General features: G+C 68.7%; 60 protein-coding genes (1 of these 60 running past the window's edge). 28 read left to right on the top strand and 32 right to left on the bottom strand.

All coding sequences use genetic code 11. From position 1 onward, the window contains the following. Positions 1 to 49 carry the 5' portion of a co-chaperone GroES gene (gene groES, locus EV216_RS11845; RefSeq protein ID WP_132695700.1) on the bottom strand. The gene continues 239 nt to the left of window position 1, outside the view, so the window shows 49 of its 288 coding nt (coding positions 1–49); the start codon lies at positions 47 to 49; its stop codon lies beyond the left edge, outside the window. 247 nt (positions 50 to 296) lie between these two features. Here groES and EV216_RS11840 point away from each other — a divergent pair, with 247 nt between their 5' ends. The 6 genes from EV216_RS11840 to EV216_RS11815 all read left to right on the top strand — a co-directional run bounded on the left by EV216_RS11840 (position 297) and on the right by EV216_RS11815 (position 5,260). Beyond that, positions 297 to 1,217 (top strand): manganese-dependent inorganic pyrophosphatase, encoded by a 921-nt coding sequence (locus EV216_RS11840; RefSeq protein WP_132695698.1) that lies wholly within the window; start codon positions 297 to 299, stop codon positions 1,215 to 1,217. Between the two features lie 45 nt (positions 1,218 to 1,262). Next, the gene (locus EV216_RS11835) at positions 1,263 to 2,132 is read left to right on the top strand and encodes a TIGR01459 family HAD-type hydrolase (RefSeq protein ID WP_132695696.1); all 870 of its coding nucleotides are present in this window, start codon (positions 1,263 to 1,265) and stop codon (positions 2,130 to 2,132) included. A gap of 130 nt (positions 2,133 to 2,262) precedes the next feature. Then, positions 2,263 to 2,706, top strand: a complete 444-nt coding sequence (locus EV216_RS11830) for a MaoC family dehydratase (RefSeq protein ID WP_132695695.1) — start codon at positions 2,263 to 2,265, stop codon at positions 2,704 to 2,706. A 32-nt stretch (positions 2,707 to 2,738) separates the two neighbouring features. After that, the gene (locus EV216_RS11825; protein WP_132695693.1) at positions 2,739 to 3,698 is read left to right on the top strand and encodes a bifunctional riboflavin kinase/FAD synthetase; all 960 of its coding nucleotides are present in this window, start codon (positions 2,739 to 2,741) and stop codon (positions 3,696 to 3,698) included. Positions 3,699 to 3,701: 3 nt separating this feature from the next. Next, entirely contained in the window at positions 3,702 to 4,172 is a 471-nt protein-coding gene (locus EV216_RS11820; RefSeq protein ID WP_132695691.1) for a YcgN family cysteine cluster protein, read from the top strand. 2 nt (positions 4,173 to 4,174) lie between these two features. After that, entirely contained in the window at positions 4,175 to 5,260 is a 1,086-nt protein-coding gene (locus EV216_RS11815; protein ID WP_132695689.1) for a threonine aldolase family protein, read from the top strand. A 216-nt stretch (positions 5,261 to 5,476) separates the two neighbouring features. Here the strand turns inward: EV216_RS11815 and EV216_RS11810 are convergent, their stop codons facing one another. Continuing rightward, positions 5,477 to 6,076: a 2-hydroxychromene-2-carboxylate isomerase gene (locus EV216_RS11810; RefSeq protein ID WP_132695687.1), complete on the bottom strand. Its 600-nt coding sequence runs from the start codon at positions 6,074 to 6,076 to the stop codon at positions 5,477 to 5,479. Positions 6,077 to 6,182: 106 nt separating this feature from the next. Here EV216_RS11810 and EV216_RS11805 point away from each other — a divergent pair, with 106 nt between their 5' ends. After that, positions 6,183 to 7,208, top strand: a complete 1,026-nt coding sequence (locus tag EV216_RS11805) for a ribose-phosphate pyrophosphokinase (RefSeq protein WP_132695685.1) — start codon at positions 6,183 to 6,185, stop codon at positions 7,206 to 7,208. Positions 7,209 to 7,265: 57 nt separating this feature from the next. On the opposite strand, the gene katG is transcribed toward EV216_RS11805, so the two are convergent. Continuing rightward, complete coding sequence (katG, locus tag EV216_RS11800; RefSeq protein WP_132695683.1) at positions 7,266 to 9,437, bottom strand: catalase/peroxidase HPI; 2,172 nt, start codon at positions 9,435 to 9,437, stop codon at positions 7,266 to 7,268. 164 nt (positions 9,438 to 9,601) lie between these two features. On the opposite strand from katG, the gene EV216_RS11795 reads away from it, so the two are divergent. Continuing rightward, positions 9,602 to 10,531 (top strand): hydrogen peroxide-inducible genes activator, encoded by a 930-nt coding sequence (locus EV216_RS11795; RefSeq protein ID WP_132695682.1) that lies wholly within the window; start codon positions 9,602 to 9,604, stop codon positions 10,529 to 10,531. On the opposite strand, the gene EV216_RS11790 is transcribed toward EV216_RS11795, so the two are convergent. The 7 genes from EV216_RS11790 to EV216_RS11760 form a co-directional block, all read right to left on the bottom strand. Continuing rightward, positions 10,483 to 11,742 (bottom strand): MgtC/SapB family protein, encoded by a 1,260-nt coding sequence (locus EV216_RS11790; protein ID WP_132695680.1) that lies wholly within the window; start codon positions 11,740 to 11,742, stop codon positions 10,483 to 10,485. The two genes, EV216_RS11795 and EV216_RS11790, sit on opposite strands and share 49 nt — an antisense overlap. Before the next feature lie 128 nt (positions 11,743 to 11,870). After that, positions 11,871 to 12,350 carry an Hsp20 family protein gene (locus tag EV216_RS11785; protein WP_132695678.1) on the bottom strand — a complete coding sequence of 160 codons (480 nt, stop codon included), beginning with the start codon at positions 12,348 to 12,350 and terminating at the stop codon, positions 11,871 to 11,873. 134 nt (positions 12,351 to 12,484) lie between these two features. Continuing rightward, positions 12,485 to 13,306 carry a trypsin-like serine peptidase gene (locus tag EV216_RS11780; protein WP_132695677.1) on the bottom strand — a complete coding sequence of 274 codons (822 nt, stop codon included), beginning with the start codon at positions 13,304 to 13,306 and terminating at the stop codon, positions 12,485 to 12,487. A gap of 3 nt (positions 13,307 to 13,309) precedes the next feature. Further along, entirely contained in the window at positions 13,310 to 14,137 is an 828-nt protein-coding gene (locus tag EV216_RS11775) for a trypsin-like serine peptidase (RefSeq protein WP_132695675.1), read from the bottom strand. A gap of 31 nt (positions 14,138 to 14,168) precedes the next feature. Beyond that, positions 14,169 to 15,470, bottom strand: a complete 1,302-nt coding sequence (gene glcF / locus EV216_RS11770) for a glycolate oxidase subunit GlcF (protein ID WP_132695673.1) — start codon at positions 15,468 to 15,470, stop codon at positions 14,169 to 14,171. Between the two features lie 4 nt (positions 15,471 to 15,474). Beyond that, positions 15,475 to 16,674, bottom strand: a complete 1,200-nt coding sequence (locus tag EV216_RS11765; protein ID WP_132695671.1) for an FAD-binding protein — start codon at positions 16,672 to 16,674, stop codon at positions 15,475 to 15,477. A 70-nt stretch (positions 16,675 to 16,744) separates the two neighbouring features. Then, a complete protein-coding gene (locus EV216_RS11760) occupies positions 16,745 to 18,178 on the bottom strand; it encodes an FAD-linked oxidase C-terminal domain-containing protein (RefSeq protein WP_132695669.1) in 1,434 nt (477 codons plus the stop codon). 83 nt (positions 18,179 to 18,261) lie between these two features. Here EV216_RS11760 and EV216_RS11755 point away from each other — a divergent pair, with 83 nt between their 5' ends. Then, positions 18,262 to 18,963 (top strand): DUF599 domain-containing protein, encoded by a 702-nt coding sequence (locus EV216_RS11755; RefSeq protein ID WP_132695668.1) that lies wholly within the window; start codon positions 18,262 to 18,264, stop codon positions 18,961 to 18,963. 68 nt (positions 18,964 to 19,031) lie between these two features. After that, positions 19,032 to 19,640 carry a hypothetical protein gene (locus tag EV216_RS11750; protein ID WP_243642062.1) on the top strand — a complete coding sequence of 203 codons (609 nt, stop codon included), beginning with the start codon at positions 19,032 to 19,034 and terminating at the stop codon, positions 19,638 to 19,640. A gap of 93 nt (positions 19,641 to 19,733) precedes the next feature. Here EV216_RS11750 and EV216_RS11745 read toward each other — a convergent pair whose 3' ends face one another. Genes EV216_RS11745 through EV216_RS11730 form a run of 4 tightly spaced genes read right to left on the bottom strand, consistent with a single transcriptional unit; the run spans position 19,734 to position 26,417 of the window. Beyond that, positions 19,734 to 21,785 carry a hypothetical protein gene (locus tag EV216_RS11745; RefSeq protein ID WP_132695666.1) on the bottom strand — a complete coding sequence of 684 codons (2,052 nt, stop codon included), beginning with the start codon at positions 21,783 to 21,785 and terminating at the stop codon, positions 19,734 to 19,736. Then, entirely contained in the window at positions 21,782 to 24,538 is a 2,757-nt protein-coding gene (locus EV216_RS11740; RefSeq protein ID WP_132695664.1) for a DUF4159 domain-containing protein, read from the bottom strand. The genes EV216_RS11745 and EV216_RS11740 overlap by 4 nt, the downstream gene beginning before the upstream one ends. After that, positions 24,538 to 25,413, bottom strand: coding sequence for a DUF58 domain-containing protein (locus tag EV216_RS11735; protein ID WP_132695662.1), 876 nt, complete (start codon positions 25,411 to 25,413; stop codon positions 24,538 to 24,540). The genes EV216_RS11740 and EV216_RS11735 overlap by 1 nt, the downstream gene beginning before the upstream one ends. Beyond that, positions 25,410 to 26,417 carry an AAA family ATPase gene (locus EV216_RS11730; protein ID WP_132695661.1) on the bottom strand — a complete coding sequence of 336 codons (1,008 nt, stop codon included), beginning with the start codon at positions 26,415 to 26,417 and terminating at the stop codon, positions 25,410 to 25,412. Before EV216_RS11730 ends, EV216_RS11735 begins: the two co-directional genes overlap by 4 nt. An 83-nt stretch (positions 26,418 to 26,500) precedes the next feature. Between EV216_RS11730 and EV216_RS11725 the strand changes: the two genes are divergently transcribed. Continuing rightward, positions 26,501 to 27,079 (top strand): DUF1285 domain-containing protein, encoded by a 579-nt coding sequence (locus EV216_RS11725; protein ID WP_243642061.1) that lies wholly within the window; start codon positions 26,501 to 26,503, stop codon positions 27,077 to 27,079. 37 nt (positions 27,080 to 27,116) lie between these two features. Here the strand turns inward: EV216_RS11725 and polA are convergent, their stop codons facing one another. From polA to EV216_RS11710, 3 genes are all read right to left on the bottom strand, one after another. Beyond that, on the bottom strand, positions 27,117 to 29,915 hold the full coding sequence (gene polA, locus EV216_RS11720; protein WP_132695757.1) for a DNA polymerase I: 2,799 nt from the start codon (positions 29,913 to 29,915) through the stop codon (positions 27,117 to 27,119). A 62-nt stretch (positions 29,916 to 29,977) separates the two neighbouring features. Beyond that, positions 29,978 to 30,757 carry a DsbA family protein gene (locus EV216_RS11715; protein ID WP_132695657.1) on the bottom strand — a complete coding sequence of 260 codons (780 nt, stop codon included), beginning with the start codon at positions 30,755 to 30,757 and terminating at the stop codon, positions 29,978 to 29,980. Then, positions 30,754 to 30,963, bottom strand: a complete 210-nt coding sequence (locus EV216_RS11710; RefSeq protein ID WP_132695655.1) for a zinc-finger domain-containing protein — start codon at positions 30,961 to 30,963, stop codon at positions 30,754 to 30,756. The genes EV216_RS11715 and EV216_RS11710 overlap by 4 nt, the downstream gene beginning before the upstream one ends. A gap of 97 nt (positions 30,964 to 31,060) precedes the next feature. On the opposite strand from EV216_RS11710, the gene EV216_RS11705 reads away from it, so the two are divergent. Both EV216_RS11705 and EV216_RS11700 read left to right on the top strand, forming a co-directional pair. Then, the gene (locus EV216_RS11705) at positions 31,061 to 32,005 is read left to right on the top strand and encodes an ABC transporter ATP-binding protein (protein ID WP_132695653.1); all 945 of its coding nucleotides are present in this window, start codon (positions 31,061 to 31,063) and stop codon (positions 32,003 to 32,005) included. Then, positions 32,002 to 32,544 (top strand): pseudouridine synthase, encoded by a 543-nt coding sequence (locus EV216_RS11700; protein ID WP_132695651.1) that lies wholly within the window; start codon positions 32,002 to 32,004, stop codon positions 32,542 to 32,544. Before EV216_RS11705 ends, EV216_RS11700 begins: the two co-directional genes overlap by 4 nt. A gap of 68 nt (positions 32,545 to 32,612) precedes the next feature. On the opposite strand, the gene EV216_RS11695 is transcribed toward EV216_RS11700, so the two are convergent. From EV216_RS11695 to nth, 8 genes are all read right to left on the bottom strand, one after another. Further along, entirely contained in the window at positions 32,613 to 33,722 is a 1,110-nt protein-coding gene (locus tag EV216_RS11695) for an ABC transporter ATP-binding protein (protein WP_243642060.1), read from the bottom strand. Further along, complete coding sequence (locus EV216_RS11690; protein ID WP_132695649.1) at positions 33,719 to 34,522, bottom strand: ABC transporter permease; 804 nt, start codon at positions 34,520 to 34,522, stop codon at positions 33,719 to 33,721. Before EV216_RS11690 ends, EV216_RS11695 begins: the two co-directional genes overlap by 4 nt. Next, the gene (locus tag EV216_RS11685; protein ID WP_132695648.1) at positions 34,519 to 35,406 is read right to left on the bottom strand and encodes an ABC transporter permease; all 888 of its coding nucleotides are present in this window, start codon (positions 35,404 to 35,406) and stop codon (positions 34,519 to 34,521) included. The genes EV216_RS11690 and EV216_RS11685 overlap by 4 nt, the downstream gene beginning before the upstream one ends. Positions 35,407 to 35,533: 127 nt before the next feature. Then, positions 35,534 to 35,914, bottom strand: a complete 381-nt coding sequence (locus EV216_RS11680; protein ID WP_132695646.1) for an HIT domain-containing protein — start codon at positions 35,912 to 35,914, stop codon at positions 35,534 to 35,536. 9 nt (positions 35,915 to 35,923) lie between these two features. Further along, on the bottom strand, positions 35,924 to 36,184 hold the full coding sequence (locus tag EV216_RS18785) for a DUF5928 domain-containing protein (RefSeq protein WP_279388214.1): 261 nt from the start codon (positions 36,182 to 36,184) through the stop codon (positions 35,924 to 35,926). After that, complete coding sequence (locus EV216_RS11675; RefSeq protein WP_132695644.1) at positions 36,138 to 37,394, bottom strand: S8 family peptidase; 1,257 nt, start codon at positions 37,392 to 37,394, stop codon at positions 36,138 to 36,140. Before EV216_RS11675 ends, EV216_RS18785 begins: the two co-directional genes overlap by 47 nt. Before the next feature lie 139 nt (positions 37,395 to 37,533). Next, a complete protein-coding gene (locus EV216_RS11670) occupies positions 37,534 to 38,529 on the bottom strand; it encodes an adenosine kinase (protein WP_132695642.1) in 996 nt (331 codons plus the stop codon). Next, a complete protein-coding gene (gene nth, locus EV216_RS11665) occupies positions 38,526 to 39,170 on the bottom strand; it encodes an endonuclease III (RefSeq protein WP_132695641.1) in 645 nt (214 codons plus the stop codon). Before nth ends, EV216_RS11670 begins: the two co-directional genes overlap by 4 nt. Before the next feature lie 94 nt (positions 39,171 to 39,264). Between nth and EV216_RS11660 the strand changes: the two genes are divergently transcribed. From EV216_RS11660 to EV216_RS11650, 3 genes are all read left to right on the top strand, one after another. After that, complete coding sequence (locus EV216_RS11660) at positions 39,265 to 40,113, top strand: methylated-DNA--[protein]-cysteine S-methyltransferase (protein WP_132695753.1); 849 nt, start codon at positions 39,265 to 39,267, stop codon at positions 40,111 to 40,113. A 109-nt stretch (positions 40,114 to 40,222) separates the two neighbouring features. Beyond that, positions 40,223 to 40,885 carry a YiaD family glycine zipper/OmpA-like lipoprotein gene (locus EV216_RS11655; RefSeq protein WP_132695639.1) on the top strand — a complete coding sequence of 221 codons (663 nt, stop codon included), beginning with the start codon at positions 40,223 to 40,225 and terminating at the stop codon, positions 40,883 to 40,885. A gap of 106 nt (positions 40,886 to 40,991) precedes the next feature. Beyond that, positions 40,992 to 41,762, top strand: a complete 771-nt coding sequence (locus tag EV216_RS11650) for a FadR/GntR family transcriptional regulator (protein ID WP_132695637.1) — start codon at positions 40,992 to 40,994, stop codon at positions 41,760 to 41,762. 72 nt (positions 41,763 to 41,834) lie between these two features. Here the strand turns inward: EV216_RS11650 and EV216_RS11645 are convergent, their stop codons facing one another. The 5 genes from EV216_RS11645 to EV216_RS11625 form a co-directional block, all read right to left on the bottom strand. Next, the gene (locus EV216_RS11645; protein WP_132695635.1) at positions 41,835 to 42,395 is read right to left on the bottom strand and encodes a F0F1 ATP synthase subunit B; all 561 of its coding nucleotides are present in this window, start codon (positions 42,393 to 42,395) and stop codon (positions 41,835 to 41,837) included. Positions 42,396 to 42,400: 5 nt separating this feature from the next. Continuing rightward, entirely contained in the window at positions 42,401 to 42,919 is a 519-nt protein-coding gene (locus EV216_RS11640) for a F0F1 ATP synthase subunit B' (protein WP_132695634.1), read from the bottom strand. An 81-nt stretch (positions 42,920 to 43,000) separates the two neighbouring features. Beyond that, entirely contained in the window at positions 43,001 to 43,237 is a 237-nt protein-coding gene (locus EV216_RS11635; RefSeq protein WP_074220027.1) for a F0F1 ATP synthase subunit C, read from the bottom strand. Between the two features lie 43 nt (positions 43,238 to 43,280). Then, positions 43,281 to 44,033 carry a F0F1 ATP synthase subunit A gene (locus tag EV216_RS11630; RefSeq protein WP_279388213.1) on the bottom strand — a complete coding sequence of 251 codons (753 nt, stop codon included), beginning with the start codon at positions 44,031 to 44,033 and terminating at the stop codon, positions 43,281 to 43,283. Between the two features lie 2 nt (positions 44,034 to 44,035). Then, a complete protein-coding gene (locus EV216_RS11625) occupies positions 44,036 to 44,377 on the bottom strand; it encodes an AtpZ/AtpI family protein (protein ID WP_132695632.1) in 342 nt (113 codons plus the stop codon). Between the two features lie 196 nt (positions 44,378 to 44,573). Here EV216_RS11625 and EV216_RS11620 point away from each other — a divergent pair, with 196 nt between their 5' ends. Further along, entirely contained in the window at positions 44,574 to 44,945 is a 372-nt protein-coding gene (locus EV216_RS11620) for an ArsR/SmtB family transcription factor (protein ID WP_132695630.1), read from the top strand. 9 nt (positions 44,946 to 44,954) lie between these two features. Here EV216_RS11620 and EV216_RS11615 read toward each other — a convergent pair whose 3' ends face one another. Beyond that, positions 44,955 to 45,848 carry a DMT family transporter gene (locus EV216_RS11615; RefSeq protein WP_132695628.1) on the bottom strand — a complete coding sequence of 298 codons (894 nt, stop codon included), beginning with the start codon at positions 45,846 to 45,848 and terminating at the stop codon, positions 44,955 to 44,957. Then, a complete protein-coding gene (locus tag EV216_RS11610; RefSeq protein WP_132695750.1) occupies positions 45,839 to 46,708 on the bottom strand; it encodes a LysR family transcriptional regulator in 870 nt (289 codons plus the stop codon). Before EV216_RS11610 ends, EV216_RS11615 begins: the two co-directional genes overlap by 10 nt. Positions 46,709 to 46,812: 104 nt before the next feature. Between EV216_RS11610 and EV216_RS11605 the strand changes: the two genes are divergently transcribed. From EV216_RS11605 to EV216_RS11555, 11 genes are all read left to right on the top strand, one after another. Further along, complete coding sequence (locus EV216_RS11605; protein ID WP_132695626.1) at positions 46,813 to 47,406, top strand: FMN-dependent NADH-azoreductase; 594 nt, start codon at positions 46,813 to 46,815, stop codon at positions 47,404 to 47,406. 247 nt (positions 47,407 to 47,653) lie between these two features. Continuing rightward, entirely contained in the window at positions 47,654 to 49,156 is a 1,503-nt protein-coding gene (gene ffh, locus EV216_RS11600) for a signal recognition particle protein (RefSeq protein WP_132695625.1), read from the top strand. A 133-nt stretch (positions 49,157 to 49,289) separates the two neighbouring features. Further along, positions 49,290 to 49,595: a chorismate mutase gene (locus tag EV216_RS11595; RefSeq protein WP_243642059.1), complete on the top strand. Its 306-nt coding sequence runs from the start codon at positions 49,290 to 49,292 to the stop codon at positions 49,593 to 49,595. A 37-nt stretch (positions 49,596 to 49,632) separates the two neighbouring features. Continuing rightward, positions 49,633 to 49,986 (top strand): 30S ribosomal protein S16, encoded by a 354-nt coding sequence (gene rpsP, locus EV216_RS11590; protein WP_132695621.1) that lies wholly within the window; start codon positions 49,633 to 49,635, stop codon positions 49,984 to 49,986. 3 nt (positions 49,987 to 49,989) lie between these two features. Next, entirely contained in the window at positions 49,990 to 50,640 is a 651-nt protein-coding gene (gene bluB, locus EV216_RS11585; RefSeq protein WP_132695620.1) for a 5,6-dimethylbenzimidazole synthase, read from the top strand. After that, entirely contained in the window at positions 50,641 to 51,150 is a 510-nt protein-coding gene (gene rimM, locus EV216_RS11580) for a ribosome maturation factor RimM (RefSeq protein ID WP_132695618.1), read from the top strand. Positions 51,151 to 51,179: 29 nt separating this feature from the next. Beyond that, entirely contained in the window at positions 51,180 to 51,527 is a 348-nt protein-coding gene (locus EV216_RS11575) for a hypothetical protein (protein WP_132695616.1), read from the top strand. A gap of 38 nt (positions 51,528 to 51,565) precedes the next feature. After that, positions 51,566 to 52,396 (top strand): tRNA (guanosine(37)-N1)-methyltransferase TrmD, encoded by an 831-nt coding sequence (trmD, locus tag EV216_RS11570; RefSeq protein WP_132695614.1) that lies wholly within the window; start codon positions 51,566 to 51,568, stop codon positions 52,394 to 52,396. Positions 52,397 to 52,448: 52 nt separating this feature from the next. Then, entirely contained in the window at positions 52,449 to 52,826 is a 378-nt protein-coding gene (gene rplS, locus EV216_RS11565) for a 50S ribosomal protein L19 (protein ID WP_132695612.1), read from the top strand. 11 nt (positions 52,827 to 52,837) lie between these two features. After that, on the top strand, positions 52,838 to 53,059 hold the full coding sequence (gene rpmE / locus EV216_RS11560) for a 50S ribosomal protein L31 (RefSeq protein WP_132695610.1): 222 nt from the start codon (positions 52,838 to 52,840) through the stop codon (positions 53,057 to 53,059). Positions 53,060 to 53,254: 195 nt separating this feature from the next. Further along, positions 53,255 to 54,064: a division plane positioning ATPase MipZ gene (locus EV216_RS11555; protein ID WP_132695608.1), complete on the top strand. Its 810-nt coding sequence runs from the start codon at positions 53,255 to 53,257 to the stop codon at positions 54,062 to 54,064. Positions 54,065 to 54,338: the final 274 nt, after the last annotated feature.

Raw genomic sequence — 54,338 nt, 5'->3', positions numbered from 1 at the left:
TTTCGACACGGCGGACCAGAACCCGGTCATGCAGCGGTTTGAATGCCATCTTTGAACGCTCCTTGGTTCAGGGTATGATCTGTTGTCACTCGTACCCATCGAGTGCTAACGCCGCTGAGTTAGGCACAAGCCGAATGCCTGTCAAGAAGCCGCAGGGCGAAAAAATTCTCGCGCCGCCCCCTTTAAAACACGGCGCGCCCACCGTCACGAAAGCTTCGCCCGCCGCCCCCGTGACAAGCCCCGCGCCCCTGCCTATAAGGACGCCCGACCGACATTCCTGACAAGCGGACATCCCCATGACGATCAAGGTCCTTGGCCACAAGTCTCCCGACACCGATTCCACCGGCTCGCCGATCATCTGGGCGTGGTATCTCTCCGAAATCCAGGGCCGCAAGGCCGAGGCGAAGCTGCTGGGCGAGCCCAATACCGAGGCGAAATTCGTGCTCGGCCGCTGGGGTCTCGACCAGCCCGAGATCATCGCCGATGTCGCGGCGGGCGAGGATGTGGTGGTCGTGGACACCAACAACCCCGCGGAACTGCCCGCCTCGATCAACGAGGCGAACGTGATCGCGCTGATCGACCATCACATGCTGGTCGGCGGGCTCAAGACGCGCGCGCCCATCGACATCACCGTGCGCCCCGTCGCCTGCACCGCCACCATCATGCACGACCTGATGGGCGCGGACGCCGCGAAGATGCCCGCGGCGATCAAGGGCACGATGCTGTCCTGCATCCTGTCCGACACGCTGGAATTCCGCTCGCCCACCACGACGCCCGCGGACAAGGCGCTGGCCGAGGCGCTGGCCGCCGATCTGGGCGTCTCGATCCCCGATTACGCCGCCGAGATGTTCGCCGCGAAATCCGACGTCTCGGCCTTCTCGGACGCGGAACTGCTGCGGATGGATTCCAAGGAGTTCGAGATCGCGGGCAAGCAGTTCCGCGTTTCGGTTCTGGAAACCACCTCGCCGAAAACCGTGCTCGACCGCAAGGCCAGCCTGATGGAGTCGATGGTCACCGTGGCGCAGGAAGACGGCGCCGACCAGGTGCTTCTGTTCGTCGTCGACATCCTGCGCGAGGAGGCGACGCTGCTGGTGCCGAACGATCTGGTCAAGACCGTGGCCGAGAAGAGCTTTGGCGCCACGGTCGCGGGCGACACCGTCGTTCTGCCCGGCATCATGAGCCGGAAAAAGCAGATCCTGCCCGCCCTGCAACTCTGACCCCAAGGGGGCGCCCATCGCGGCGCCCCGCTTCAAGGACCGCCCATGACGCAGATCATCGACCGCCTCGACGAGGTCTCCGCCCGCTACCGCGCGCTTTTCGTCGATCTGTGGGGCTGCGTTCACAATGGGCGCGAGCCGTTCCCCGAGGCCGTCGCTGCGTTGCAGCACTACAAGGCAGGCGGCGGCGTGGTGGTGCTGCTGACCAACGCGCCGCGCCATCGCAAGGCGGTCGAGGGCCAGCTTGACCGGATCGGCGTGCCCACCGATTGCTGGGACACCATCGCCACCTCGGGCGATGCCGCCCGCATGGCGATGTTCCGCGGCGCGGTCGGGCAGCGGGTCTTCTTCATGGGCACCGACGAGGACGAGTCCTTCTTCGACCCGATCCGCATCGTCCAGAACCCCGTCGCGATCGAGCGTGTCCCGCTCGATCAGGCCGAGGGCATCGTCTGCACCGGCCCCTTCGACGCCCATGCCGACCCCGCCGACCTGCGCCCGCAGCTGCTTTACGCCAAGAACAAAGGCCTGAAGCTGCTCTGCGCCAATCCCGATATCGTCGTGGACCGGGGCGAGACGCGGGAATGGTGCGGCGGCGCGGTCGCGCAGCTTTATACCGAGATGGGCGGCGAAAGCCTTTACTTCGGCAAGCCGCACCCGCCGATCTACGACCTTGCCCGCCAGCGGCTGGCACAGATCGCCGAGGTGCCCGATTACCAGATCCTCTGCATCGGCGACGGCATCGCGACCGACATTCGCGGCGCGCTGGGCGAGGATCTCGATTCGCTCTTCATCACCGGCGGGCTGGCCGCGCAGGAAACGAACACCGCGCGCGACCCCGACCCCGCCGCGCTGAACGCCTTTCTCTCCCGCGAAATGGCCAGCCCCACCTACGCCATGGGCTTCCTGCGCTAGGCCAGCCCCCGCACGCAACAAAGTTGCGACACTCGCATCTTCCGTAACGGTATATTACCCTTCGTCGTTGCAGCCTCGGATCGGCTTCGCTATGCTGCGCTGCAACATCAGAATCCGGGGAGCCGGGGGAATGCTCGACAACATGCCACGCGGAACCATCTGCATCGAGGATCTCGAGATCGGCATGATCCGCCACCTCCGCAAGGAAGTGACGGACCGCGATATCGAGATGTTTGCCGAGGTCTCGACCGACCGCAACCCGGTGCATCTGGACGACGATTACGCGATGGCGACGATCTTCGAGGGCCGCATCGCGCATGGCATGCTGACCGCGGGGCTTATCTCGGCGGTGATCGGCGAACAGCTTCCGGGCCATGGCACGATCTACCTGGGCCAGACCCTGAAATTCCTCGCCCCCGTGCGCCCCGGCGATGTCGTCCTGGCCGAGGTCGAGGTGATGGCCATCGACTACGGCAAGCGCCGCGTGACGCTGGACACCCGCTGCCTGGTCAATGGCAAGCCGGTGCTCAAGGGCGAGGCGACGGTGCTGGCGCCGACCAAGAAATTCGATTGACGCCGCCCGGCCTTGGGTGCAATCCGGGGCCGATGAAGACCTTCACGACATGGGCAGGCGCCCCCCTGGGCGAGCGCGGCGCAGTGGCCGCCATCGGCAATTTCGATGGCGTGCATCTGGGCCATCGCAGCGTGATCGAGCTTGCCCGGGCCGAGGCCGCCCGGCGCGGCGTGCCGCTGGGCGTCGTCACCTTCGAACCCCATCCGCGCCAGCATTTCGCCCCCGACGCCGCCCCGTTCCGGCTGATGAATGCCGAGGCGCGCTCGAACCGGCTGGCGAAACTCGGCATCGACCACCTGTATGAACTGCCCTTCGACGGCAGGCTGGCCGCCCTGACCCCCGAGGCCTTCGCCCGCGAGGTGCTGCATGAGGGGCTGGGGCTGGCCCATGTCGTCATCGGCCAGGATTTCCGCTTCGGCAAGGGCCGCGCGGGCGATGTCGCCGCGTTGCGCCGGTTCGGCGACGATCTGGGCTTCCGCGTGACCGTCGCCGATCTGCTGGAAAACGCCGCGGGCGAGGTCTCCTCGACCGCGATCCGCGAGGCGCTGACCGATGGCCGCCCGCGCGATGCCGCCGCGATGCTGGGCCATTGGCACCGGATCGAGGGCGAGGTGCTGCACGGCGATTCGCGCGGCCATGCGCTGGGCTATCCCACCGCCAACATGTCGATCCACGGCCTGCACCGCCCCCGCTTCGGCGTCTATGCCGTGCGCGTCGATGTGCTGTCCGGCCCGCATGTCGGCAGCCATGACGGCGTCGCCTCGATCGGGGTGCGCCCGATGTTCGGCGAGAATGTCCCGAACTGCGAAAGCTACCTGTTCGACTTCAAGGGCGATCTCTACGGCACGCATCTGTCGGTCGCGCTGGTCGAGTTCCTGCGCGACGAGGCGAAATATGACAGCCTCAACGCCCTGGTCGCCCAGATCGAGCGGGATTGCACCCGCGCCCGCGAGATCCTCGCCCAGGACCCGCCCCTGCCCTGGCGGCCCTGAGCCATGCCCGACCCCATCGACCGCACCGGCCTGCGCCCCCGCTTCTGGGAAAAGGTGCCGATGAAGAAGCTGACCCCCCGCGAATGGGAGGCGCTCTGCGACGGCTGCGGCAAGTGCTGCCTGAACAAGCTGGAAGATGCCGATACCGGCGAGGTGGTCTTTACCCGCATCGCCTGTCGTCTGCTGGACGATGACACCTGCCGCTGCGGCAATTACGACTGCCGCAAGGCCATCGTGCCCGAATGCGTGGTGCTGACGCCGAAAAACATCGCCGAGATCGCCTATTGGATGCCCGCCTCCTGCGCCTATCGTCGGGTCTGGGAGGGCAAGCCGCTTGCCGACTGGCACCCGCTGGTCTCGGGCGATACAGAAAGCGTTCACCGGGCGGGCGCATCGGTAAGGGGCTGGACACTGCCCGAATTCGATATTCCCCTCGACGAGTGGGAAGACCACATCATCGAAGAGGAGCTTTGATCGTGCATTTCGCCTCGGACAACACCGCGCCCGTCCCGCCCCAGATCCTGGAGGCGATGATCGAGGCCAATCACGGCCACACCATGCCCTATGGCAATGACGTGACCACGACCGACGTGCGCGACGCGATCCGCATCGCCTTCGAGGCGCCCGAGGCCGAGGTCTATCTGGTCGCGACCGGCACCGCGGCGAATGCGCTGGCGCTGGCCTGCCTCTGCCCGCCCTGGGCCACGGTCTATTGCCACCGGAACGCCCATGTCGAAGAGGACGAATGCGGCGCGCCCGAATTCTTCACCGGCGGCGCCAAGCTGACGCTGGTGGGCGGCGACCATGCAAAGGTCGACCCCGACGCGCTGGCCCGCGCCATCGGCTTCACCGCGCGGGCGGGCGTGCACAATGTCCAGCGCGGCGCGGTCACGATCACCAACGCGACCGAGGCGGGCGCGGTCTATTCCCCCGCCGAGGTGGCGGCGATCTGCGCCGTTGCCCGGGCGGCAGACCTGCCGGTGCACATGGACGGCGCACGCTTTGCCAATGCGCTGGTCTCGGCCGGATGCAGCCCGGCCGAGATGACATGGAAGGCGGGCATCGACGTGCTGTCCTTCGGCGGCACCAAGAACGGGCTGATGGGGGTCGAGGCGGTCGTGCTGTTCGACCCCGCCCGCGCCTGGGAATTCGAACTGCGGCGCAAGCGCGGCGGGCATCTGTTTTCCAAGCACCGCTACCTTTCGGCCCAGATGGCGGCCTATCTCAAGGACGATCTGTGGCTGAAACTGGCCGAGCGTGCCAACCATGCCGCGGCACGACTTTCGGCGGGTCTGGCCGCGCTGCCCGGCGCCACGCTGCTGCACCCGACCCAGGCCAACGCGGTGTTCGCCGCCTGGCCGCGCGAAGGCCACCGCCGGGCGCAGAAGGCGGGCGCGCAATATTACCTCTGGCCGATGGACCAGTCGCTTGAGGGCCCCGGCGATCAGCCGCTTTCGGCCCGGCTCGTCTGTTCCTGGTGCACCACCGAAGACGAGATCGACGCCTTCCTCCGGCTGGTCGAGGGCGGCCCCGCGCCCGCGCCGGTTCACGTCCCGGGCTGAGCCCTCCGCCCCGGTCGGCTCCCCGGTCGGCGCCCCCCTCCGACAGGACCACCCGCGCGCCCCGGACCCCGGTCCGGGGCGTTTTCCGTTCCGCGGAACCGCCCCGGATGCGCCACCATCGGCCGGACCGCGTGCATCGACCGGACCGAAAAAGCCCATATGGAATTCATATGGAAATCATATGGAATTCATATCGCGGAATCCGGCCCGGTTCCGCTACAACCTGCCTGCAAGATGCAGGTCCAGATCCTCCAGCCGGTCCTGCCCCCAGAACCGTTCATCCCCATCCGTGATGTAGAAGGGCGCACCGAAAACGCCCCGCGCGGTGGCTTCTTCCAGGTTGGCCGCATAGGTCTCGGCCCCGGCCAGCAACCCCTTGTCCGCCAAGGCGGAATCGAACCCCGCCGCCGACAGGCACTCGCGGATCACCGCATCCTCGGCCACGTCCCGCTCCTCGGCCCAGCAGGCGCGCAGGACCCCATGCACCAGCCCGCCCAGATCCCCGCCCCCCGCCGCCTGCGCCGCGATGATCGCATAGGCGGCAGGCGCCGGATTGGTCGGGAAATGCTTCGGTTTCAACACGACAGGCAAACCCCGCTTCGCCGCCTGCCGCCGGATTTCCTGCAGCCGATAGACTTTCCGGCAGTCCGGCCGATCCGGCAACGCCACGCCCCCCGTCCGCGCGAACAGCGCGATCATGTCCAAGGGCTTGTAGGTGATCGTGGCCCCATGGCGCGCGGCGATCTCCTCCAGCCGCAGGCCCGCAAGATAGCAGAAGGGCGAGACCGCCGTGAAGTAATAGTCGATATGGGCCATCTCGTACCTGTCCCCCTCACTAGGTTTTCAAGACCGTAACCGGGTGATAAGCGCTGTCAACGTCACGCGACAGTCACGAATCCGCCGCCGCCCAAGGATCCTCCAGATGCACAACATCCACGAACCGAAACTGATTTCGGGCAATGCCAACCGTCCGCTCGGCTCCGCCATCGCCCGGCGGATGTCGATGCACCGAGGGGTGAATGTCGGCCTTGTCGATGCCCGGGTCGAACGGTTCAACGACCAGGAAATCTTCGTCGAGGTCTACGAGAATGTCCGCGGCGAGGACATGTTCATCATCCAGCCGACCTCGAACCCGGCGAATGACAACCTGATGGAACTGATGATCATTTCCGATGCGCTGCGCCGCTCGTCGGCCGCCCGGATCACCGCCGTCATCCCCTATTTCGGCTATGCCCGCCAGGACCGCCGCACCAAGGCCCGCACCCCGATCAGCGCCAAGCTGGTCGCCAACCTGCTGACCGAGTCGGGGATCGAGCGGATCCTGACGATGGATCTGCACGCCGCCCAAATCCAGGGCTTCTTCGACATCCCCGTCGACAACCTCTATGCCTCGCCGATCTTCGCGCTGGACATCGCGCATCAGTTCAACGGCATCGGCGACAAGATCACCGTGGTCTCGCCCGATGTCGGCGGCGTGGCGCGCGCCCGCGAACTGGCGCAGCGGATCGGCGCGGGGCTGGCCATCGTCGACAAGCGTCGCTCGCGCCCCGGCGAGGTGGCCGAGATGACCGTGATCGGCGAGGTCGAGGGCCAGATCTGCTTCATCGTCGACGACCTGTGCGACACGGCCGGAACGCTGGTCAAGGCCGCCGACAAGCTGATCGAGGCCGGCGCCGAAGAGGTGCACGCCTATATCAGCCACGGCGTCTTTTCCGGGCCCGCGGTCGAACGCATCACCGGCTCGCGGCTGAAAACGGTGGTGGTGACGGATTCGATCCAGCCGACCGAGCAGGTCCAGGCCGCCCACAACATCCGGATCGTGCCCACCGCGCCGCTGTTTGCCCAGGCGATCATGAATATCTGGCAGGGCACCTCCGTCTCGTCGCTGTTCGAGCACGAGACGCTGGCCCCGATCTACGAAGGGCTCTACGCCCCCGCCTCCCGCTGACGCCCCCCAGAGGGCAAGGGGCCACCCCCGCGCGCAGGCGGGGGTGGCCCTTTTCGTTCACGCCGCCAGGTCGAAGCGGTCGGCGTTCATCACCTTGGTCCAGGCCGCCACGAAGTCCTGAACGAACTTCCCGGCATTGTCGTCCTGGGCATAGATCTCGGCATAGGACCGCAGGATCGAGTTCGAGCCGAACACCAGATCCGTGCGCGTTGCGGTCCACTTCAGCGCGTCCGACTTGCGGTCGCGGATCTCGTAGACGCCATTGCCCGCCGGAACCCATTTATAGGCCATGTCGGTCAGGTTGACGAAGAAGTCGTTCGTCAGCGCGCCTTCGCGGTCGGTGAACACGCCATGCCGGGTGCCGCCATGGTTGGTCCCCAGCACCCGCATCCCGCCGACCAGAACGGTCATCTCGGGCGCGGTCAGGCCCATCAGCTGCGTGCGGTCCAGCAGCAGCTCCTCGGGGCTGACGACGTAATCCTTCTTCATCCAGTTCCGGTAGCCATCGGCCAGCGGTTCCAGCACGTCGAAGGACGCCGCGTCGGTCATCGCCTCGGTCGCGTCCCCCCGGCCCGGCGCAAAGGGCACCTCGATGTCATGGCCCGCGGCCCTGGCGGCCTGTTCGATCCCGACATTGCCGGCCAGCACGATGGTATCGGCCAGCGACGCGCCCGCCTCGGCGGCCAGCGGCTCAAGCACCGCCAGCACCTTTTGCAGCCGCGCGGGCTCGTTGCCCTCCCAGTCCTTCTGGGGCGCCAGACGGATGCGCGCGCCATTGGCACCGCCCCGCATGTCCGACCCGCGGAAGGTCCGCGCGCTGTCCCAGGCGGTGGCGACCATCTCGGCGATCGACAGGCCGGACCCCGCGATCTTCGCCTTCAGCGCCGCCACGTCATAGGAGGTCGCGCCCGCAGGCACCGGATCCTGCCAGATCAGATCCTCGGTCGGCGCCTCGGGGCCGATATAGCGCGCCTTCGGTCCCATGTCGCGATGGGTCAGCTTGAACCAGGCCCGGGCGAAGACCTCGGTGAAATAGTCCGGATCCTTGTAGAACCGCTCGGAGATCTCGCGATAGACCGGGTCCATCTTCATCGCCATGTCGGCATCGGTCATGATCGGGTTGTAGCGGATCGAGGGATCCTCGACATCCACCGGCTTGTCTTCTTCCTTGATGCCGATCGGCTCCCATTGCCAGGCACCGGCGGGGGATTTCTTCAGCTCCCACTCATAGGTGAAGAGCAGGTAGAAATAGCCGTTGTCCCACCTGGTCGGATGGGTCGTCCAGGCGCCCTCGATGCCGCTGGTCACGGTGTAGCGGCCCTTGCCCGACTGGTTCGGGTTCGACCAGCCAAAGCCCTGTTCGCAGACATCCGCGGCCTCGGGATTCGGCCCCAGCAGGCTGGCATCGCCATTGCCGTGGCACTTGCCGACGGTGTGCCCGCCCGCGGTCAGCGCGACGGTCTCCTCGTCGTTCATCGCCATCCGGGCAAAGGTCTCGCGCACCTGAAGCGCGGTCTTCAGCGGGTCGGGCTGGCCGTTCACGCCCTCGGGGTTGACGTAGATCAGCCCCATCTGCACCGCGGCCAGCGGGTTTTCCATGGTCGCGGGATTGTCGAGATCCTCGTAGCGCGAATCCGACGGCGCCAGCCATTCCTTCTCGGCGCCCCAGTAGATGTCCTTTTCGGGATGCCAGATATCCTCGCGGCCGAAGGCGAAACCATAGGTCTTCAGCCCCATGGATTCATAGGCCACGTTGCCCGCCAGGATGATGAGGTCGGCCCAGCTGATCCGGTTGCCGTATTTCTTCTTGACCGGCCACAGCAGCCGCCGCGCCTTGTCCAGGCTCACGTTGTCGGGCCAGGAGTTCAGCGGCGCGAAGCGCTGGTTGCCGGTGCCGCCGCCGCCGCGGCCATCCGCGATCCGGTAGGTGCCCGCCGCGTGCCAGGCCATGCGGATCATCAACCCGCCGTAATGGCCCCAATCGGCCGGCCACCAGTCCTGGCTGTCGGTCATCAGCGCGCGCAGATCGGCCTTGATCGCGTCGAAATCCAGCGTCTTGACCGCCTCGCGGTAGTCGAACCCCTTCAGCGGGTTGGTCTTGGTGTCGTGCTGGTGCAGGATGTCCAGGTTCAGCGCGTTCGGCCACCAATCCATGACACTCGTGTTCATCGCGGTGTTCCCGCCATGCATCACCGGGCATTTGCCGGTCGCCATGTCGTTTCCGTCCATTCGGGCTCTCCTCTGATGCTCATTGGCCGGGGGTCGGGAAGGGGCGGCCAGCCTCCGTGCCGTGCCACTCCCGCGCGAATCCGCCCCCGGATCACAGATTGCTTCTAGCACCTATTATCATTATTGGAATTTTGAAGTTCTAATGACAGTGATAATCCCAGCCTATGATCGGCCTCACCCTCAAGCATCTGCGCTATTTCGAGGCGCTTGCCCGGCACCGCCATTTCGGCCGCGCCGCCGAGGATTGCGGCATCTCGCAACCCGCCCTGTCGGTGCAGATCAAGGAGCTTGAGGCGCTGCTGGGCGCGCCCCTGATCGAACGCGGCACCCGCCAGATCCGCCTGTCCGGGCTGGGCGAGGCGCTGGCCGAACGCGCCCGCGACATCCTGCGCGCGGTCGAGGAACTGGACGATCTTGCCCGCGCCGCGCGTGGCGGCCTGACCGGGCGGCTGCGGATCGGGGTGATCCCCACCATCGCGCCCTATCTCCTGCCCGGCCTCATCAAGGATCTCGCGGCCCGCAATCCCGATCTCGACATCCGCCCGCGCGAAGCCGTCACCCAGGTCCTGATCCGCGATCTGGTCGAGGGGCGGATGGATCTGGCCATCGTCGCGCTGCCCGTCTCGGAACCCGCATTGCACGAGGAACCGCTCTTCGACGAGGATTTCGTCCTTGTCCGCCCGCTTGCCGATGCCCACAGACCGGTGCCCTGCCCCGAAACGCTGCGCGAGATGCGGCTTCTGCTGCTGGAAGAGGGGCATTGCTTCCGCGATCAGGCGCTGTCCTTCTGCGCCCCCACGACCCGCGCGGCGCGCGACATGATGGAGGGCAGTTCGCTTGCGACACTGGTGCAGATGGTCGGCGCGGGCATCGGCGTCACGCTGATCCCCGAAATGGCCATCCCGACCGAAACCCGCTCGGCCGCGGTCTCGGTCGCGCGCCTGCCCGCGCCCTGCCCGAAACGCACCGTCGGCATGGTCTGGCGCCGGACCAGCCCGCTGGCCCCGCAATTCGCCGCCATCGCCGCGATGCTGCGCCCGCCCGCTCAGCCCAGCGCCAGCGCCGCCGCCCCGGTGGCCAGCACGACCGCATAGACCGCCAGCACCCGCAGCCCGAAGCGCCCGCCGCCCAGCACGGCCGCGATACCGCCCTTGACCGCCGTATTGACCGACACGGCCAGCACGATGGCGGCCGCAGCGGTCTCCAGGCCCAGCCCGTCGCGGGTCATCCGCGCGACCGTGATCGTCAGCGCATCCACATCCGTCACCCCCGAGGCCGCCGCCACCGCCAGCACGCCGCCCGCCCCGAACCAGAGCTGCAGGTAATGGGTGGCCAGCACCACCCCCACCAGCACCGCCCCGAAGGACAGCGCCGTGCCCAGCGCCAGCGGGTTCGACAGCCCGTCCAGATCGGTCTCCGACCTCTGCCCCCGCCCCGCCGCCAGCGCCAGAACACCCGCCCCGGCAAAGCCCGCCGCCGCCATCGCCCCCAGCGGCACCAGCAGCGGCGCAAGCAGGTCGCGCGCAAAGATCGTGCCCACCACCAGAACCCGCAGGAAGGTCACCGATCCCGCCAGCACCACGCCGATCGCCATCACCGGCCCCAGCCGCGCATCGCTGCGCACCAGCCGCGACAGCGCCAGCGTGGTCGAGGTCGAGGAGGCCAGCCCCCCGAACAGCCCGGTAATCACCGCACCCAGCCCTGCCCCCGCCACCCGGATCGCCGCATAGCCAAGAAAGGACAGCCCGGCCACGATCACCACCGCCAGCCACAGCTCATGCGGGTTCAGCGCGGCGCCGGGGCCATATCCCCGGTTCGGCAACAGCGGCAGGATCACCACCGAGATGACGGCCAGTTGCACCAGCGCGGCCAGTTCGAACTGCCGGATCCGCGCGACCCAGCCATGCAGCACCCGCTTGAGCGACAACAGCGCCGTCGCCACCACCGCCACGGCCGCCGCCGCCGCCATGTCGCCCAGCAACGCCGCCGCCCCCAGCGCAAAGGTCAGCAACAGCGCGACCTCGGTGGTCAGGCCCTGATCCTCGTTCTCCTCGATCTGCGCCCAGTAGGTCACCGCGACAAGCGCCGCCATGGCCACGAAGGCCAGCCCCGGGAAAACCGGCCCGACCAGCATCCCCAGCCAGCCGCAGACCCCGCCCAGCAGCCCGGTCAACCCGAAGGTGCGCAGCCCGGCCACCCGCTCGCCCTCGGGCTCGTCGCGGGCATGCCAGCCCCGTTCCAGCCCGAACAGAAGCCCGATGGCCAGCGCAAGGCCCAGACGACGGAAAAGCTCGAAATCCTCCATGCCACGATTAAAGCGCGCGCGAACCGGATTCGGCCAGCGTCCTGCGCGCGAACCGCCGCCCCCGAAACGGCAACGGCGCGCGGAAGGCCCCGCGCGCCGGTCTTGTCATCGGTCGGCGATGGCCGGACCTACCCGGCCGTCTGCGCCTCCTCGGCCGACGCCTGCGCCGGGATCGCCCGGGCGCCCGCCGCCGCGATCTCGATGCGGCGGGGCTTCAGCGCCTCGGGCACCTCGCGCACCAGGTCCACATGCAGCATCCCGTCCACATGGCTGGCCCCCGTCACCCGCACATGATCGGCCAGCGCAAAGCGCCGCTCGAAGGCCCGGGTCGCGATGCCGCGATGCAGGAAGCTGCGCCCGTCGGGTTCGGGCGCCTTGCGGCCCGCGATCACCAGCGCGTTTTCCTTGACCTCGACCGACAGATCGTCGGCGCCAAAGCCTGCCACCGCGATCGAGATGCGATAGCCATGCTCGCCGGTCTTCTCGATATTGTAGGGCGGATAGCCCGGCTGGCCCATTTCGCTGGCCAGCAGCCGGTCCATCATGTCGGCCACCCGGTCAAAGCCCACGGTGGCGCGGTAAAGCGGTCCGAAATCATAGTGTCGCATGTCTGTCATCCTCTTCTGAGCGATGCAAGGAATGCCCTCCCCCTCGTCGGGACGGGCCATCACGCGGGCCCTGTCGGCACCCGCAAACCGGGATCTGGGAAGCCCGCCGGGGGCTGTCAAGAACCCGACCCCGCTCAGGGCCGGACGAAGCGCGCCCCGATCTCGCCCCGCGCGCCATCGCTCCCGGCCACGGGCAGGCGGCGGGCATCGACCCCCTCCCGGGGGAAGACGCCGCGACCCGCGCGCAGCGCCGCGGCCAGCGCATCCAGCGCCGCGCCCGCATCGGGACCATAGGCGATGCTGCGCCCATCCTCGCGGAGGCCGCCCGACACGATGGACACGATCCGCGCCCGGCCCGACGAGGTCTCGAAGACCGGCGCCCCGGACGAGCCGAACCACACATCGCAGGAAAACGCATAGACCCCCGCCCCGCGGTCCAGCACGGTGCAGCCCGGCTGCCAGGACAGCGCCTCCTCGCGCCCGCGGGCATAGGAGACCACGCTGACCGCGCCGCCACGCCCCACCGCACGCCCCGCCACGAAGGGCGCGGCCACGCCCGCCGGGATCGGCTCGGCCAGTTGAACCAGCGCCGCATCCGCCCCCAGCCGCGCCAGCGCGTCGCCCTCGCCCGGGCGATAGCCCTCATGGATCACCGCCCGGCGTCCGGCGACCTCGGCGATGGCGGCCCCCTCGCTCAGCCCCGCGCGAAAGGTCAGCCCGCGCGGATCCACCCGCTGGCCCTGGCCGTCGAACAGGCAATGCGCCGCGGTCAGCACCAGATCGGGCGCGACCAGAACCCCGGTGCAGAACGCGCCCGCCGCATGGTCAAGCCGGCCCACCGCCTCCCAGCCCAGCAGTTCGGCGCGCTGGCCCAGCCGCCTGAGCCCGGTATCGCCCAGCGCCGGAAACGCGACCAGCGCCAGCATCAGACCCAGGGAAAGCCGGGGGCGCCGCATCGCTCAGGGCCTTACGAACCGCGCGCCGCCACTCTCGCGCGCGCCGCCCTGCCCGAAGCGCGGCGCCGCCCCGGCCGCGCCGATTACGCCCTCGCCCGCCGCAAGTCGGCCCTGCAACAGCTCCAGCGACGCGCCCAGCGCCGTGCCCAGCGCCACCGGCCGCGTGGCCAGCTCGGCCTTGGCCGACACGACGGACACGATCCGCGCCACGCCATCCTCGATCCGGAAGACCGGCGCGCCCGAGGCCCCGAAATCCACTTCGCAGGACAGCATCAGGACGCCCGGCTGCAAGGCCAGCACATGGCAGACCTCCTGCAGCGAGGGGGCCTCGGACCGGCCCTGGGCATAGGACACCACGCCCACCGCCGCCCCCATGCGCGGCCGATCCCCGGTCTCGAAGGGATGCAGCCCCGGCAGCCGGATCGCCTGATCCAGTTGTAACAGCGCCAGATCATGGGACACGCGCGCGATGTTGTCTGGCGCGTCATAGCGGTAATCGGGATGGACGACGCCGCGGCGCACCTTGCGATAGGCTTCGGCCCGGCCATTGCGCCAGCCCGCCCGGAATTCCAGCCCGGACGGATTCACCGGCAGCCCGCTCGCCCTGTCGAACAGGCAATGCGCCGCGGTCAGCACCAGATCCGGCGCGATCAGCGCCCCGGTGCAGAAGCCGCGCCCGCCGATCTCGATCCGCCCGACCGCGCGCCAGTCCTTCGAGGCGTCGCCGCTTTCCAGCGCGCGCAACGTCCCGTCCTGCGCCGCCGCGATCCCCGCGCCCAGCGCCAGCAAAAGCCCGGCCAGCGCCGCGACATGTCCGAACGGTCCCGCCATGGAACCGCGATAGCACCCGCTCGGGGCAGGATTATGGCCGCGCCCCCTGGTCCGCGCCCAGCGCCCGCGGCCGCGGCCCGCCCGTCGCCCAGTCCAGCAACTCGACCGTATGGACCACCGGAACCCCGGTGCCCGAGCCGATCTGCATCATGCAGCCGATATTGCCCGTGGCGATCACCTGCGGATCCCGCGCCTCCAGCGTCCGGACCTTGCGCGCCTTCAACTCGGCCGAGATCGCGGGCTGCAACAGGTTGTAGGTGCCCGCCGAACCACAGCACAGATGCGAATCCGCAGGCTCCACCACCTCGAACCCCGCGCGCTGCAACAGCGCCTTGGGCGTCGTCCTGATCTGCTGGCCATGCTGCAACGAACAGGCCGCGTGATAGGCCACCCGCAACCCGCCGCGCCCCTCGGGCAGGCCCAGCCGCTCGACCAGTTCGGAAATGTCCAGCGCGCGCGCCGCCACGGCCCGCGCCTCGGCCTCCAGCGGATCGCCCGCGAACATGTGGCCGTAATCCTTGATCGTCGTCCCGCAACCGCTGGTATTGACCACGATCGCATCCAGCCCCTCGCCCGCGATCTCGGCGCTCCAGGCCCGGATCGCGCGCGCCGCCATCGCGTGGCTGTCCCCGACCCGCCCCATGTGATGGGTCAGCGCCCCGCAACAGCCCATGCCGCGCGCGATCACCACCTCGCAGCCCAACCGCCGAAGCAGCCTGATGGTCGCGTCGTTGATATCGGTATCCAGCACCCGCTGCGCGCAGCCCGTCAACAGCGCCACCCGCATCCGCCGCGGACCCTGCGCGGCAAAGACCTGCGGCCGGTCATTCGGGCTGCGCTTCGGCAGGCGCGCGGGCACCATCGCCATCATGGCCTTGATCCGCGCATCGGGCAGCAAGGCCGCCACCGGCCGCCCCAGCTTCGCCAGCCGCATCGCGATCCGGAACCGCGCCGGATAGGGCAGCGTCTTCGCCACCATCCAGCGCAGCGCCCGGTCAGTCAGCGGGCGGCGATAGGTCCGCTCGATATGCGCGCGGGCGTGATCGACCAGATGCATGTAATGCACACCCGAGGGGCAGGTCGTCATGCAGGCCAGGCAGGACAGGCAGCGGTCGATATGCCTGACCGTCTTCTCGTCCGCCGGCCGGTCATTCTCCAGCATGTCCTTGATGAGGTAAATCCGCCCCCGCGGGCTGTCCAATTCGTCGCCCAGAACCTGATAGGTCGGACAGGTCGCGGTGCAGAACCCGCAATGGACACAGGCGCGCAGGATCTCGTTCGCCCGCGCGATGCCGGGATCGCGCAACTGCGCTTCGGTAAAGGTCGTCTGCATCGCGCTATCCCATTAGCCCGGGGTTCAGAATGCCGCGCGGATCGAACTGCGCCCTCAGCCCCCGCGCGAGCGCGGCCAGCGGCGCGGGCTCGGGCTGGAACACCGGCACGGCGGCGCGCAACGCCTCCGGCCCCTTGACCAGCGTCGCATGGCCGCCGCCCAGTTCCGGATCGGCCATTTCCGCCTGCAGGTCGCGATGGAACCGGATCGCCCCCGCAACCGCATCCGCCGCCCCGAAGCGCGGCGCATAATCCGCCGCCTGCGCCTCGGTCATCCCGATCCAGCACAGGCCCCCGGCCCAGTCCACCACCCGGTCGAACCGCGCCGTCCGGTCCAGATCGGCCCGCAGCCCCGCCCGCATCGCGCCGGGCGCCATCGACACCCGCCAGACAAAGGCGTGCCCGGCCAGCGCCTCGACATCCCGGATCGCCCGCCACAGCCGCGCATTCGCCTCGGCCCCGGTCTCGACCGTCACCTCGCCCGGACCGGCCAGCAGCGCCCGCAACCGCCCCGCGCGATAGGCCACCGACCCCGCGAAGCCCTCCAGCCGCAGATGCACCTCACCCTTCCCCGGCAGCCAGGCCGCCCCCGACACCTCGAAAGGGCTCTTCATCGCCCGCGTCATCGCCTCGAAGGCCCGCGCGCCATCCGCCTCGTGCAGCGTGACGGTCGCGACACTCTCGGGCACCGGCAACAGCTTGAAGGCCACCTCGCTCAACACCCCCAGCGTGCCCCGGCTGCCCGCCATCAGCTTGACCAGGTCATAGCCCGTGACATTCTTCATCACGCGCCCCCCGTTGCGGATCACCGCGCCCCGCCCGTCGACGAAGCGCACCCCGATCAGGGCGTCGCGACAGGCCCCCGCCTGCACCCGCCGCGGCCCCGAGACATTGCCCGCCACCACGCCCCCGATGGTCGGCACGCCCGAACCGCCCAGGAGCACCCGGTGATCCATCGGCTCGAAGGCCAGCCGCTGCCCCTCACCGGCCAGCACCCGCTCGACCTCCTCCAGCGGCGTGCCCGCGCGCACCACCAGCGTCAGCGCGCCCGGCTCGTAAAGCACCACCCCCGACAGCCCCGCCACCGACAGCGCCTCGCCCTCGACCGGCCGGCCCACTGGCCGCGTGCCCCCGCCCAGAATGCGCAACGGCCCCGCCGCCGCCGCCACCGCCTCGGCCAGCTCCGCTTCCGTCCCCGGTCTCATCATGCTTCTTCTGGCTCCAAATATCCTCGGGGGTGAATTGCCCGCAGGGCAAGAGGGGGCGGAAAGCCCCCTAACCCGCCCGCCGCCCCGCGCTCGCCTCCAGCGGAAAGACCTTGGCCGGGTTCAGCAGCCAGCCGGGATCGAACACGTCCTTCACCCGCATCTGGGCTTCCAGGTCCACGGGGTCGAACTGCACCCCCATCAGGTCGCGCTTCTCGATGCCCACCCCATGCTCGCCGGTCAGGCAGCCGCCCACCTCGACGCAGAGCTTCAGGATCGCCGCCCCGAACGCCTCGCAGCGTTCCAGATCGCCCGGCGTGTTGGCGTCGAACAGGATCAGCGGGTGCATGTTGCCGTCCCCCGCATGGAACACGTTGGCCACGCCCAGCCCGAACTCGGCCGACATCTCGCCGATCCGGCGCAGCACATGGGGCAGCGCCGAGACCGGGATCGTCCCGTCAAGGCACATGTAATCGCCCAGTTGCCCCATCGCGCCAAAGGCCGATTTCCGCCCCTTCCAGATCGCCGCGCTTTCCGCCTCGGACCCGCTTTCGCGCAGCTCGACCGGATCATGCCTGCGGGCGATCTGCTTGATCAGGCCCAGCTGCTCGTCGATCTCGGCCGGGCTGCCCTCGACCTCGACGATCAGCAGCGCCTCGCAATCGGGATAGCCCGCTCCCGCAAAGGCCTCGGTCGCGCGGATGCAGGGGCGGTCCATGAACTCGATCGCCACGGGCAGCACGCCCGCCTTGATGATATCCGCGACACAGGCCCCCGCCACCTCGGAACTGTCGAACCCCATCAGCACGGGCCGCGCCCCCTCGGGCTTGGGCAGGATGCGCAGCGTCGCCTCGGTCACCACGCCCAGTTGCCCCTCGGATCCGCAGATCACCCCCAGCCAGTCATAGCCGCCCGCATCCATGTAGGCCCCGCCGATCTCGACCACGGTGCCGTCCATCGTCACCAGCGTCACGCCCAGCAGGTTGTTGGTGGTCACCCCGTATTTCAGGCAATGCGCGCCCCCCGAATTCATCGCGATATTGCCCGCGATGGCGCAGGCCAGTTGCGACGAGGGATCGGGCGCGTAGAAGAAGCCATCGGCCTCGACCGCGCCGGTCACGCTCAGATTGGTGCGCCCGGCCTCGACCCGGATGACGCGGTTGTCGTAATCGACCTCCAGCACCCTGTTCAGCCGCGCCACGCCCAGGATCACGGAATCCGCCGTCGGCATCGCGCCGCCCGCCAGAGACGTGCCCGACCCGCGCGGGACCACCGGCACGCCCTCCTCGTGGCAGATGCGCAGCACGGCCGCGACCTCCGCGGTCGAGCCGGGCAGGACCGCCGCCATCGGCGGGCAGCGATAGGCGGCCAGCGCGTCGCATTCATAGGCGCGCGTTTCGGCCGGATCATGGATCACCGCGCCCTCGGGCAGCACCTCGGCCAGACGGGCCACCACATGCTCCTTCTTCGCGATGACCGCGGCATTCGGCACGGGCATGTCCATCGGCGTTCCTCCCTTATTGGTAAGAAATTATAACCAATATTCCGCGCTGACAAGCGCTTTCCCCTGCGTCTAGGCTCGCGCCCATGGAACTGCTCGACCGGATCGCAATGTTCACGGCGCTGGATGCCGCAGCCCTCGGCCTGTGGATCGCGGCCTGGCTCTGGATCGGCTGGCGAATCGAGCATTCCTCGGCGGCCCGCCCCTCGGTCTCGGTGCTGATGTCGGGCTACCGGCGGGAATGGATGCGCCAGCTCGTGACCCGCCAGCCGCGCATCTTCGACGCCACGATCCTGTCCACCCTGCGCCAGGGCACCACCTTCTTCGCCTCGGCCGCGATGATCATCATCGGCGCGGGACTCGCGCTGATCGGCAATACCGAGCGGCTGCTGGGCCTGGCCGAGGATCTGACGCTGGACGCCGCCCCCGCCATCGTGTGGGAGCTGAAGATCCTCGCGATCCTGCTGTTCGTGGCCAATGCCTTCCTCAAATTCGTCTGGTCGCACCGGCTGTTCGGCTATTGCGCGGTCATCATGGCCGCCGTCCCGAACGAGCCGGAGCACCCCGCCGCCCTGCCCCGCGCCGCCCAGGCCGCCGAGATCAACATCACCGCCGCGCGCAGCTTCAACCGGGGCATGCGCTCGCTCTATTTCGCGCTTTGCGGGCTGGCCTGGCTGCTGGGGCCGCTGCCGCTGATCGCTGCGACGGTGCTGACCGGCTGGGTGCTCTGGCGCCGGGAATTCGCCTCGAACTCGCGCCGGGCGCTGCTCGGCGAGGGCGCGCCATGAGGACCGCTCGACAGACGGACAGAGCCGGGCTAGCCAGTGACCAACGCCATCGACCCGACGGAGCGCCCGTGACCAGAACCCGTTCCCCCCTCGCCGCGCCGATGCTGGTGGCCGCCCTCGCGCTGGCCGGCTGCGCCGCCGCTCCCCCGGGACAGGACGGCCTGCCCCCGCCCGACCCCGCCGAGGTCACGGCGCTGGCGCGCACGATCCAGGATCTGGGCCCCGGCATCGACCCCGCCGAGGCCGCCCGCGCCGCCGAGATCGCGCATGCCCATGCCCGCCAGCTGGCGCGCGACTACCGCGTGACCGACCCGCCGCTGGTGCATAACACCAAGGTCAACATGGGCCTGCGCGACCGGGGCCTGTGCTATCACTGGGCCGAGGACATGGAGGCCCGCCTGGCCCAGGAAGGGTTCCGCACGCTGCAACTGCACCGCGCCATCTCGCCCGGCGAGCGGCTGTTCCGGATCGACCATTCCACGGTGATCCTCAGCCGAAAGGGCGATCCTTTGCAGGCGGGCGTGGTGCTCGACCCGTGGCGGACGGGGGGCGACCTGTTCTGGGCGCGCACGGCCGAAGATCCGACCTATCGCTGGCGTCCCCGTGCCGAGGTTCTGGCCGAAAAGGCCGCCGCCGCGGGCCTGACCGACACCGCCTCGACCAGCAACACCAGATAGAGCGCGTGGCGGGGCCGGATCAGGCGGGCACTGCCGCCCATCCTTGCAGACTCCTCCCGGGATATTTGCGGCCAAAAAAGAACTGGGGCGCAGCTAGCGGCGCCCCTCGCGCAGCCAGGCGCCCAGGCTGAGGGCGGCAGCGAGCAGCAGCATCGCCCAGGCCGGGGCCAGCGGCGTGATGCGCAGATCGGCGGTCAGGTAGGCCCCGCGCGGGGTGATCCCGATCCAGCCCCGGCCCGCCGCCAGCCGCCCCTCGCGCACGGTGCGGATGTCGGGCAGCCCGGCATGGATCGGCAGGATGCCGCCCCGCGTCGGCTCGACCGCGGGGGCCAGCGGCACGCCGCTGGCGATCGTTTCCTCGAATTCGCGGGGCGCAGACGGTCCCAATGCGATCACGGTTTCCAGTTCCGCATCCGACAGACGGTAAAGCCCGATCTCTGGCCCTTCATAGGTGGCCTGGAACCGGCCCGGCGCGGTTTCCTGCAGATCCAGCGTCTCGGTCTCGCCATCGGGGCGGGTGATCTCGACGCCGCGCGCGCCTTCGGACAGCGAGCGGCGGGTGATCGTCATGGTCTGGCCCTCGGCGGCGGCGCCCAGCGATTCCTCTTCGAGGTCGGGTTCCTTCATCATCCAGTGCGCGAGCTGGCGCAGCAGTTCCATCTGTGGCCCGCCGCCCTCGAAGCCGCGATTCCACAGCCAGGCGTGATCCGAGGCCATCAGCGCCACGCGCCCCTCGCCCACCCGGTCGAGCAGCAGAAGCGGCCGCGCGCCGGGGCCGGACATCACCGCCTGCCCGCCTCCGGCCTCAAGTTCGATCAGGCGGAACCAGCGGCCCCAGGGGCCGTCGGCCTCGGCCTCCAGCCCCTCGGTCACCGGGTGGCGCTGGCCCAGTTCGGTGATCTCGGGGCGGAAGCCCTCTTCGAGGACGCGCGCCGTGGGCGCGGCGGGCAGGATCTGGGCCAGAGGCGAGCGGTAGAGCGAATCCGCGCTGGCAAATTCGGGTCCGGCCGCGATCAGCACCGCGCCGCCCTTTTCGACATAGTCGCGCACATTCTCGAGATAGAGCCCGGGCAGGATGCCGCGCCGCTTGTAGCGGTCGAAGATGATCAGGTCGAACTCGTCGATCTTGTCGAGGAACAGCTCGCGCGTGGGAAAGGCGATCAGCGACAGTTCCGACACCGGCACGCCGTCATGCTTGTCGGGCGGGCGCAGGATCGTGAAATGGACGAGGTCCACGGAACTGTCCGATTTCAGCAGGTTGCGCCAGGTCCGTTCGCCCGCATGCGGCTCGCCCGAGACCAGCAGGACGCGCAGCCGGTCGCGCACGCCGTTGATCTGGACCACGGCGGCATTGTTGCGGTCGGTCAGTTCGCCCTCTTCGAGCGCCACCGAGAACTGGATCACGTTCCGGCCCGCATGGTCCAGCACCAGCGGCACGTCGATATCGCGGTTCAGCGGCACCGTGTAGCTTTGCGCAGGCCCGCCATCGATGGCCACCCGGACCTGCGTCGTCTGGCCGAGCGTGGCGGGCACCGCGCCCTGATCCTCGATCCGCAGCGTCAGCATGACCTGTTCGCCAAGAATCGCAAAGGCCGGGGCATTGCGCACCACCAGCCGCCGGTCCCAGTCGTCGCGCTGTCCGGTCAGCAGCGCGTGCAGCGGCGCGGCCATGGGCGGCGCGCGGTCCAGATCGTGCACCTGCCCGTCGGTCAGCAGGATCGCCCCCGCCAGCCGGGCGCGCGGCACCTCGGCCAGCGCGGCGGCCAGCGCGGTCATCAGAAGCGTGCCCTCGTTGCCCTCGCCATCGCCCACGCGGAGGATGCGCAGTTCGGTATTTTCCAGCGCCGCGATCTCGGCCTCGATCCGGGCGATGGCGGCGGCGGTCTGTTCGGGGCGGTCGGCAAGGCGCTGGCTGGCGCTGTCATCGACCACCAGAACCACGATGTCCGACAGCGGGTTGCGTTCCTCGGTCTGGAGCGCGGGATTGACCAGCGCCGCCAGGATCGCCGCCGCCGCCAGCCCCCGCAGCCACCAGCCCGCCAGCCCGCGCCACAGGGCAAGGCCGGTGATCGCGACGGCCAGGGCCGTCAGCACCCAGACCAGCGGCCAGGGGATCAGCGGATCGAGGATCACGTTGCCGGTCATTGGCCCAGCCTGTCCAGAAGTGCGGGCACATGGACCTGGTCGGATTTGTAGTTGCCGGTCAGCACATGCATGATCAGGTTGACGCCGAAGCGATAGGCGATTTCCCGTTGCCGTTCGCCTGCATAGCCGCGGCCCACCGGGAACATCGCGCCGCCCTGCGCATCCACCGCCCAGGCCGCGGCCCAGTCATTGCCGCCGATCACCACCGGCGTCACCCCGTCATTGAGGTCGCGGAACGGCATCCCCTCGGCCTGTTCGGCATCCGCGGGGGCGGCCTCGACCCAGACATCGCGGCTGGTGTGGCGGCCGGGGAAATCCTGCAACAGGTAGAAGGTGCGCGTCAGCACATGATCGGCGGGCAGGGGTTCCAGCGGCGGCACGTCCAGCGGGCGGGCCAGTTGCTGGAGCCGCCGCCCTTCGGGCGAGGCGCCGCCGAAGCGGGCCACATCGGCGTCGCGGGTGTCGAACAGGATCATCCCGCCGGTGCGCAGGTAGCGGTTCAGCCGGGCATAGGCCTCGGGCGAGGGGATCGGCTGGTTCGCCGTCACCGGCCAGTAGAGGAAGGGAAAGAACGACAGCTCGTCGGTTTCGAGGTTCACCGCGATCGGGTCCGCCGGTTCGATCGAGGTGCGCTGGATCAGCTTCTGCGACAACCCCCAGAGCCCGGCGCGCGCCACCTCGTCCACCCGGGCATCGCCGGTCAGCACATGGGCCAGCACCACCTCGGTCGTGGCCCGAAGCGCCAGCTCGTCCACCTGCGCCTCGGCGCCCCGGGGCAGCATCAGCGCCAGCACGAGGACCGCCGCCGCGCCCGAGCGTTGCCCCCTGAGCCGCCCCGACAGCCACAGGGACGCCAGAATGTCGGCGGCCAGGATCGCCAGCGCGGCCGTCAGAACCCAGCCCTTGAGCAGGGTTTCGCGCGCGACGGCCAGCCCCTCGACCGGGATGCGCGCGGGCCATGTCGTGGGGGTCAGCGCCGTTTCGGGGCCGATCACGTTCAGCGCAAGCCGGCGATCCTCGCCGGCATACAGCCCGGGCGGAAGGTCGGGGGCGGGGCGTGCCTCGGCCAGGCGTTCGCCGGGGATGCCGGGCAGATTGCCCGCCTCGCCCGCCTCGCCGAAGCCGTCCAGAACGGTTTCCGCAACCCAGGTCGTGCCGCGCAGCTCGTCCACCTCGGGCCGGGCGGGGCGGGTCGAGACCGCCAGCCGTTCCAGCATCTGCACGAACAGCCCCGAAAGCGGCAGCGTGGACCATTCCGCATTGGCCGTGACGTGGAACAGAACCACCTGCCCGTCTTCCAGCCGCTTGCGCGTGACCAGCGGCGTGCCGTCGGCCAGCGCCGCGATCGCGCGTTCGGCCAGTTGCGGATCGGGCTGGGCCATGACCTGCGCAGTGACCTGCACATCGCCGGGGATCGTCAGCCCGAAGAAGGGCGAGGTTTCGGCGAAGGGGCGCAGCGCCTTGGGCTCGCCCCAGCTCATCGCGCCGCCCACGGTGCGCCCGCCTGCGCGCAGCCGCACCGGCATCAGCGGATCCTCGGCATCGCGGCTGATATCCGAGGCGGCCAGCCGCGGCCCGGCAAAGCGCACCAGAAGCCCGCCGCGCTCGACCCAGTCCTGCAACGCCTCGGCCTCGGCGGCGGAGAGGGTCGCGACATCGGCCAGCACGATCACATCGGGGCTGGCGAGGATGATGTCGGCCAGCGCGCCGTCGATCAGGTCGGCGGTCGGGTCCAGCGCCTTTTGCAGGTAGAACAGCGGCGAGAGCAGTTGCAGCCCCTCGCGGTCGTCGCGCCCCGCGATCAGCGCCACGCGCCGCCGTTTCAGGCTGTCATCGGTCAGGCTGACCGCACCGGCGGAGCGCACGCCCTCGATGGCGAAGCGGCTGATCCGGTTGCGCAATTCGGGCGGCAGGACGAGGTCCGCCGTCACCTCGGCGGCGCCCGGTTCGAAACCGGCAGGCACCCGCGCCAGCACCCGTTCCACGCCCGCCGGATCGCGCCCCGTCGCGGCCAGCGTGATCTCGGAGGTCTCTCCCGGCCCGGCGCGCAGCGCGGTCAGCCTTATCGCGCCATCCTCGAAGATCGCGGGGCGCAGCGCCAGAACCGGGCGCGGGCTTTCGAAGACGCGCAGGGTTCCCGCCGCCTCGAACCGCGCGATCAGGTCGCGCCGCCCCTCGTAATCCAGCCCGCCCGACATCCAGAACGTGTCGAAGCCGCCCTCCAGCGCCCCGGCCCAGTCCGACAGCGCCGCCGGATCGGGCAGCCAGGCGGCGGGCTTCAGACCGGCCAGACGGCTGGCCCAGGCCTCGGCCGACTGGAGGGGAAGCCCCGCCTCGGGCAGGGCCGTCGCCTGCACCACCGCCACGGGCCGCCCGTCGCGCCCGGCCTCGTCCAGAAGCGCCGCGACCCGGTCGATCCGGCGCGGCCAGTCGCGCGCATCGGCCCATGTGCCGTCGATGAAGACCAAAAGCGGCCCCTGCCCCGGCTGACGCTCCTGCGGGTTCAGGACGGGGCCTGCAAAGCCCAGGATCAGCGCCGCCACTGCCAGCATGCGCAGCAGCAACAGCCACCAGGGCGTCTTGTCGGTCTGGGTCTCGTCATCGGTCAGGCCGAGCAGCAGCGCGACGCCGGGAAACCGCCGCCGGATCGGCGCGGGCGGCACGGCGCGCAGCAGGAACCACAGCGCGGGCAGCGCCAGCAGCGCCCAAAGGAGCGCGGGCGCGGTGAAGCCGATGCCGCCCAGCGTCCACATCAATGCACCCGTTCCAGCGCGCGAAAGAGCCAGAGCAGCGAGCCCTGCGCCGACTCGCCGGTGTGATGGGTCGAGAAATGCCAGCCCGTCGCGCGGGCCAGATCGGCCAGCCGCGCCTTGCGCATCGCCAGCCGGTCCAGGTAGCGGCCGCGCAGATCGCCTGCCTTGAGCGTTTCATGGCGCAGGCTGCCGCCCATGCTTTCGAAGATCGTGCGACCGTCGAAGGGGAACGCCTCTTCCACGGGGTCGAGGATCTGCAACATCGCGCCCTTCACGCCCTTGTCGGCGGCCTCGGTCAAGGCCCGCTCGACCGGCGCCGGATCGCCCAGGAAATCCGACAGGAACACCGCGCGCGAATGGGGCGGCATGCTGCGTGCCTCGGGGGCGCCGTAATCCGCCGCGGGGTCGGTCCCGCCCAGCGCCTCGGCAATGCGCAACAATTGCAGCGGCCCGCGCCGCGCGGGCAGGCCGGTGCCCGCAAGCCCCACCCGCTCGCCACCGCGGGTCAGCAGGACCGAAATGGCCAGCGCAAGGACGCGGGCGCGTTCGGCCTTGGTCGGATGCGACTTCGCCCCCGAAAACCCCATCGACGCCGAGGCATCGACCCAGAGCAGCACGCTTTGCGCCGCCTGCCATTCGCGTTCGCGCACGAAATGGGCATCCGACCGGCCCGAGCGGCGCCAGTCGATCATCCGCGCCCCGTCGCCCGCATGGGCCGGGCGGTATTGCCAGAACTCGTCGCCCGTGCCCGCCCGCCTGCGCCCGTGCTCGCCCAGCAGCACCGCCTGCGCCAGATGCTCGGCATCGGCCAGAAGCGGCGGCAGCGCGGCCGCCAGCCCCTCGGCCCGGGCGCGGAGGGCGGCGGGATCGCTCACGCCGCGGCCTCGACCCGCAAGGTCTGGCGCGCGACGGCCTCGATCACGTCGGGCAGGCTTTCGCCGCGCGCCCGCGCCGCAAAGCTCAGCGCCATGCGATGGGTCAGCACGGGGGCGGCCATCTTGAGCACGTCATCGGCGGAGGGCACCAGCCGCCCCTCCAGCAGCGCCTGCGCGCGCACCGTCAGCATCAGCGCCTGCGCCGCCCGCGGCCCCGGCCCCCAGGCCACGGCATCGCGCACGATCTGCGGCGCCTCGGGTTCGCCCGGACGGCAGGCGCGCACCAGATCGAGGATCAGTTCGACCACCGTTTCGCCCACCGGCATCCGGCGGACGATCTTCTGCGCGGCGATCAACTGGTCGGCGCTGAACACCTCATGCGCGGCTTCCTCCTCGACGCCGGTGGTGGCGATCAGGATGTCATGCTCGGTCCTGCGGTCGGGATAGGGCACGTCGATCTGGACAAGGAAGCGGTCAAGCTGCGCCTCGGGCAGCGGATAGGTGCCCTCCTGCTCGATCGGGTTCTGGGTGGCCAGAACGTGGAAGGGCGGTTTCAGCGGATGGGCGGCGCCCGCGATGGTGACCGATTTCTCCTGCATTGCCTGCAACAGCGCGGATTGGGTGCGGGGGCTGGCGCGGTTGATCTCGTCGGCCATCAGAAGCTGGCAGAAGATCGGCCCCTCGATGAAGCGGAAGGCGCGGGAGCCGTCCTCGCCGGTGTCCAGCACTTCCGAGCCCAGAATGTCGGCGGGCATCAGGTCGGGCGTGAACTGGATGCGCGCGCCATGCAGCCCCATGACCGTGGACAGCGTGTCCACCAGCCGCGTCTTTCCCAGACCCGGCAGACCGATCAGCAATCCGTGGCCACCGCACAGAAGCGCCGAAAGCGTCAGGTCCACCACCCGCTCCTGCCCGATGAACCGCCGGGTGATGCTGTCCTTGGCCTCGGCCAGCCGCACGCCCAGCGCCTCGATCTCGGCCACCAGTTGGGTCTCGTCGGACATGACATCTCTCCCTGCGATGCTATATGGGCCAGTATCGCCACATATCGCCCGCGTCACAAATGGCAAAAACCGAAGCGTCACAAATGATCGTGAAACCCGATCCCGACAGGCTGGCCGCCACGGCCAGCGCGGCGGCGCGCGAGGGGAAGCTGCCGCCGGTCGAGATGTGGAACCCGCCCTTCTGCGGGGATATCGACATGCGGATCGCGCGCGACGGGACCTGGTTCTACCTTGGCACGCCGATCGGACGGGCGCCCTTGGTGCGGCTGTTCTCGACCATCCTGAAACGCGAGGGCGCGCGGTATTTCCTGGTCACGCCGGTCGAGAAGGTGGGGATCACGGTCGAGGACGTGCCCTTTGTCGCCGTCGATTTCGAGCGGACGGGCGAGGGTGCCGGGCAGGTCCTGACCTTTGTCACCAATGTCGGCGACCGGGTTGCGGCCGGGCCGGATCATCCGATCCGCGTCACCCGCGATGCCGTAACCGGCGAGCCCGCGCCCTATGTTCATGTCCGCAGCGGGCTGGAGGCGCGGATCGACCGCAAGAGCTTTTACCGGCTGGTCGAGATCGGCACGACCGAAGCGCATGAGGGCGCGGACTGGTTCGGGCTGCGCTCGGGCGGGGCGTTCTTCCCCGTGATCCCTGCGGCCGAACTGCCCTGAGCGATGCGCCGGGGCTTGCGCGGCGCCAGGCCCGCCGTCAATGCGCCGCCGCCCAGTTCGCCCCCTGCCCGGCATCGACCACCAGCGGCACATCCAGCTTGACCGCGGGCATCGCCGCCCCCTCCATCACATCGCGCACGCGGGCGATCACGTCCTCGGCGGCGTTCTCGTCCACCTCGAAGACCAGTTCGTCATGGACCTGCAACAGCATCCGCGCGGGCAGACCATCGAGTGCGGCGGGCATCCGGATCATGGCGCGGCGGATGATGTCGGCCGCCGTGCCCTGGATCGGCGCGTTGATCGCGGCGCGCTGGGCAAAGCCCGCCTGCGGCCCCTTGGCGCCGATTTCGGGGGTGTGGATCCTGCGCCCGAACAGGGTCTGGACATGGCCCTTGGCCCTGGCGAAGGCGACGGTTTCGCTCATGTAGTCCTTGATGCCCGGGAAACGCTCGAAATAACGGTCGATGAAGCCCTGCGCCTCGCTGCGCGGGATGCGCAACTGGCGGGCAAGGCCGAAGCCCGAGATGCCGTAGATCACGCCGAAATTGATCGCCTTGGCGCGGCGCCGGATCTCGGGCGTCATCTGGTCGAGCGGCACGTCGAACATTTCGGAGGCGGTCATGGCGTGGATGTCCTGGCCCTCGCGGAACGCCTGTTTCAGCGCGTCGATGCCGGCGACATGGGCAAGGATGCGCAGCTCGATCTGGCTGTAATCGAGGCTGACCAGAATCTTGCCCGTATCGGCGACGAACGCCTCGCGGATCCGGCGGCCGTCTTCGGAGCGGACGGGGATGTTCTGAAGGTTCGGGTCGGTCGAGGCCAGCCGCCCCGTCACCGCGCCGGTGATGACGTAGGAGGTATGCACCCGGCCCGTTTCGGGGTGGATATGGTCCTGAAGCGCATCGGTATAGGTCGATTTCAGCTTGGCGATCTGGCGCCAGTCCAGCACGCGGGCGGGCAGGTCGTGGCCTTCGGCGGCCAGATCCTCCAGCACGTCGGCGCCGGTGGCATAGGCGCCGGTCTTGCCCTTCTTGCCGCCCGCAAGGCTCATCTTGTCGAACAGGATCTCGCCCAGCTGCTTGGGCGAGCCGACATTGAATTTTTCGCCCGCAAGCTCGTGGATATCGGCCTCCAGCCCCGCCATCTTCTGGGCGAAGGCGTTGGACATGCGGCTGAGGGTGTCGCGGTCGACCTTGATGCCGGTCATCTCCATCTCGGCCAGCACGGGGACCAGCGGGCGTTCCAGCGTCTCGTAGACGGTCGTCACGCGCGCCCGGTGCAGTTGCGGCTTGAAGAGCTGGGCCAGCCGCAGGGTGATGTCGGCATCCTCGGCGGCGTATTTCACCGCCTCGTCGATCGGCACCCGGTCGAAGGTGATCTGGGATTTCCCCGTGCCCAGGAGCGACTTGATCGGGATCGGGCTGTGGTCGAGATAGCGTTCGGACAGCGCGTCCATCCCGTGGCCGTGCAGCCCGGCATTCATCGCGTAGGACATCAGCATCGTGTCGTCGATGGGCGCGACCGCGATGCCATGGCGGGCCAGCACCTTGGCGTCGTATTTCATGTTCTGGCCGATCTTCATCACGGCCGGGTCTTCGAGCAGCGGCTTGAGCAGCGCCAGCGCCTGGGCCAGCGGCATCTGCCCCTCGGCCAGCGCATCCGCGCCGAACAGGTCGCCCCCGCCGGTCTTGTGGCCCAGCGGGATGTAACAGGCCCGCCCCGGTTCGACGGCCAGCGAGATGCCGACCAGATCGCAGCGCATCTCGTCTAGGCCGGTGGTCTCGGTATCGACGGCCACCCAGCCCCGCGCATTCGCGGCCTCGATCCAGTCCCGCAGCGCCGCGGCGTCGCGCACGCAGTCATAGGTTTCGGGCGTGAAGGGCAGCCGCGCGGGGGCCGCGGCATCCGCGGCCGGGGCGGGTTCGGCGGCGGCGGGCGGTTCCAGCCCCAGCGCGTCGGCGATGCGCCGGGTCAGCGTGCGGAACTCCATCTGCGTGAGGAAGTCCATCAGGGTGGCGGGATCGGGCGCGCGCACCTCCAGATCGTCCAGCGTCACCTCCAGCGGCATCGCGGCGTCCAGCGTCACCAGCCGTTTCGACAGTTCGATCTGCGCGCGATGCTCGATCAGCGTCTGGCGGCGCTTGGGCTGGGGGATGTCCTCGGCGCGGTCCAGCAGCGTTTCCAGGTCGCCATATTCCTGGATCAGGAGCGCGGCGGTCTTGATCCCGATGCCCGGCGCGCCGGGGATGTTGTCGACCGAATCGCCCGCCAGCGCCTGCACGTCCACGACACGATCGGGGCCGACGCCGAACTTTTCCTCGACCTCCTCGACGCCGATGCGCTTGCCCTTCATCGCGTCCAGCATCTCGACGCCATTGCCGACAAGCTGCATCAGGTCCTTGTCGGAACTGATGATGGTCACCCGCCCCCCGGCCTCGACCGCCCTGCGGGTCAGGGTGGCGATGATGTCGTCGGCCTCGAACCCCTCCTGTTCCAGACAGGCGATGTTGAAGGCGCGCGTCGCCTCGCGGGTCAGCGGGATCTGCGGGCGCAGATCGGCGGGCATCTCGTCCCGGTTGGCCTTGTAGAGGTCGTAAAGATCGTTGCGGAAGGTGTGGCTGCCCTTGTCGAAGACCACGGCCACATGGGTCGGCGCATCCGGCCCCGCGTTGTCCTGGACGTATTTGTGGATCATGTTGCAGAAGCCCGAGACCGCGCCGATCGGCAGCCCGTCGGATTTCCGCGTCAAGGGGGGCAGCGCGTGGAAGGCGCGGAAGATGAAGGCCGAGCCGTCGATCAGGTGCAGGTGGCAGCCCTTGCCGAATGTCGTGCCCATGTCCGTGTCCCCCTTGGCGGTGCGCTCCGGTCTTGCCATGACGGCGCGCGCTTCGCCAGCCTTCAGGCGCAGGGGGCGGTCGCGGCCTCGGCGGCTTCCAGCGCGATCAGGCGGTCCAGATCGGCGGCCTCGATCCGGCCCAGAACGGCGGTGCGGCCCACCACCAGCGCGGGGGTGCCGAAAAAGCCGAACAGATCCGCAAGGCCCCGGCTGGCCGCCAGTTGCCGGTCGATCCCGGGCGCGTCCATGTCGGTCCGCAGCCGCGCGCCATCGAGCCCCAGCGCATCGGCCAGCCGCGCCAGCGCCTCGGGCGTGGGCACCAGCCGCCCGCCCGAGATCCGCGCGTGAAGCGCAGGCCCCGCGCCCTGTTCCGCCGCGGCCAGCACCGCGCGCGCGGCCATGACCGACGCCTCGCCCAGCAGGGGCAATTCGTGCCATGCGAGCCGGATCGACGGCGCAGCACCGCCGGCGCGTTCGCGCAGCAAGGGGGTCATCACCCGGCACCAGGTGCAGCGGACATCGGTGAAATAGGCCACCGGCACGGCGCCCGTGCCGACCGCGCCCCCGAACAGATGCCCGCACAGCCCGTCGCGCAGCGTCTCGGGCGCCGGGCGGGGCGGGGCGTCCCCCAGCCCGATCAGGATCGGCGAACCGGCCGAAACCGCGCCCGTGTCAAGCCGCCGGAAGCCCGGCAGGCCCGCAACCGGCGCGAATTCGAAACCGGGCGGAAAGGCCCGCCGCCACAGCCCCGGACCCGAGGCGATGGCCCCATAGGCCAGCGCGATGCCGCCCAGCCACAACAGGTTGCGCCGCAGCCGCCCGCGTGGGTCAGGCGCGCTCATCCCAGGCTGTCGGCAAAGCTTTCGTGAACGAACCGCTTGTCGCAATAGCCGCAATCGACAAAGCCCGTCTCGTGCGGGATCACCAGCCAGACGCGGGGATGGCCCAGCGCGGGGCCGCAGCCATCGCAGGCCACGCGCCACTGGCTGACGATCTCGGTCTCGGGGGCGTCGATCGCGCGCGGGTCGCGGGTGGCTTGTATGGTCATCTCTGGGCTCCGCTCGTTGCCGGGGCGACGGGGTCGCGTTAACTCGGGGGGCATGATAGCGAGGACCGGGGCACGGGCAAGCGGCAGAGGCGCACAGATGGGCGAAAACGCGATCGAGATCGAAAGGCTGACCAAGACCTATGCCGCCAGCGGCGGCCAGCCCCCGAAACCGGCGCTGAAGGGGGTGGACCTGGCGATCCCGGCAGGCTCGATCTTCGGGTTGCTGGGGCCGAACGGCGCGGGCAAGTCCACGCTGATCAACATCCTTGCCGGTCTGGTGCTGAAGACCGGCGGAAAGGTGCGGATCTGGGGCTTCGACCAGGACGTGAACCCGCGCCAGTCGCGCGCGGCCATCGGCGTCATGCCGCAGGAACTGAACATCGACCCGTTCTTTACCCCCCGGGCCGCGCTGGAAATGCAGGCGGGGCTTTACGGCGTGCCGAAATCGCAGCGCATCACCGACCGCATCCTCAAGGCCATCGGGCTGGAGGACAAGGCCGATGCCTATGCCCGCAACCTGTCGGGCGGGATGCGGCGGCGTCTGCTGCTGGGCAAGGCGCTGGTGCATCGTCCGCAGGTTCTGGTGCTGGACGAGCCGACCGCGGGCGTCGATATCGAGCTGCGCCAGATGCTGTGGACCAATATCCGCCGGTTGAACGAGGAACAGGGCACCACGATCATCCTGACCACGCATTACCTGGAAGAAGCCGAACAGATGTGCGGCGAGATCGCGATCATCAACCATGGCGAGGTGATCGCCCGGGATTCGACCGCGGCCCTGATCGGACGGATGGATGCCAAGACGCTGGTGATCCACCCCGAAGCGCCGGTGAGCGCGCCCCCCGCGATGCCGCCCGGCGTCGAAGCCAGCCTGCGCCGCGACGGCGCGCTGTGCTTCACCTATCGCCGCCGCGAGATCCCCACCGGGGCCGTGATCGAGGCGGTGCGCGATGCGGGCATCACGATCCGCGACATCGCGACCGAGGAACCCAACCTCGAGGACGTCTTCGTGGAACTGACCTCGGCCAAGGGCGCGGCGTGAGCCGGGTGATCCTGTTCAACAAGCCCTGGGGCGTTCTGTCGCAATTCACCGACGCGGGCGGCGGGCACCGGACGCTGGCCGAGTTCATCGACATTCCCGGCATCTATCCCGCCGGGCGGCTGGACCGCGACAGCGAGGGATTGCTGGTGCTGACCGATGACGGGCGGTTGCAGGCCCGCATCGCCGATCCGCGCCACAAGATGGCCAAGACCTATCTGGTGCAGGTCGAGGGGATTCCGCCCGACGCCGCACTTGAGGCGCTGGCCCGGGGCGTGACGCTGAAGGACGGCCCGACCCGGCCCGCCCGCGTGCGCCGGATCGAGGGCACGCCCCCCGGGCTGTGGCCGCGGACGCCGCCGGTGCGGTTTCGCAAGTCGGTGCCCGATTGCTGGATCGAGGTGACGATCACCGAGGGCCGCAACCGCCAGGTGCGCCGGATGACCGCGGCGGTGGGCCACCCCACGCTGCGGCTGATCCGCTGGCAGGTCGGCGACTGGACGCTGGCGGGGCTGGAAAGCGGGGCGTGGCGCGCGGCCTGAGGGCAAAGGTGGGCGCTGCCCCCCGTCCTTACGGACTCCCCCCGGGATATTTCCGGCCAGAAGAAGGCTCAGGCGAACAGCACCAGAGAGCGCGCGTCCCAGGCGACGCGGGCCTCGGTGCCGCGTTCCAGAACGGGGCGACCGACGAGATTCTTCATCGAGATGGTCATCGGCCGCTCGACCCCGTCAAGGCGGACCTCGTAATAGGTCATGTCGCCGTAATAGGAGAGATCTTCGACCACGCCGGTCGCCACGCGCCTGTCGGTGGTTTCGCCGGGATAGAGGATCGACATGGTTTCGGGGCGGATACCGACGCTCTGGGTCTGGCCGGGGTGCCAGCCGCCGGGCAACTGGTCGGGGCCGATCACGGCGCGGCCGAGTCCTGCGGCCTCGACCTCGATATGGGTTTCGTCGGCGACGGTGGCGCGGGCGGGCAGGAAGTTCATCACGCCGATGAACTCGCCCACCTTGCGGCTGACCGGGCGGCGATAGAGCATCTGCGGCGTGTCGAGCTGCGCGATCTGGCCCTCGAACATCACCGCGATGCGGTCGGACATGATCAGCGCCTCTTCCTGGTCATGGGTGACGAGGATGAAGGTGATACCGACCTGGCGTTGCAACCGGCGCAACTCTCCCTGCATCTGGTCGCGCATCTTCTTGTCGAGTGCCGAGAGCGGCTCGTCGAGCAAGAGGACCGTGGGTTCCAGGATCAGCGCGCGCGCCAGCGCCACCCGCTGGCGTTGCCCGCCCGAAAGCGCATGCGCCGCCCGTCCGCCAAAGCCCGCAAGCCCCACCATGGCAAGCGCCTGCTCGACCTTCGCGGCGCGCTCGGCCCGGGACAGGCCCGAGCGGCGCAGCCCGAAGCCCACATTCTCGGCCACGCTGAGATGGGGAAAGATCGCGTAGGACTGGAACACCATGTTGGTGGGCCGCCTGTTCGCGGGCACCCCGGCCATGTCCTGCCCGTCGATGAACAGCCGCCCTGCGGACAGGTCCTCGAATCCGGCGATGGTGCGCAGCAGCGTGGTCTTGCCGCAGCCCGAGGGGCCGAGCAGCGAGAAGAACTCGCCCTGCCGGATCTCGGCGCTGATGCCGCGCAGCGCGTGGTAGTCGCCGTAATATTTCTCCACCGCCTCCAGCGTGATGATCGGCCGGGCCTCGGTGCGCGTGTCTTTCACAGGAATCCTCCGGCGTCTTTCTGCCCGGTGCGCGCGGCGCCCCGGCGGCGGGCATATTCGGCAATCGCCAGCAACAGGACCGAGGCCAGCACGAGGATCGTGCCCAGCGCCATGATCACCGGCAGCCGCTGCGGAAAGCGCATCTGGCCCCAGAGATAGACGGGCAGCGTCGGTTCGGTCCCGGTCAGGAAGAAGGCGATGATGAACTCGTCCAGCGAGATGGTGAAGGCGATCAGCAGCGACGAGATGATCCCCGGCATCACCAGCGGCAGCGTGACAAGGCGAAAGCTGGACCATTTCGTCTCGCCCAGATCCACCGCCGCCTCTTCGAGCGAGCGGTCGAGCCCCTGGAAGGCCGAGTTCAGGATCGCGATGGCAAAGGGCGTCGCGATCAGCACATGGCCCATTATCACCGTCCAGGCGCCAAGCGACAGCCCCAGTTGCAGCAGCACCACCAGCAGCGACACCGCCACGATGATCTCGGGCAGCACAAGCGGCAGCATGATCAGCCCCATGATCCCCTTCTTGCCGGGAAAGGCGAAACGCGTCGCGGCCCGCGCCGCCAGCACGCCCAGGCAGGTCGCCAGGATCGCCGAGATCACCGCGATCTTCAGGCTGTTCAGCACCGCGGCATGCAGCGCCGGAATTTCGGCAAGCTGGCGGAACCAGTCCCAAGTGAAACCCCTCAGCGGAAAGGCGATCACCGTGCCGTCATTGAAGGCAAAGACCGGCAACAGCGCGATCGGCGCATAGAGAAAGCCGAGGTAAAGGATCGCGTAGACGCGCAGCGGCCGTTTCATTCCCGGCCTCGCAGGTAACGGCGGTTGAGGAACACGAAGACCAGCGCCACGACCGTCACCATCGCCATGGTCAGCACCGCCAGCGCAGCCCCCATCGGCGCATTGTTCAGCCGCAGGAACTGGGTCTGGATCATGTTGGCGATCATCCGCCCGTCCGGCCCGCCCACCAGCACCGGCGTGACGTAATCCCCGATCGTCGGGATGAACACGATCAGCACCGCCGCTACCACGCCCGGCATCGCCAGTGGCAGCGTCACCCGCCAGAAGGTCGAGAGGTACCCCTCGCCCAGATCGCGGCTGGCCTCGTGCAGGCTTCGGTCGATCTTTTCCAGCGCCACGAAGATCGGCAGGATCGCAAAGGGCGCATAGGCATGGGCCAGCGTGATGACCACCGCATTCGCGTTGTAAAGGATAAAGGTCAGCGGCTCGTCGATGATCCCCAGCCCCAGCAGCGTCGTGTTGAACACCCCGTTATAGCCCAGGATCACCTTCCACAGGAACACGCGGATCAGATAGGAGGTCCAGAACGGGATGGTGATCAGGAAGATCCACATCGCCTTGCGTTCCGGCGCGACATAGAACGAAACGTAATAGGCAATCGGAAACGCCGCCAGCACCGTCGCCATCGTCACCGCCGCCGAGATCATCAACGAACGCAGCAGCAACTGGCGATAAAGCGGATCGGACAGCGCCTCGCGATAGTTCTTCAGCGTCAGCGTGGTGTCGATGGTCAGGTAATCCTGCGACCAGAAGCTGAACAGCAGGATCGCGCCCAGCGGAACCGCCAGCAGCAACAGCGCATAGGCCAGCGGCGTTGCCACCAGCAGGTAGCCCTGTGCCGCCTCGCTCCGGCCGAAGCCCGGCCCCCTGTTCCCGTCGTTCATTCCGTTGCGTGCGCCTCCAGATTCGCGGCGATCATGGGTAGGGACGCGGCGCTGTGCAAGCCCCGCTCGGGGGTCGACAGGCGAAAAACCGGGCGCCCGCCCGAAAATGCGGCAGGCGCCTTGCGCCTCAGGCCGGGGCCAGCATCCGCCCCAGATCGCGCCCGCCCAGGATATGCACATGCATGTGCGGTACCTCCTGGATCGCATCGCGGCCGGAATTGGCGATCAGCCGGTAGCCCGCGCCGCCCGCGCCCGGCTGAAGGCCCTTCTGGCGGCAGATCTCGCCCAGGACACGGGTGAAATCCGCGATCTCGGCCGCCGTGGCCTCCAGCGCGAAATGATCGTAGCACATATAGGGCCCCTTGGGGATCACCAGCACATGCACCGGCGCCTGCGGCGCGATATCGTTGAAGGCCAGCGTGTAGGTGGTTTCCATCACCGTGTCGTTCGGGATCTCGCCGCGCAGGATCTTCGCGAACACGTTCTGGTCGTCATAGACATAGGGCATGGGGCCTCCTCAATCGGCGAAAAGCTGGTCGGTCGCGGCGATCTTGCCTGCCGTTTCGTAGGGGATCGAGAGGAACTGCGCCAGAGGGGCAGCGTTGTCCGCGGGCGTGCGCCGCCCCTCCATGCGAGGCGGGTTGGCAAACCTCGCCTCGTCCAGCCGGTCGCTCTCGCTCCCTATCTCGCGTCGGCTTGTCGGCGACGACCGCGCAAGTGCCCCGCCCGCCTCAGCCGATCGGCGACAGCGGCGCCTGCGCCAGCCCCTGCCCGCGATCGGCGACCTGCACGCCCGGCGCGATGCCCGCCACCGTGGCCGAGGACAGCAACCGCATGCTGACCGTCCCGGCATTGGCCGGCAGCGCCCCCGCGCGCGTCGCCTCCCACCACAAGGCGGCCAGCCCCGCGACATGCGGACAGGCCATCGAGGTGCCCGACAGCGCGACCAGCCCGCCGCCCGCCCTGGCCGACAGAACCCCCACGCCCGGCGCGGCGATATCGGGATTGGTGTTCGAGAAATCGGCGATCCGCAGCCCCGCCGCGCCCTGCTGGAGCGCCCCCACCGCGATGCAGCCCTCGGCCACCGCCGGGACCGAGGCGCCGACCTCGTAATTGGGATGGATCTCGCGGCGGCTCTCGTTGCCGCTGGCCGCGATCACCACCGTTCCGCCATCGAACACCGCCTGCTGCCGGATCATGTTCATCAGCGCGTTGAACATCGCCAGATTGGTCCGGAATCCTTCCAGCGCGATCCAGGTGGCCAGATCGGCGGGGAAATCCTCCTGTTCGATCAGCAACTTGACGAGACCGGGAAAATCGAATCCCAGCGACATCGAGATCACCTGAACCCGCTCCTCCGACGCCCGCTTGAGCGCGCTGAACATCATCTCGGACGTGCCCGAACCGGCCGCGCTCAGCACCTTGCCGATGAACGCCTCGCCCACCCCGCGGGCCACGCCGATCCGCTGGCCGTTCACGTCCCGGCCAAAGATCGTGCCCGCGCAATGGGTGCCATGCCCGTTCCCGTCGCCATCGCCCTCGCCGGTGAAATCCTGCTGGACCAGTGTTACGTCGGCAAAGGCCGGGTGGGCCGCATCGATGCCGGTATCCAGCACCGCCACCTTGACCCCCGCGCCGGTAAAGGGCGAGGCATCGGCGCGCACCGCCTTGATGCCCCAGGTCTCGGTCGCCGCGGCATTGGCGGGATTGTCCTTCGGCGCGATCAGCGAGGTCGGGATCGAGCGCACCACCCCCACCACATCGCCCTGGCGCAGCGCGTCCTTGGCCTCGTGCGCGGTCAGATCGGCACTGTCAAGTTCGGGGCCGGGCGGCAGCATCGTGCCGATGGTCGCCCCCAGCCGTGCGCCCCCCGCCTCGCCCAGAATGCCGGGTATCCCCGACGCCTCGCCGAACGCCTCGCCGGTCACCCGCTTGCGCAGGTCGGCATTGCGGTCGCGCAGGATAACGTAACGCGACAGATCTCCCATGGCCTTTCCCCCCTATGGTTCAACGCTCACCGGCACGGGGCAGGAAACGGAACGCACTGGAAAACCACAGGAAGGCCCCTCACCGGCCCGGGCGCCAGTCTACGTCCGGACGCGGGATTTCCGAAGCGGAAAGAGCGGCTCAGACCAGGCCGTGCTGGCGGAACAGCGCGGACAGATCGGCCTCGGGGCGCGCGCCGATATGGCTGATGATCTCGCTCGCCGCGACACAGCCCATCCGCCCGCAGGTTTCCAGGTCGTGACCATGGGTCAGCCCCCACAGGAAGGCCGCGGCGAACAGATCGCCCGCCCCGGTCGCATCCACCACCTGCGTCGGCACCGCGGGCACATGCCAATGCTGCCCCTCGGCCAGCACATGCGCGCCGTTCTCGCTGTCGGTGCAGGCGACGATGTCGATCTCGGCCGCGGCCCGGCTCAGCGCCTCGGAAAAATCCTCGGTCTCGTACATCGACAGGATCTCGGCCCGGTTCGCGAACAGCAGGTCCACATCCTCGCGGATCATCCGCCGGAACGCCTCGCGGTGGCGTTCCACGCAGAACGGGTCGGACAGCGTCAGCGACACCCGCCCCCGCGCCGCCCTGGCCGCGCCGATGGCCCGGGCGAAGGCCTCGTGGCTTTCCGGCCCGTCGAAACGGTAGCCCTCAAGGTAGATCCATTCCGCCCCGGCCATCTGGCGTTCGTCGATATCGGCGGGCGTCAGATGTTCGGTGACGCCCAGATAGGTGTTCATCGACCGCTCGCCATCGGGCGTGACCAGCACGATGCAGCGCCCGGTCTCGCCCTCGGTGTCCTTCGGCGCGGGGCGGGTCGTGTAATGCGCCCCCTGCGCGCGCAGATCATGGGCAAAGATCGCGCCCAACTGGTCGTCCTTGACCTTGCCGACATAGGCCGTCCGCCCGCCAAGCCGGGCGATGCCCGCGATCGTGTTCGCCGCCGACCCGCCCGAGATCTCCTGCGCCGGACCGACCCGGCCGTAAAGCTCGACCGCGCGCTCCATGTCGATCAGCTGCATGATGCCCTTCTCGATGCCATGCGTCTCCAGAAAGGCGTCCTCGGCATGGGCCAGGATGTCGACCAGCGCATTGCCGATGCCGACGACGTGATAGGGTTTGGTCATGGTGTCTTGTCCTCATGGGGGCAGAGATCGCGGATCAGGCAATTGCCGCAGACGGGCTTGCGCGCCTTGCAGACATAGCGGCCGTGCAGGATCAGCCAGTGATGGGCATGGCGCTGGAACTCGGCGGGAACATTGTCCTCGATGGCGCGCTCGACCGCCTCGACACTCTTGCCGGGCGCGATGCGGGTGCGGTTGCCGACGCGAAAGATATGCGTGTCCACCGCCTGCGCAGGCAGCCCCCACCACATGTTCAGCACCACATTCGCCGTCTTTCGCCCCACGCCGGGCAGCGCCTGCAACGCCGCGCGCGAGGACGGCACCTCGCCGCCATACTCCTCGACCAGGATGCGCGACATCTTCATCACGTTCTTCGCCTTGTTGCGGAAAAGACCGATCGTGCGGATATGCCCGATCAGCCCCTCCTCGCCCAGGGCCAGCATCTTCTCGGGCGTGTCCACCACCGCGAACAGCCCCCGCGTCGCGCGGTTCACCCCCACATCGGTCGCCTGCGCCGACAGCGCCACCGCGACCAGCAGGGTATAGGCGTTCACATGCTCCAGCTCGCCCTTCGGCTCGGGCTCGGCGGCGTGAAACCGGGCAAAGATCTCGCGGATCGTTCTGTAATCGAGCGGCTGCGCCATGCCATCCCTATGCCCGCCCCCCGGGCCGGTGGCAACGGCGATTTCGCGCATCTTTCGGGTCGCGCCCCTGCGGCGCGGCGCCTATCCTGCGCCGATGCAGGACAGCACCGACAGCTATCATTACCAGGTGATCCGCCGCGCCATCGCGCGGATCGACGCGGCGGGCGGCCAGCCCCTGCCGCTCGACCGACTCGCCGCCGAGATGGAGATGAGCCCCGCGCATTTCCAGCGCGTCTTCTCGCGCTGGGCCGGCGTCTCGCCCAAGCGTTACCAGCAATACCTGGCGCTCGACCATGCCCGCGCCCTGATGCGCGCGCATTTCACCACGCTGGCCACGGCGGACGCGCTGGGGCTGAGCGGCGCAGGGCGGCTGCATGACCTGTTCCTGACATGGGAGGCGATGAGCCCCGGCACCTATGCCCGCGCCGGGGCCGGGCTGACGATCCGGCACGGGCTGTTCCCCACCCCCTTCGGTCAGGCGCTGGCGATGGCCACCGATCGCGGCCTGTGCGGGCTGGCCTTCACCGATGAAACCGGCCCCGCCGCCGCCCATGCCGACCTGACCGCCCGCTGGCCCGCAGCGCACTTCATCGAAGACCCCGACGCCATCGCGCCGCTCGTCGCCGCCGCCTTCGGCCAGGGGTCCGCCCGGCTGCACCTGATCGGCGCCCCCTTCCAGATCAAGGTCTGGGAGGCGCTGCTGGCGATCCCCTCGGGCCAGGTCACCACCTATGCCGAGATCGCCCGGGCCATCGGCAGCCCCCGCGCCGCCCGCGCCGTCGGAACCGCGGTCGGCCGCAACCCCGTCGCCTTCCTGATCCCCTGCCACCGCGTCCTGCGCGCGGGCGGCGGGCTGGGCGGCTATCACTGGGGGCTGCCGGTCAAGCGCGCGATGCTGGCCTGGGAAGGTGCCCGCGCCGAGGCGGCAGGCACAGAGCCGTGATCGGCAACTTGCCGCCCAACCCATCCATGCCCTCGCATCGAGGCGGCGGATTCACTATATTCGTGCGCGATGTCCGGATCAGCCGGGCCTGAAGCAAGAGGCAAAACCGATGCGAGCGAAGACCCCCCTTCTTGTGGCCGCGGCCGGCGCGCTGGCGCTGGCGGCCTGCACGCCGACCACCACCGATACCGGCGATCCCCGCCAGCGCACCAAGGAAGGCGCGCTGATCGGCGCGGGCCTTGGCGCGGTCACCGGCATGATCGTCACCGATGGCGGCAAGCGCGACGCGCGCGACGCGCTGGTCGGCGCAGCGGTCGGCGCGGCAGCCGGTGCGGCGATCGGCAGCGGACTCGACCGGCAGGCGGCCGATCTGCGCCGCGACATGGGCAATGACCGGATCAACGTGGTCAATACCGGCTCGCAACTGGTCGTGACCATGCCGCAGGACATCCTGTTCGCCATCGACAGCGCCACGGTCCGGCCCGACCTGCGCGAGGATCTGCGGGCGCTGGCGCGCAACCTGAACCAGTATCCCAACTCGACCGTGGACATCATCGGCCATACCGACAATACCGGGTCGGCCAGCTACAATCAGGATCTGTCCTCCCGCCGGGCTGGCTCGGTCGCGGCGGTGCTCACCGGCGCGGGCGTCGATCCGCGGCGCATCCGTGCCTATGGCCGGGGCGAGGAACAGCCCGTCGCCTCGAACCTGACGCCCGAAGGCCGGGCGCAGAACCGCCGGGTCGAAATCGTCATCCGCCCGACAACCTGAACCCGGGCGCGTCCCCGCCGGTCCGTCCGGCGGGGAGATCGCGCATTGGCCGTTGCCGCCGCCCCGAAGTGGTCATATCTTCTGACCGGTTTCAGGGAGTTCGGCCATGCCCTTCCAGAAGGTTCACCCCGAAAAGCTTTCCGGCGCCGTGGTCCGCCAGATCGAGCTTCTGATCCTGCGCGGCATCCTGCGCCCGGGCGAACGGCTGCCCTCGGAACGCGACCTGTCGGACAAGCTGGGCGTCTCGCGCCCCTCGCTGCGCGAGGCCATCGCCGAATTGCAGGATCGCGGCCTGCTGGTCAGCCGCCCCGGCGCGGGCCTCTTCGTGGCCGAAGTGTTGGGCGCGGCCTTCCCCGAGGCGCTGGTCCAGCTTTTCGCCCGCCATGACGCGGCGCTGTTCGACTACATCGCCTTTCGCCGCGACGTCGAGGCGATGGCCGCCGAACGCGCCGCCCGCCGCGGCTCGGACACCGATCTTGCCGTGATCGACGCGATCTTCCGCCGGATGGAGACCGCGCATGCCAAGCGCAACCCCGCCGACGAGGCCCGTCTGGATGCCGAATTTCACCTCGCGATCATCGAGGCGGGGCATAATCTGGTGATGCTGCATGTCATGCGCGCGATGTTCGACCTGTTGCGCGCGGGCGTCTTCTACAACCGCCAGATCATGTTCCGCCAGCGCACCACGCGGGCGATGCTGCTGGACCAGCACCGCGCGATCAACGACGCGCTTCAGGCCCGCGACGCCCCCGCCGCCCGCGCCGCGGTGGAACGGCATCTGAGCTATGTCGAGACCGCGCTGGCCGACCATCTGCAATCGGAACGCAACGAGGAAATCGCCCGCCAGCGGCTGGAGCAGGTCACCGCCCGCGGCTGACCGGCCCGGCCCGCGCAACGCAAACGGCCCGGCAGTTCCCCGCCGGGCCGTCTTGCTGTCCCGTTCCGCCGCTCAGTGCAGCTTGAGCTTGGCCTGAACATCGCCGATGGCCGCTTCGACCAGGCGGTCGTTGGACGCGTCGGTCATCTGCCGGGCCACCACCTCGCGCGCAGCCGCCACCGCCACGGTGATCGCCCTGTCGCGCACCTCGCGCACCGCGCTGGTCTTGGCCGACTCGATCTGCTCGTCGGCGGCCGCAAGGCGGCGCTCGATCGTGGATTTCAGGTCTTCCTTGGCCTTCGCGGCGGCCGCCTCGGCCTCGGTGCGGGCGCTCGCGACGATGCGCTCGGCCTGCTCCTGGACCTCCTTCTGCTTGCGCTCATAGGAGGCCAGCACCGACTGCGCCTCTTCGCGCAGCGCGCGCGCCTCGTCCAGCTCGCGCTGGATCCCCTCCGCGCGCTTGTCCAGCATCCCCGCCAGCTTGCCGGGCACCTTCAGGTAGACCAGCACGCCGATGAAGGCGAGAAAGGACAGCAGCACCACGAAATCGGTGTTGTAGAGCGAGAAGAACGGCCCCGACGCGGCGAAGGCCGGGCTGGCGACAAGGCTGGCCGCGATTGCGAGTTTCTTCATGCCCCTCACCCCTTCACCTTGGCGTCGACCGCCGCGGTCACCGCGGCCTCGTCGGCCTGGAAGCCCAGCGCCGCGACCAGTTCGCCAGCCGTCGCGCGGGCGACGATGGTCACGCTTTCCATCGCGTTCTCGCGGATCTCGGCGATCTGCTTCTCGGCCTCGGCCGCACGCGCCGATATCTCGGCATCTGCCCGGGCGGTGGCCGCGGCAAGATCCGCCTTGATCTCGGCCTTCGTCTCGGCGACGATCCGCTGCGCCTCGGCGCGTGCATCGGCCAGCGCCTTCTCATAGGCTCGCTCGGCTTCCTGCGCCTTCAACTTCAGCTCTTCGGCAGCGGTGATGTCGTTCGATATCGTACCCTGCCGCTCGGCCAGCACGGCCGCGATGCGCGGCAGCGCGATGCGCGACAGCACGAAATAGATCACCACCAGCGTCACCACCAGCCAGAAGATCTGGTTGGGGAAGGTCGCGAAATCGAGTTGCGGCATGCCGACCGGTTCGGCCGCGTTCGTATCAGTTGCCATTGTCGTCCCCCTGGACCCCGGGATTACACCGGGCGGGCGCTCGGAAAGCCCCCACCCGGCCGTAAGGATCGGTTCGGGAGATCAGACGGCGAACATCAGCAGAAGCGCGACGAGGAACGAGAAGATCCCCAGCGCTTCGGCGAACGCGATACCGATGAACATGGTCGCGGTCTGCGAGGCGGCCGCCGACGGGTTGCGCAGCGCACCCGAGATGTAGTTGCCGACAACATGGCCCACACCGACAGCGGCGCCGCCCATGCCGGTGCATGCCAGGCCCGCACCGATATAGGCGCCCATTTGAACGATATCGCCTTCCATGTCGATTTCTCCTTACGTTGGAATTGGCAGATTTCGGATTGCGTCAGTGATGCGGATGCAGCGCATCGCGCAGATAGACGCAGGTGAGGATCGCGAAGACATAGGCCTGGATGAACGACACCAGGACCTCCAGCGCATAGACCGCGGTGATCGCGGCCAGCGGGAACACGGCGCCCACGCCCAGCACGCCCGCAAAGCCCGCGAACACCTTGATGACCGCGTGCCCGGCCATCATGTTGCCGGCAAGACGGATGGAATGGCTGACTGGCCGGACGAAGTAGGAAATCACCTCGATCAGCGCCAGGATCGGCCGCAGCGCCAGCGGCGCGGCACTGATCCAGAACAGGCTGAGAAAGCCGAAGCCGTGCTTGACGATGCCCAGGATCGTCACGAAGAAGAACACCGCCAGCGCCATGGTTGCCGTCACCGCGATATGCGACGTCGTGGTGAACGCCATCGGGATCAGACCCAGGAAGTTCGCGAAGACGATGAAGATGAACAGCGTCATGATGTAGGGGAAATATTTCACCCCGTCCTTGCCCGCGACATCCTCGACCATCTTGTAGACGAAGCCATAGGCCAGTTCGGCGATCGACTGCACCCGGCTGGGCACCAGCGCGCGCCCGCGCGTGCCGATCACCAGCAACAGCACCACGCAGACCACCGCAAGCGCCATCCACAGCGTCACGTTGGTGGGCGTGTACCAATGGATCGCATCGCCGCCGAACAGCGGCTTGACGATGAACTGGTCCATCGGGTGGATCTGCAGGCCGCCGGTCGCTTGGTCGCTTGCCACGTTCAATCCCTCTTGTCGTCCTTCGCAGCCTGTTCGGCCACCTGTTGCCTCTGGATCTCGGCCGCCGAGCGCATCATCACGCGCACCCCGGCGGCAAAGCCCAGCAATATGAACAGCACCAGGAAGATCGGCAGCGTCCCCAGCCACAGGTCCACCGCATACCCGATGCCGAAGCCGATCCCCAGACCGGCGACAAGCTCGATCACCATCCGCCAGGCCAGTTGCGCCTGGGAATAATGCTCGTCCTGGTGGCGCTTGCCGGGCTCGGCGGCCTCGGCCTTCTTCAGGGCCTCGATCCGCGCTTCGAGCCGCTCAAGCCGCTCCTTTTCCGCCGGATCAATCACCCTGAGCGCCCCCTGGGACAGTCGCCGCGAACCTAGAGAGGGCACCGACATGAGTCAAGCGCCCATATTCAGCGCCAAGCCATTGTTTGCAAAAGGTTTCACGGAACGCTGCGCCGCCGCATCCCCGGCTTTCGGGCGCGCTGCATATTCAACCTTCCGGTTGACGATCGGGCGGCGGGCGGCCCATGCTCCGGCCATGGATGACCGGCTCGACATCGTTTTCGCCGCCCTCGCCGACCCCACCCGGCGCGCGATCCTCGCGATGCTGCTCGAAGACGACATGGCCGTGACCGATGTCGCCACCCCCTTCGAGATGTCGCTGGCCGCGATCTCGAAACATCTGGTCATCCTGACCCGCGCGGGCCTCATCAGCCAGGAAAAGCGCGGCCGGGTGAAATGGTGCAAGCTCGAACCCGACGCGCTGCGCGATGCCTCGGTCTGGATGCAGGGCTTCGGCCAGTTCGACCCGGTGGATCTGGACGCGTTCGAGCGGTTCCTGCGGATTGAACTCGATGACGGGGCGGCGGCGCAGCACGCCTCCGACGACGCCTGCCGGGAGGGCCTCTGAAGTCCCGCCCTACCCGTCCTCCTTCAGCAGCAGCACCAGCGCCACCACCGTCAGCCCGATCCCCCCCAGCACCAGCCCCCGGGGCGCGGCATTGCCCAGCGCGATCTCCCAGCCGATCACCCAGCTCGGCGTCAGGTAGGTATAGGCCATCACCTTGGCCGAGGGCAGCCGCATCGCCGCATATTGCAGCAGCACGAAGGTCACCGCGCTGGTAAAGATCGCCAGGTACAGCACCACCCACCAGACCCGCGCGGGCAGCGCGGCCCAGTCGGTCGCGCGGATGGACGGCAGCCCGTAGATCAGCAGCAGCACAAGCGCCGCCATCATCATCCCGAAGGTGAAGACCAGCGCGGGCTCGCCCCGGTTGAACTTGCGCACCAGCGGCGTATAGGCGGCATGCGCCAGCGCGGCGACGAAGAACACCGCCTCGCCCCGGCCCAGATCGAACGCGATCAGCGCGGCCGGGTCGCCGCGAAAGATCACCCAAAGCGCCCCCGCCGCCCCCACCGCCAGCGCCAGCCCCATCCGGCCCGTCATCGTCTGGCGCAGGAACAGCCAGCCGAACCCCGCCGCCATCACCGGCGTCAGGGTAAAGATCGCCGCCGTCGCGACCGGCTCGGCGGTCTTCAGCGCCTCGAACATCAGCACGAAATAGGCCCCGAACAGCCCGCCCAGGATCACGAACCGCCAGGGCGCCCGGAACCGGTGCGCGCGCAGCCCCGGCCCCAGCGCCGCCGCCGCCCCGATCAGCCCGCCCGCCAGCGCAAAGCGCAGCGCGGTCAGCGCGGCGGGGTCGATATCGTTGGCGATCAGCTTGCCGAAACTGAACGAGCCCGCCACCAGCCCCGAAAAGGTCAGCATCGCCAGATGCCCGCGCAGCGCCTCGACCCGGGTCAGGGCCATTCCCGCGCCGCCTCCTTCAGCCGCGCGGTCAGCGCCTGCACCTTGGGCGTGCGGTGCAGATCGACATGGGTGACCAGCCAGATCGTCACCTCCCACTCGGGCTGCGGCGGGCGCATCTCGACCAGATCGGGCAGGTTGCGCGCCTGCCAGAGCGGCACGAACCCGATCCCCGCCCCCGCCTCGACCGCCTCGACCGCGCCGCGCATGTCGCCCACGCGGAACGTGATCCGCTCGGCCGGGACATGCGCCCGCAGCCAGCGGTAGAACGGCGCGCGATGCGCCTCGTCGGTGGGGCCGACAAAACGGTGGGCCGCGACATCCTCGCCCAGCCCCCCGTGCGCCGCCACATAATCGCGGCTGGCATAAAGCCCGCTCTTCTGCACATACAGCGTCTGCACGATATTGTCGGGCTCGCCCGGCCGCGCGCCGGCCCGCAGCGCCACATGCGCCTCGCCATATTCCAGCCGGTAAAGCCGTGGATCGGCCATCAGCCGCACCGACAGCTCGGGATGATCGGCCTGGAACCCCGCCAGCACCGGCACCACCAGCGGCGTCAGCGCATCCACCGTCGTCACCGCCAGATCGCCGGTCATCGCCGCGCCCTGCCCGCGCAGCCGCCCGGCAAGCTGGCCGAACTGCTCGGCGGTGACCTGGGCCACCTGCATCAGTTCCTCGCCCGCCTCGGTCGGCGTATAGCCGCGGGCATGGCGCTGAAAGAGCTTGACCCCCAGCCGGGTCTCCAGCGCGTCGACATGGCGGATCACGGTCGCATGATGCACCCCCAGCGCCTCGGCCGCGCCGCTGACCGTGCCCAGCCGGGCAACGTGATAGGCGGTGCGGATTTCGTCCCAGTTGTCGATATCCATATGTGCGCCACCTCACAGACCTTGTTGATTTTGAGCAATTGTGTTCACCAGCGCAAGAACCATTTTCCCCTCACATCCTCATCCCATCGGAGTTTCCCATGCCCCGCACAATCCTGCGCATCGACAGTTCGGCCCGCCGCGACGGCTCGGTCTCGCGCGACCTGACCGACCGCATCACCGCCCGCCTTGCCGGTGACGACACCCGCATCCTGACCCGCGACCTGGCCGAGGGCCTGCCGCTGCTGACCGAGGCCTGGATCGGCGCCAATTTCACCCCCGAAGCCGACCGGACCGAAGCGCAGCGCGCCGAACTGGCGCTGTCCGACAGCCTGATCGCGGAACTGAAGGCCGCCGATACCATCGTGATCGGCCTGCCGGTCTACAATTTCGGCCTGCCCGCCGCACTCAAGGCCTGGATCGACCTCGTGGCCCGCGCGGGCGTCACCTTCCGCTATACCGAGGCCGGGCCCGAAGGGCTGCTGGGGGCCAAGCGGGTGATCGTCGCCGCGGCTTCGGGCGGCACCGCCTTCGGCTCGGATTTCGACTTCGCCACCCGGTATCTGACCCATGTGCTGGGCTTCCTCGGGCTGACCGACATCACCGTGCTGGGCGCCGACCGCCTCGCGCTGGATGCCGAGGCCGCCCTTGCCGCCGCCCATGCCGCGGTCGACCAACTGCCCCGCGCCGCCTGACACAGGCCCGGCCTGCCCCCTCGCACGGGCAGGCCGGACTTGACTCCCGCCCCCATCCATGGCTTAAGCCACCCCGATATCCGGAACGGTTCACGCCTTCCGGTCCCGGTCATGTCCCGGGATCGCCCCCCGTCAGCGAGGTTTCGCCCACGGGGGCGTCACTCGTTTGGCGCTTCGTCGCGCTGACATTTCAGGCGTCCCCGCCCATATCGGGGGCAGGTGCAACGGTCGACGGAGGGCCCGGCCCATGTTCGAAAGTCTATCAGACCGCCTGTCCGGCGTGTTCGACCGCCTGACCAAGCAGGGCGCGCTGAGCGAAGACGACGTCAAGACCGCGCTGCGCGAGGTCCGCGTGGCGCTGCTGGAGGCCGACGTCTCGCTGCCCGTCGCGCGCAGCTTCGTCAAGTCGGTGCAGGAAAAGGCCACCGGGCAGGAGGTGACGCGCTCGGTCACGCCCGGCCAGCAGGTGGTCAAGATCGTCCATGACGAACTGGTGCGCGTGCTGACCGGCGAGGGCGAACCGGGATACCTGAAAATCGACAACCCGCCCGCGCCGATCCTGATGGTCGGCCTTCAGGGCGGCGGCAAGACCACCACCACCGCCAAGCTGGCAAAACGGCTGAAGGAGGTGAACGGCAAGCGGGTGCTGATGGCCTCGCTCGACGTGAACCGCCCGGCGGCGATGGAACAGCTTGCCATCCTCGGCGCGCAGATCGGCGTCGATACCCTGCCCATCGTGCCGGGGCAGAAACCCGTCGACATCGCGAAACGCGCCAAGCAGCAGGCCGCGATGGGCGGCTATGACGTCTACATGCTGGACACCGCCGGGCGGCTGTCGATCGACGAGACGCTGATGGCCGAGGTCGAGGCCGTGCGCGACGTCGCCACGCCCCGCGAGACGCTTCTGGTCGTGGACGGCCTGACCGGCCAGGACGCGGTGCATACGGCCGAGAATTTCGACGGCCGCATCGGCATCTCGGGCGTGATCCTGACCCGGATGGATGGCGACGGCCGGGGCGGCGCGGCGCTTTCCATGCGCGCGGTGACCGGCAAGCCGATCAAGTATGTGGGCTTGGGCGAAAAGCTCGACGCGCTGGAGGAATTCCACCCCGAACGCATCGCGGGCCGCATCCTCGGCATGGGCGATATCGTGTCGCTGGTGGAAAAGGCGCAAGCCACCATCGAGGCCGAACAGGCCGAGCGGATGATGAAGCGCTTCCAGAAGGGTCAGTTCAACATGAACGACCTGAAGATGCAGCTTGAACAGATGCTCAAGATGGGCGGGATGGAGGGCATCATGGGCATGATGCCCGGCATGGGCAAGATGAAGGGCCAGATGGCCGAGGCGGGTTTCGACGATTCGATCCTGCGCCGCCAGATCGCGCTGATAAATTCCATGACCAAGGTCGAGCGCGCCAATCCCCAGATCCTCCAGGCCAGCCGCAAGCGCCGCATCGCGGCGGGCGCGGGTCTCGAGGTGCCGGAGCTGAACAAGCTGCTCAAGATGCACCGCCAGATGTCCGACATGATGAAGAAGCTCGGCCAGAAGGGCGGCCGCGCCATGCTCAAACGCGCCATGTCCGGAATGCTGGGCAAGGGCGGACTGCCCGGCATGGGCGCCGACATGGATCCCAGGGCGCTCGAAGAGGCCGCGCGCCGGATGGGCGGCGGGCTGCCCGGTGGCATGGGCGGCCTGGGCGGCATGGACCTTCCGCCGGGTCTGTCGGGGCTGGGCGGCAAGAAGAAATGACGCGGCGCGCTCCGGCATATCCCCTGCGGCGGCCCGGCACCGGGCGGCGTGACGTCGAAAAATTTGCCCGATGGAAATCCGATGGAAATCCGATGGAAATCCGATTTGCCATTCGCGACGAAAGGAGTGCTGCGTGACCTCCGCGACCGACACCACCGCCCGCGCCGCAGACCTCCTGCGCGAGCACCGCGCCAGCATCGACCGGCTGGACGCGATCCTCGTCTACACGCTGGGCGAGCGGTTCAAGCACACCCAGGCAGTGGGCCGTCTCAAGGCGCAGCACGGGCTGCCGCCCTCGGACCCGGCGCGCGAGGAAAGCCAGATCGCCCGGCTTGAGCAACTGGCCCGCGAGGCCGATCTCGACCCGGAATTTGCCAAGAAATTCCTGAGCTTCGTCATTCAGGAAGTCATCCGACACCATATCGAACACCAGAAATAGGCACCCCTGCCGAACGCCAGATACAGGAGAAACTGACATGGCACTGAAACTTCGTCTCGCCCGCGGCGGCTCGAAAAAGCGTCCCTTCTACAGCATCGTCGTGGCCGACAGCCGCGCCCCGCGTGATGGCCGCTTCATCGAGAAGCTGGGCATCTACAACCCGCTTCTGGCCAAGGACAACGAACAGCGTGTCCGCATGGATCTGGACCGCGTGAAGCATTGGCTCGGCCAGGGCGCCCAGCCGACCGACCGCATCGCCCGCATGCTGGAAACCGCTGGTATCGTTGCGAAAACCGAGCGCAGCAACCCCAAGAAAGCCGTGCCCGGCGCCAAGGCCAAGGCCCGCGCCGAGGAAAAGGCCGCCAAGGCCGCCGAGGCAGGCGCAGAGTAAACGATGGCTGCCACGGCCCCGCAGCCCGAGCGGTTCGCGCCCGCCTTCCGCGACGAGCTTTCCCGGCTCATGCGGTGGCGGCGCGACGTCCGGCACTTCCGCCCCGACCCGGTGGACGAGGCGCTGCTGGACCGCTGCCTTGACGCGTTCCGGCTGGCGCCCTCGGTGGGCCTGTCGGAGCCGTGGCGCATCCTGCGGCTGGACAGCGAGACCGCCCGTCAGGCCGCGCGCGCGAATTTCGAGGCCGCGAATGCCGCCGCCCTTGCGGGCTATGACGGCGAGAAAGCCGCGCTTTATCCGCGGCTTAAGCTGTCCGGGATGGACCGCGCCCCGGTGCAGCTGGCCGTCTTCTGCGACGAGGCCACGCCCCAGGGCGCGGGGCTGGGCGCGGCCACCATGCCCGAGATGCGGCGCTATTCGGTCGTGGCCGCGATCTCGATGTTCTGGCTGGCCGCCCGGGCCGAAGGGCTGGGCGTGGGCTGGGTCTCGGTGCTCGATCCCGACCGGCTTTGCCGCGATCTGGCGGTGCCGGACGACTGGTCGCTGGTGGCCTATCTCTGCATCGGCTGGCCCGAGGTGGAACGCGACCACCCCGAACTGGAAGAAGTCGGCTGGGAACGGCGCGCCGAGGCGCTGCATGTCGAGGGGCGCTAGATGGCCGAAACCCGTGTCTGTGTGGGCGTGATCGGCGGCTCCTTCGGGGTCCGGGGCGAGGTGCGGCTGAAAAGCTTCTGCGCCGAACCCGAATCCATCGCCGGTTACGGCCCGCTTTTCACCGAGGATGGCAAACGGTCCTTTGCGGTGACGCTGACGCGCGCCGTCAAGGGCGGGTTTGCCGCCCGGCTGACCGGCATCGCCACCAAGGAACAGGCCGACGCGCTGAAAGGCGTGCGGCTTCACGCCGACCGCGCCGCCCTGCCCGCCCTGCCCGATGACGAGTTCTACCATGCCGACCTGATCGGGCTTGAGGTGCTGGATACCGGCGGCAAGGTTCTGGGCCGGGTGCGGGCGGTGCATGACCATGGCGCCGGGGATCTTCTGGAGATCCACGGGCCGGGGCTGACATCGACGGTCCTGTTGCCCTTTACCGCGGCCTGCGTGCCCACTGTCGATCTTGCGGCGGGGCGCCTCATTGCGGATCCGCCCGAAGGTCTGTTCCCCTGATCGCCGACCAACAAGGAACGAGGATCACCATGTCCCCTGCAAACATCTTCTACGCGATCATCCTGGCCGGGGCCTTCCTGGCCGGGCAATCGGAAAACCCGGTCTGGGTCATCCTTGTCATCGCCGCGCTGGCCACCGTCGCGCGCGCCCTCGACCCCGCGGCCGCCGTCACCCGCGCCGCGCAGGGCAAGACGCTGGCCAAGGCGCTGCCGATGATGGTCTTCAACCAGATCATCTGGGTCAACCTTGTCTTCCTGATCGGCTTCGGCATCGTCTGGGCCCTCGGCGCCCCGGTTGTCGCGCTGCCGCTCTGGCTGCCGATCCTCGTCTCGGCGGTCGGGCTTGGCGGCGCGATCGCGGTATCGCGCAAGGGCTGAGGCTTTCGCCCGGCCGCGTTTCCAGCTAGAGACCGCCCATGACGGACACACCGAAATCCCATGGGCGGCTCTCGATCTCGGCGAGCCTTCAGCCCCGCGACCTGATGGACACGCGGCCCCGCCTGAAAGGCGCCTGGACCGCGCGCATCATCACCCTGTTCCCCGAGGCGTTTCCCGGCGTTCTGGGCCTGTCGCTGACCGGCCGGGCGCTGGATCTGGGGCTCTGGGCGCTGGAAACGGTTGATCTGCGCCCCTTCGGCGAGGGCAGGCACCGCAATGTCGACGACAACCCGGCAGGTGGCGGCGCGGGCATGGTGCTGCGCCCCGACGTGATGGGCGCCGCGCTGGATCAGGCCGCGCTGGGCACGCCCGCCGACCGCAGCCGCTGGCCGGTCGTCTATCTGTCGCCGCGCGGCGCCCCGTTTTGCCAGGCGATGGCGCAACGCTTCGCGCAGGCCGAGGGGATCACGCTGATCTGCGGCCGGTTCGAGGGGCTCGACGAGCGGGTGATCGAGGAATACGCCGTCGAGGAGGTCAGCCTGGGGGATTTCGTCCTGACGGGCGGCGAGATCGCGGCACAGGCCTTGATCGACGCGACTGTCCGCCTTATACCCCGCGTACTCGGGAATCAGGCATCCACGGAGGAGGAATCCTTTTCCGAGGGCCTGCTTGAACATCCGCAGTATACACGGCCCGCCGTCTGGAAAGGCCGCGCGATACCCGACATTCTCCTGTCGGGCCATCACGCGAAGATCGCCGCCTGGCGGAAGGCCGAGGCCGAAAGGCTGACCAAGGAACGCCGCCCTGACCTCTGGCGGGCTTACTGCGCAAGCCGCGGTAGGGACCCGGACGGAGACCGAGAGCTCTGAGGGCTGCATCACCTTCGCGGAGAAAACCGCGAGCAAAGATGGAGACGCTGCGATGAACCTGATCGCACAGCTCGAGGCGGAACAGATCGCCGCCCTCGACAAGAAGATTCCCGACTTCAAGCCGGGCGACACGATCCGCGTGGGCTACAAGGTGACCGAGGGCACCCGCTCGCGCGTTCAGAACTACGAAGGCGTGTGCATTGCCCGCAACAACGGCAAGGGCATCGCCGGGTCGTTCACCGTTCGCAAGATCTCGTTCGGCGAGGGTGTCGAGCGGGTGTTCCCCCTCTACTCCACCAATATCGACTCGATCGAGGTGGTCCGCCGCGGCCGCGTGCGCCGCGCCAAGCTGTATTACCTGCGCGCGCGCCGGGGCAAATCCGCCCGGATCGCCGAGGACAGCACCTACAAGCCCAAGACCGAGGCGTGAGGAGAGCGACCATGCGCAAGGATATCCACCCCGATTACCATGTGATCGATGTCAAGATGACCGACGGCACCGTGATCCAGATGAAATCGACCTATGGCAAGGCGGGCGACATGCTTGCCCTCGATATCGACCCGTCGGTGCACCCCGCCTGGACCGGCGGCAGTTCGCGCCTGATGGACACCGGCGGCCGCGTGTCGAAGTTCAAGAAGAAATACGAGGGCCTGGGCTTCTGATCCCGCCCGGCTTCAACACTGCGGAGACGCCGCCCCCCGGGGCGGCGTTTTCATGTGGCGGAGGCTGCGGCAGGACCATGCGCCGTAATCGTGACACCTTGTCCTCCACTCCCGCTTTGACTACCGCTTGCCACAACATATGGTTGTCGGCGACTCTCTCGCCCATAGTCATGCAGATCGCAGGGGGAAGGTGACGTGGCGCATATCATCGTCGTCGGCAATGAAAAGGGCGGGGCGGGCAAGTCCACCATGTCGATGCATGTGGCGACCGCGCTGGCGCGGCTGGGCCACCGGGTCGGCGCGTTGGATCTGGACCTGCGCCAGCGCAGCTTTGGCCGCTACATGGAGAACCGGCGCGCCTATATGGACCGCTCGGGCCTCGATTTGCCGACGCCGGACTACCGCGAATTGCCCGAGATCGCGTCCCAACAGCTGGAGCCGGGCGAGAACCTGTACGACCGCCGCCTTGCCGAAGCCATCGCCGGGATGGAACAGGACAAGGATTTCATCCTGATCGATTGCCCCGGCTCGCATACCCGCCTTAGCCAGGTCGCCCACACGCTGGCCGACACATTGATCACGCCGCTGAATGACAGTTTCATAGATTTCGACCTGCTGGCCCGGCATGACGGGGCAAGCGGCAAGATCCTCGGGCCGTCGATCTATTCCGAGATGGTCTGGAACGCCCGCCAGATGCGCGCCCAGGCCGGGCTGAAGCCGATCGACTGGGTGGTGCTGCGCAACCGGCTGGGCGCGCAGCAGATGCACAACAAGCGCAAGATGGGCGACGCGCTGGTCAACCTGTCGCGCCGCATCGGCTTTCGCGTGGCGCCGGGTTTCTCGGAACGGGTGATCTTTCGCGAGCTGTTCCCCAGCGGCCTGACGCTTCTGGACCTGCGCGATACCGGCGTCACCGGCATGAACATCTCGAACATCGCCGCAAGGCAGGAACTGCGCGACCTGATGGTGGAACTGCGCCTGCCCGGGGTCGAGGTGACGTTCTAGGGGCTTTGGGAACGCGGCCGGGACTTGCATGGTCGGGCTGTGCGTAGGGTGGGTGTCAACCCACCGGCGGGCGGACGTGGGTGCGGGCAGGTGGTGGGTTTCACCCACCCTACGCTTGCTGCCTCAACCACGTTAAACGATGTCTGCTTCTTCATCGCCAATGAAAGCTAAGTAAAACTCTAGGCTCAGGACTCGTTCTTGATCATAGCCAGAACAAGACGGTTGCGGCGAGCATGATCGCAGAGAAGAACGTTTCCGGGCACCGATCGTATCG

It is taken from the genome of Rhodovulum steppense (assembly GCF_004339675.1).
In the GTDB taxonomy this organism is placed as follows: Bacteria; Pseudomonadota; Alphaproteobacteria; order Rhodobacterales; family Rhodobacteraceae; genus Rhodovulum; species Rhodovulum steppense.
The sequence above is the reverse complement of the archived record's forward strand: the minus strand, read 5'-3'. Positions and strand labels throughout refer to the sequence as shown.

What these genes read in the sequence shown, in the direction of transcription:
- EV216_RS11840 (WP_132695698.1), top strand. Translation starts at nt 297, where the DNA reads ATGACGATCAAGGTCCTTGGCCACAAGTCTCCCGACACCGATTCCACC.
- EV216_RS11835 (WP_132695696.1), top strand. Translation starts at nt 1,263, where the DNA reads ATGACGCAGATCATCGACCGCCTCGACGAGGTCTCCGCCCGCTACCGC.
- EV216_RS11830 (WP_132695695.1), top strand. Translation starts at nt 2,263, where the DNA reads ATGCTCGACAACATGCCACGCGGAACCATCTGCATCGAGGATCTCGAG.
- EV216_RS11825 (WP_132695693.1), top strand. Translation starts at nt 2,739, where the DNA reads ATGAAGACCTTCACGACATGGGCAGGCGCCCCCCTGGGCGAGCGCGGC.
- EV216_RS11820 (WP_132695691.1), top strand. Translation starts at nt 3,702, where the DNA reads ATGCCCGACCCCATCGACCGCACCGGCCTGCGCCCCCGCTTCTGGGAA.
- EV216_RS11810 (WP_132695687.1), bottom strand. Translation starts at nt 6,076, where the DNA reads ATGGCCCATATCGACTATTACTTCACGGCGGTCTCGCCCTTCTGCTAT.
- EV216_RS11805 (WP_132695685.1), top strand. Translation starts at nt 6,183, where the DNA reads ATGCACAACATCCACGAACCGAAACTGATTTCGGGCAATGCCAACCGT.
- katG (WP_132695683.1), bottom strand. Translation starts at nt 9,437, where the DNA reads ATGGACGGAAACGACATGGCGACCGGCAAATGCCCGGTGATGCATGGC.
- EV216_RS11795 (WP_132695682.1), top strand. Translation starts at nt 9,602, where the DNA reads ATGATCGGCCTCACCCTCAAGCATCTGCGCTATTTCGAGGCGCTTGCC.
- EV216_RS11790 (WP_132695680.1), bottom strand. Translation starts at nt 11,742, where the DNA reads ATGGAGGATTTCGAGCTTTTCCGTCGTCTGGGCCTTGCGCTGGCCATC.
- EV216_RS11785 (WP_132695678.1), bottom strand. Translation starts at nt 12,350, where the DNA reads ATGCGACACTATGATTTCGGACCGCTTTACCGCGCCACCGTGGGCTTT.
- EV216_RS11780 (WP_132695677.1), bottom strand. Translation starts at nt 13,306, where the DNA reads ATGCGGCGCCCCCGGCTTTCCCTGGGTCTGATGCTGGCGCTGGTCGCG.
- EV216_RS11775 (WP_132695675.1), bottom strand. Translation starts at nt 14,137, where the DNA reads ATGGCGGGACCGTTCGGACATGTCGCGGCGCTGGCCGGGCTTTTGCTG.
- glcF (WP_132695673.1), bottom strand. Translation starts at nt 15,470, where the DNA reads ATGCAGACGACCTTTACCGAAGCGCAGTTGCGCGATCCCGGCATCGCG.
- EV216_RS11765 (WP_132695671.1), bottom strand. Translation starts at nt 16,674, where the DNA reads ATGAGACCGGGGACGGAAGCGGAGCTGGCCGAGGCGGTGGCGGCGGCG.
- EV216_RS11760 (WP_132695669.1), bottom strand. Translation starts at nt 18,178, where the DNA reads ATGGACATGCCCGTGCCGAATGCCGCGGTCATCGCGAAGAAGGAGCAT.
- EV216_RS11755 (WP_132695668.1), top strand. Translation starts at nt 18,262, where the DNA reads ATGGAACTGCTCGACCGGATCGCAATGTTCACGGCGCTGGATGCCGCA.
- EV216_RS11745 (WP_132695666.1), bottom strand. Translation starts at nt 21,785, where the DNA reads ATGACCGGCAACGTGATCCTCGATCCGCTGATCCCCTGGCCGCTGGTC.
- EV216_RS11740 (WP_132695664.1), bottom strand. Translation starts at nt 24,538, where the DNA reads ATGTGGACGCTGGGCGGCATCGGCTTCACCGCGCCCGCGCTCCTTTGG.
- EV216_RS11730 (WP_132695661.1), bottom strand. Translation starts at nt 26,417, where the DNA reads ATGTCCGACGAGACCCAACTGGTGGCCGAGATCGAGGCGCTGGGCGTG.
- EV216_RS11725 (WP_243642061.1), top strand. Translation starts at nt 26,501, where the DNA reads ATGATCGTGAAACCCGATCCCGACAGGCTGGCCGCCACGGCCAGCGCG.
- polA (WP_132695757.1), bottom strand. Translation starts at nt 29,915, where the DNA reads ATGGGCACGACATTCGGCAAGGGCTGCCACCTGCACCTGATCGACGGC.
- EV216_RS11715 (WP_132695657.1), bottom strand. Translation starts at nt 30,757, where the DNA reads ATGAGCGCGCCTGACCCACGCGGGCGGCTGCGGCGCAACCTGTTGTGG.
- EV216_RS11710 (WP_132695655.1), bottom strand. Translation starts at nt 30,963, where the DNA reads ATGACCATACAAGCCACCCGCGACCCGCGCGCGATCGACGCCCCCGAG.
- EV216_RS11705 (WP_132695653.1), top strand. Translation starts at nt 31,061, where the DNA reads ATGGGCGAAAACGCGATCGAGATCGAAAGGCTGACCAAGACCTATGCC.
- EV216_RS11690 (WP_132695649.1), bottom strand. Translation starts at nt 34,522, where the DNA reads ATGAAACGGCCGCTGCGCGTCTACGCGATCCTTTACCTCGGCTTTCTC.
- EV216_RS11685 (WP_132695648.1), bottom strand. Translation starts at nt 35,406, where the DNA reads ATGAACGACGGGAACAGGGGGCCGGGCTTCGGCCGGAGCGAGGCGGCA.
- EV216_RS11680 (WP_132695646.1), bottom strand. Translation starts at nt 35,914, where the DNA reads ATGCCCTATGTCTATGACGACCAGAACGTGTTCGCGAAGATCCTGCGC.
- EV216_RS11675 (WP_132695644.1), bottom strand. Translation starts at nt 37,394, where the DNA reads ATGGGAGATCTGTCGCGTTACGTTATCCTGCGCGACCGCAATGCCGAC.
- EV216_RS11670 (WP_132695642.1), bottom strand. Translation starts at nt 38,529, where the DNA reads ATGACCAAACCCTATCACGTCGTCGGCATCGGCAATGCGCTGGTCGAC.
- nth (WP_132695641.1), bottom strand. Translation starts at nt 39,170, where the DNA reads ATGGCGCAGCCGCTCGATTACAGAACGATCCGCGAGATCTTTGCCCGG.
- EV216_RS11660 (WP_132695753.1), top strand. Translation starts at nt 39,265, where the DNA reads ATGCAGGACAGCACCGACAGCTATCATTACCAGGTGATCCGCCGCGCC.
- EV216_RS11655 (WP_132695639.1), top strand. Translation starts at nt 40,223, where the DNA reads ATGCGAGCGAAGACCCCCCTTCTTGTGGCCGCGGCCGGCGCGCTGGCG.
- EV216_RS11650 (WP_132695637.1), top strand. Translation starts at nt 40,992, where the DNA reads ATGCCCTTCCAGAAGGTTCACCCCGAAAAGCTTTCCGGCGCCGTGGTC.
- EV216_RS11645 (WP_132695635.1), bottom strand. Translation starts at nt 42,395, where the DNA reads ATGAAGAAACTCGCAATCGCGGCCAGCCTTGTCGCCAGCCCGGCCTTC.
- EV216_RS11640 (WP_132695634.1), bottom strand. Translation starts at nt 42,919, where the DNA reads ATGGCAACTGATACGAACGCGGCCGAACCGGTCGGCATGCCGCAACTC.
- EV216_RS11635 (WP_074220027.1), bottom strand. Translation starts at nt 43,237, where the DNA reads ATGGAAGGCGATATCGTTCAAATGGGCGCCTATATCGGTGCGGGCCTG.
- EV216_RS11620 (WP_132695630.1), top strand. Translation starts at nt 44,574, where the DNA reads ATGGATGACCGGCTCGACATCGTTTTCGCCGCCCTCGCCGACCCCACC.
- EV216_RS11615 (WP_132695628.1), bottom strand. Translation starts at nt 45,848, where the DNA reads ATGGCCCTGACCCGGGTCGAGGCGCTGCGCGGGCATCTGGCGATGCTG.
- EV216_RS11605 (WP_132695626.1), top strand. Translation starts at nt 46,813, where the DNA reads ATGCCCCGCACAATCCTGCGCATCGACAGTTCGGCCCGCCGCGACGGC.
- ffh (WP_132695625.1), top strand. Translation starts at nt 47,654, where the DNA reads ATGTTCGAAAGTCTATCAGACCGCCTGTCCGGCGTGTTCGACCGCCTG.
- rpsP (WP_132695621.1), top strand. Translation starts at nt 49,633, where the DNA reads ATGGCACTGAAACTTCGTCTCGCCCGCGGCGGCTCGAAAAAGCGTCCC.
- bluB (WP_132695620.1), top strand. Translation starts at nt 49,990, where the DNA reads ATGGCTGCCACGGCCCCGCAGCCCGAGCGGTTCGCGCCCGCCTTCCGC.
- rimM (WP_132695618.1), top strand. Translation starts at nt 50,641, where the DNA reads ATGGCCGAAACCCGTGTCTGTGTGGGCGTGATCGGCGGCTCCTTCGGG.
- EV216_RS11575 (WP_132695616.1), top strand. Translation starts at nt 51,180, where the DNA reads ATGTCCCCTGCAAACATCTTCTACGCGATCATCCTGGCCGGGGCCTTC.
- trmD (WP_132695614.1), top strand. Translation starts at nt 51,566, where the DNA reads ATGACGGACACACCGAAATCCCATGGGCGGCTCTCGATCTCGGCGAGC.
- rplS (WP_132695612.1), top strand. Translation starts at nt 52,449, where the DNA reads ATGAACCTGATCGCACAGCTCGAGGCGGAACAGATCGCCGCCCTCGAC.
- rpmE (WP_132695610.1), top strand. Translation starts at nt 52,838, where the DNA reads ATGCGCAAGGATATCCACCCCGATTACCATGTGATCGATGTCAAGATG.